37 protein-coding genes and 1 other RNA gene are annotated in these 46,572 nt (G+C 30.0%); 31 read left to right on the top strand and 7 right to left on the bottom strand.

The genetic code is table 11. The features are described from left to right. Positions 1-252: 252 nt before the first annotated feature. On the bottom strand, positions 253-888 hold the full coding sequence (locus tag ACK2WN_RS06395; protein WP_416155130.1) for an SDR family NAD(P)-dependent oxidoreductase: 636 nt from the start codon (positions 886-888) through the stop codon (positions 253-255). A gap of 177 nt (positions 889-1,065) precedes the next feature. Between ACK2WN_RS06395 and ACK2WN_RS06390 the strand changes: the two genes are divergently transcribed. From ACK2WN_RS06390 to ACK2WN_RS06355, 8 genes are all read left to right on the top strand, one after another. Next, positions 1,066-3,102: a UvrD-helicase domain-containing protein gene (locus ACK2WN_RS06390; protein WP_329998275.1), complete on the top strand. Its 2,037-nt coding sequence runs from the start codon at positions 1,066-1,068 to the stop codon at positions 3,100-3,102. 17 nt (positions 3,103-3,119) lie between these two features. Beyond that, positions 3,120-5,450: an ATP-dependent helicase gene (locus ACK2WN_RS06385; protein WP_416155129.1), complete on the top strand. Its 2,331-nt coding sequence runs from the start codon at positions 3,120-3,122 to the stop codon at positions 5,448-5,450. A gap of 14 nt (positions 5,451-5,464) precedes the next feature. Beyond that, a complete protein-coding gene (locus ACK2WN_RS06380; RefSeq protein WP_300529191.1) occupies positions 5,465-6,211 on the top strand; it encodes a PD-(D/E)XK nuclease family protein in 747 nt (248 codons plus the stop codon). 9 nt (positions 6,212-6,220) lie between these two features. Next, entirely contained in the window at positions 6,221-9,697 is a 3,477-nt protein-coding gene (addB, locus tag ACK2WN_RS06375) for a helicase-exonuclease AddAB subunit AddB (protein WP_416155128.1), read from the top strand. 1 nt (position 9,698) lies between these two features. Further along, positions 9,699-13,541, top strand: coding sequence for a helicase-exonuclease AddAB subunit AddA (gene addA / locus ACK2WN_RS06370; protein ID WP_416155127.1), 3,843 nt, complete (start codon positions 9,699-9,701; stop codon positions 13,539-13,541). A 51-nt stretch (positions 13,542-13,592) separates the two neighbouring features. Further along, a complete protein-coding gene (locus ACK2WN_RS06365) occupies positions 13,593-14,792 on the top strand; it encodes an exonuclease SbcCD subunit D (RefSeq protein ID WP_300529197.1) in 1,200 nt (399 codons plus the stop codon). Positions 14,793-14,794: 2 nt separating this feature from the next. Then, the gene (locus ACK2WN_RS06360; RefSeq protein WP_416155126.1) at positions 14,795-18,313 is read left to right on the top strand and encodes an SbcC/MukB-like Walker B domain-containing protein; all 3,519 of its coding nucleotides are present in this window, start codon (positions 14,795-14,797) and stop codon (positions 18,311-18,313) included. A gap of 189 nt (positions 18,314-18,502) precedes the next feature. Then, entirely contained in the window at positions 18,503-19,756 is a 1,254-nt protein-coding gene (locus tag ACK2WN_RS06355) for an HlyC/CorC family transporter (protein ID WP_416155131.1), read from the top strand. Positions 19,757-19,976: 220 nt separating this feature from the next. Here ACK2WN_RS06355 and yfcE read toward each other — a convergent pair whose 3' ends face one another. Beyond that, a complete protein-coding gene (gene yfcE, locus ACK2WN_RS06350) occupies positions 19,977-20,546 on the bottom strand; it encodes a phosphodiesterase (protein ID WP_416155125.1) in 570 nt (189 codons plus the stop codon). 44 nt (positions 20,547-20,590) lie between these two features. Then, positions 20,591-21,394 carry an NAD(+)/NADH kinase gene (locus ACK2WN_RS06345; RefSeq protein WP_300529203.1) on the bottom strand — a complete coding sequence of 268 codons (804 nt, stop codon included), beginning with the start codon at positions 21,392-21,394 and terminating at the stop codon, positions 20,591-20,593. Positions 21,395-21,550: 156 nt separating this feature from the next. On the opposite strand from ACK2WN_RS06345, the gene ACK2WN_RS06340 reads away from it, so the two are divergent. From ACK2WN_RS06340 to ACK2WN_RS06315, 6 genes are all read left to right on the top strand, one after another. Further along, complete coding sequence (locus ACK2WN_RS06340; protein WP_416155124.1) at positions 21,551-22,420, top strand: ABC transporter ATP-binding protein; 870 nt, start codon at positions 21,551-21,553, stop codon at positions 22,418-22,420. Further along, positions 22,413-23,129 (top strand): ABC-2 transporter permease, encoded by a 717-nt coding sequence (locus ACK2WN_RS06335; RefSeq protein ID WP_300529207.1) that lies wholly within the window; start codon positions 22,413-22,415, stop codon positions 23,127-23,129. Before ACK2WN_RS06340 ends, ACK2WN_RS06335 begins: the two co-directional genes overlap by 8 nt. Before the next feature lie 125 nt (positions 23,130-23,254). Next, positions 23,255-23,710 carry a hypothetical protein gene (locus ACK2WN_RS06330; protein ID WP_300529209.1) on the top strand — a complete coding sequence of 152 codons (456 nt, stop codon included), beginning with the start codon at positions 23,255-23,257 and terminating at the stop codon, positions 23,708-23,710. A gap of 54 nt (positions 23,711-23,764) precedes the next feature. After that, entirely contained in the window at positions 23,765-24,256 is a 492-nt protein-coding gene (locus tag ACK2WN_RS06325) for a YbaK/EbsC family protein (RefSeq protein WP_300529211.1), read from the top strand. Positions 24,257-24,294: 38 nt separating this feature from the next. Beyond that, positions 24,295-25,206, top strand: coding sequence for an RluA family pseudouridine synthase (locus ACK2WN_RS06320; RefSeq protein ID WP_416155123.1), 912 nt, complete (start codon positions 24,295-24,297; stop codon positions 25,204-25,206). Between the two features lie 4 nt (positions 25,207-25,210). Continuing rightward, positions 25,211-26,215 carry a nucleoid-associated protein gene (locus tag ACK2WN_RS06315; RefSeq protein WP_416155122.1) on the top strand — a complete coding sequence of 335 codons (1,005 nt, stop codon included), beginning with the start codon at positions 25,211-25,213 and terminating at the stop codon, positions 26,213-26,215. A gap of 65 nt (positions 26,216-26,280) precedes the next feature. Here ACK2WN_RS06315 and acpP read toward each other — a convergent pair whose 3' ends face one another. Further along, complete coding sequence (gene acpP, locus ACK2WN_RS06310; RefSeq protein ID WP_416155121.1) at positions 26,281-26,508, bottom strand: acyl carrier protein; 228 nt, start codon at positions 26,506-26,508, stop codon at positions 26,281-26,283. A gap of 311 nt (positions 26,509-26,819) precedes the next feature. On the opposite strand from acpP, the gene ACK2WN_RS06305 reads away from it, so the two are divergent. From ACK2WN_RS06305 to ACK2WN_RS06290, 4 genes are all read left to right on the top strand, one after another. Next, positions 26,820-27,830, top strand: a complete 1,011-nt coding sequence (locus tag ACK2WN_RS06305; RefSeq protein WP_300529219.1) for a LacI family DNA-binding transcriptional regulator — start codon at positions 26,820-26,822, stop codon at positions 27,828-27,830. Between the two features lie 61 nt (positions 27,831-27,891). Further along, a non-coding RNA gene (ssrS, locus tag ACK2WN_RS06300) (6S RNA) lies at positions 27,892-28,079 on the top strand. Between the two features lie 65 nt (positions 28,080-28,144). Continuing rightward, positions 28,145-29,569: a PLP-dependent aminotransferase family protein gene (locus ACK2WN_RS06295; RefSeq protein WP_300529221.1), complete on the top strand. Its 1,425-nt coding sequence runs from the start codon at positions 28,145-28,147 to the stop codon at positions 29,567-29,569. Between the two features lie 110 nt (positions 29,570-29,679). Then, complete coding sequence (locus ACK2WN_RS06290) at positions 29,680-29,922, top strand: DUF896 domain-containing protein (protein ID WP_300529223.1); 243 nt, start codon at positions 29,680-29,682, stop codon at positions 29,920-29,922. A gap of 57 nt (positions 29,923-29,979) precedes the next feature. On the opposite strand, the gene ACK2WN_RS06285 is transcribed toward ACK2WN_RS06290, so the two are convergent. Next, positions 29,980-30,888: a selenium metabolism-associated LysR family transcriptional regulator gene (locus tag ACK2WN_RS06285; protein WP_416155120.1), complete on the bottom strand. Its 909-nt coding sequence runs from the start codon at positions 30,886-30,888 to the stop codon at positions 29,980-29,982. A 346-nt stretch (positions 30,889-31,234) separates the two neighbouring features. On the opposite strand from ACK2WN_RS06285, the gene ACK2WN_RS06280 reads away from it, so the two are divergent. The 4 genes from ACK2WN_RS06280 to ACK2WN_RS06265 all read left to right on the top strand — a co-directional run bounded on the left by ACK2WN_RS06280 (position 31,235) and on the right by ACK2WN_RS06265 (position 37,966). Further along, on the top strand, positions 31,235-32,935 hold the full coding sequence (locus tag ACK2WN_RS06280) for an ABC transporter ATP-binding protein (protein WP_416155119.1): 1,701 nt from the start codon (positions 31,235-31,237) through the stop codon (positions 32,933-32,935). Positions 32,936-32,951: 16 nt separating this feature from the next. Continuing rightward, positions 32,952-33,608, top strand: coding sequence for a TetR/AcrR family transcriptional regulator (locus ACK2WN_RS06275; protein ID WP_300529229.1), 657 nt, complete (start codon positions 32,952-32,954; stop codon positions 33,606-33,608). A gap of 239 nt (positions 33,609-33,847) precedes the next feature. Continuing rightward, the gene (locus tag ACK2WN_RS06270; protein ID WP_300531768.1) at positions 33,848-35,914 is read left to right on the top strand and encodes an efflux RND transporter permease subunit; all 2,067 of its coding nucleotides are present in this window, start codon (positions 33,848-33,850) and stop codon (positions 35,912-35,914) included. Between the two features lie 36 nt (positions 35,915-35,950). Continuing rightward, the gene (locus tag ACK2WN_RS06265; protein WP_300531770.1) at positions 35,951-37,966 is read left to right on the top strand and encodes a hypothetical protein; all 2,016 of its coding nucleotides are present in this window, start codon (positions 35,951-35,953) and stop codon (positions 37,964-37,966) included. Between the two features lie 712 nt (positions 37,967-38,678). Here ACK2WN_RS06265 and ACK2WN_RS06260 read toward each other — a convergent pair. Then, a complete protein-coding gene (locus ACK2WN_RS06260; RefSeq protein WP_416155118.1) occupies positions 38,679-39,851 on the bottom strand; it encodes a tyrosine-type recombinase/integrase in 1,173 nt (390 codons plus the stop codon). After that, entirely contained in the window at positions 39,844-40,701 is an 858-nt protein-coding gene (locus tag ACK2WN_RS06255; protein WP_416155117.1) for a helix-turn-helix domain-containing protein, read from the bottom strand. Before ACK2WN_RS06255 ends, ACK2WN_RS06260 begins: the two co-directional genes overlap by 8 nt. Before the next feature lie 158 nt (positions 40,702-40,859). Here ACK2WN_RS06255 and ACK2WN_RS06250 point away from each other — a divergent pair, with 158 nt between their 5' ends. The 9 genes from ACK2WN_RS06250 to ACK2WN_RS06210 all read left to right on the top strand — a co-directional run bounded on the left by ACK2WN_RS06250 (position 40,860) and on the right by ACK2WN_RS06210 (position 46,444). Beyond that, entirely contained in the window at positions 40,860-41,066 is a 207-nt protein-coding gene (locus ACK2WN_RS06250; RefSeq protein WP_416155116.1) for a helix-turn-helix domain-containing protein, read from the top strand. 4 nt (positions 41,067-41,070) lie between these two features. After that, entirely contained in the window at positions 41,071-41,379 is a 309-nt protein-coding gene (locus ACK2WN_RS06245; RefSeq protein ID WP_416155115.1) for a helix-turn-helix transcriptional regulator, read from the top strand. 14 nt (positions 41,380-41,393) lie between these two features. Next, a complete protein-coding gene (locus ACK2WN_RS06240) occupies positions 41,394-41,753 on the top strand; it encodes a hypothetical protein (protein WP_416155114.1) in 360 nt (119 codons plus the stop codon). 14 nt (positions 41,754-41,767) lie between these two features. Continuing rightward, on the top strand, positions 41,768-42,700 hold the full coding sequence (locus tag ACK2WN_RS06235) for a conserved phage C-terminal domain-containing protein (RefSeq protein WP_416155113.1): 933 nt from the start codon (positions 41,768-41,770) through the stop codon (positions 42,698-42,700). 153 nt (positions 42,701-42,853) lie between these two features. Further along, a complete protein-coding gene (locus ACK2WN_RS06230; RefSeq protein ID WP_416155112.1) occupies positions 42,854-44,221 on the top strand; it encodes a replicative DNA helicase in 1,368 nt (455 codons plus the stop codon). Positions 44,222-44,478: 257 nt separating this feature from the next. After that, the gene (locus ACK2WN_RS06225; protein WP_416155111.1) at positions 44,479-44,787 is read left to right on the top strand and encodes a hypothetical protein; all 309 of its coding nucleotides are present in this window, start codon (positions 44,479-44,481) and stop codon (positions 44,785-44,787) included. A 119-nt stretch (positions 44,788-44,906) separates the two neighbouring features. Next, entirely contained in the window at positions 44,907-45,305 is a 399-nt protein-coding gene (locus ACK2WN_RS06220; RefSeq protein WP_416155110.1) for a hypothetical protein, read from the top strand. Positions 45,306-45,322: 17 nt separating this feature from the next. Further along, positions 45,323-45,700, top strand: a complete 378-nt coding sequence (locus tag ACK2WN_RS06215; RefSeq protein WP_416155109.1) for a hypothetical protein — start codon at positions 45,323-45,325, stop codon at positions 45,698-45,700. A gap of 36 nt (positions 45,701-45,736) precedes the next feature. Further along, positions 45,737-46,444, top strand: a complete 708-nt coding sequence (locus ACK2WN_RS06210) for a hypothetical protein (protein WP_416155108.1) — start codon at positions 45,737-45,739, stop codon at positions 46,442-46,444. Positions 46,445-46,572: the final 128 nt, after the last annotated feature.

Genomic DNA, 46,572 nt, shown 5'->3' with positions numbered 1-46,572 from the left:
TCTCGCTCATTTATTGTAAGATGGTTATATAGACTCATATCATTTTCTCCTTGGTTTTAATTTTTGTTGGCATGAATATTATACCAAGAAAATGATATGAGTTCTTTTTTTGTTGTACTTAGATTATAAATTCAAGTTAATAAATAATTTGATTAAAAATAATTAATTTCAAAACTTATATTAAAAATAAATCATTCTTTTAGTCACACCACCATCAACAACAATATTCGCACCATTAATAAAATCGCTCTTTTAATCAACAAGAAAAGCACACACATTAAAAATATCATCGGGCTTTCCAACTCTTCCAGAAGGATGCTGAGAATGATCTAACTCTGATAAAGAATCATAATCCTCAGTTTCTATCCAGCCAGGACTTATACAGTTTACAGTTATATAACTCCCAGATAGAGAAACACAAAGTGTATTTGTAAGGGATACTATTCCACCCTTTGAAGCACCATAAGCTTCCCAATCAGCTTCATTTTGATTGTATCTAGTAGATGCTATATTGATTATCCTACCAAAATTGAGCCCCTTATTCGCTAAAATAAATTCCTTGCAGCATATAAAAGCACCTCTTAAATTGGTGTTTAAAACAGCATCAAACTCATCAACAGAAATATCATAAATAGATTTATTAAACTTGCTAATAGCTCCATTATTTATAAGGATATGGATTGGTCCAAACTTATCTACTATTTCATTAAAACAAGATTTTATCTCACTTTCAGACAATAAATTTACATTATACGTATGTATATTTTTTCTATCAAAATTATAATCATTAACATCAAGACTTATAACATTATATCCAAGATCAGCAAACCCATAGCATAATGCCCTTCCAATTCCGCCAGAACCACCAGTAACTATTATATTTTTCAAATCAACCACCTCCAATATTATATTATCAGAAAAAAATTAAAAAGAATATTAATAAAATTATAAAAAACATCTAATAATTTATATTTAATAACAAACAATATACAACTTTAAACTTATACTAAAAAATGATATAATAAGAATATCAAGAACTAATGTTCTACAAAAAAGGAGAAGATTATGGCAGAGATAACAACTAAAAAAACAAACCTAAAAAAAGTATCTGAAAAATACAACGAACTGATAAAACAAAAATCAGGTAAGTGTTCTAAGATACTTTTTCTTATTTCAGATGGAAAATTAATCGAAAAAATAAAAAAAAATATAAACATAAATACATACATAGAAGAACCACAAATATTGACATACATATCATTCATAATGAAGGAATTGGAAAAATATTGGACCTTAATATCTAAAGAATTAAAAAGCGTAAAAGGTATACCTAATAATATTCCTTATTCATTGCCAGAATACATAATAACTGAAATGGTTGAAAACTTTAGATATAAATATGGATACTTTGAGGACATAACCGGAACATCAGAAAATATATCAAAATCCATATACTCAAATCTTAAATCAGCAGCCTACATGAACACAGACATATACTCTACTGGAGAAAAAATATACTATACAAAGAAAAATAAGGAAAATTTAGAAAGATTTTCTTATACTCAAAACGATGAAATCATAAAAGAATATACAGACAAGCTCGTAGAAAAATCTGCAATAGATTTACCGATGGCGATATACTTATACACAGAAAAGTTACTGAAAAAAGAAGAATATCAAAAAAGTTTATCTAAAAGATATGATTACTTATTAATAGATGCAATAGAAAAAACATCAAACTCAGAATTAGAATTAGTAAAAGTATTTAAAAATATAGGAAAAGAAATATTCATATACGGAGATATAAGTGCAGATTTTGCGGCAATGTACAATTTTGATTTAGATAACATAGTAGACTACTACTCAAAAAAAAGTGAATTATCTTCTAATAGTCTAGGGAATAAAAACTTGGCGAACCACCAAAGATACGGAGCAAAATATAAAGATTTAATACCGTTTTCAAATAGGATAAAAGAATGTTATCAATCACAACTTTATACAGAGATGATAGATGATATATTGTATAAAATTGAAGAAATTACAAAAAATCCTAAACAAATAGGAAAAACAGCGGTAATACTTCCACCAGGATCAGGAATACTACAGAACAGAATAACAGATAGACTTCAAAAAATGGGAGTAAAATACTTTAGCACAAGCACAGACTTTAAAATATCTCAGCATAGATATGCAAATCTGTTGATAATTATTGCTGCGATGTATTCAGGAAATTCAGAAATAGAATTTTCAACAGAGGAATATATACAGATGATTTCCCTAGTTCTGGGGATAAATAAAATCAAAGCTAATAAAATATTTAGAGAAAATGAAACGCTATTAAAGTCTACAATCCTTGAAAATAGCGAACTTGAAAAGATTTATGAAGAAAAATCAGAAATAACTTTTGATAATTTCCTGGGAAATACAGAAGGTGAAGATATGGAAATAGATCCAAAAGATATAAACAACTTTGTGGGCAATGTAGATAACTTAGACCAAATTATTGAAAAAATCTACATTGCTAGAAAGAAAAATCTAAAAAGAAGTGAATTTATGAGAAGATTTTACACAGAAGTACTTATAGCATTAGAGGATGGAATTGAAAATATAGATATTTGCAAAAAAGTAATATCAGAATGTGAAAAACTAGAAGAAGCTGCAGAATGTGGAGTGATAAAAGATTTTGAAATAGATAAAATCTTAAAAACATACTCTAAAGATTACATAGGATTTAGAGAATTAAAAAATAGTGAAGGAGAAGACAAGATAATGATAACAACTCCTTTCTATTATATAAATTCTCTATCAGAAAGAGGGATACAGCTTTGGGCAGATTGTGGAAATAATATGTGGAATCCAAAGATTGCCAAAGAAATAAATAACTCTATTGTTCTTAGAAAATCATATGAGGAAAAACAGATATTCACAGACTTAGACGAAGAAAAACTAAAAAAATATTATATGAATAATCTATTATATTCACTACTAGATTCCGCTGAAGAAGTATATGCATTTAAGAGTGACTATTCTCTAAATGGATATTTATCAGAAAGTATGATGTACACTAGTATAATAGGATTAATGGACAAAGAAGAAATATAATAAAAGTGAGGTAAACTATGCGGAAAATAACATATAGAGAAGATCAAGTTCCAATAATGGAGTACAAATCTGGTACTATGGCAGTTCCCGCAGTTCCAGGAGCTGGAAAAACATTCATAGTAACTAGATTGGTTACAGAACTACTAGAAAATAACATAAATGGAAAAGAAAAAATACTAATATTAACATATATGAATAGTGCGGTTAATAACTTCAAAGGAAGAATAAAAAAGCTATTAAATGAAAAATATGGAGAAGATGCAGAAATAGAAGAAAATTTATCAGAAGAAGAAATAAACGAGATTAAAAGAAAAAATAAAGATACTCTTAGAAGATTGAACAATTCATATGAAGTTATGACTATACACAGTTTAGCAACTAAAATAATAAAAGAAAACCCGGAATCAGCAATGTTAAATGAGGAATTTATGATTGCCGATGATGCCCAGAGAAGCATAATACTAAATGAATGTATAGAAAGCTATTTATCTACTGAAAAAGGAAGAAAGTATTTCTACTACTTCATAAATTACGAAAAAGCAAAGGACAAAAAAACTAAAAAAATAAATGAAGATAAGGCTAGAGGATTTGATGAAACTTGGAAGCAGGGATTTTTTGATTTAGTAACTAGATCTATAAGTAAATTAAAGTACAATGGAATAACTCCAGACATACTGAATGAAAGAGTTAATGAAGATGGGTACAAAGGAATAATGGTAATAGTATCACCTATATATGAGATGTACTGCAAAAGACTTAAACTTCATGGGCTTTTAGATTTTGACGATTTATTGATAAATGCACATAAAATAGTCAGAGATGACGATGCTATCAGAGAAAAACTAAACAAGAAGTATAAATACATATTTGAAGATGAGTGTCAGGACTCTAATGAGATACAAGGAAAGATAATAAAACTTATTGGTGGTGAAAATCCAAACATAGTCAGAGTTGGAGATATAAACCAGAGCATAAGTGGAACATTCTCAGAATCAAATCCAAAATTCTTTAGAGAATTTATAGAGAGTGCCGATTGCTGTCATAGAATGGATATGTCAAACAGAAGCAGCAAGGACATACTAGAGCTTGCAAATTTATTAGTTGACTATACAAAAAATAGCTTGCCTGAAATAGAGTGCCGAGATGCACTTGAAGATATGAAAATAAAAACTGTAGAAAAAGGCAAAGGATACAAAGAAAACCCAGAGCCAAAAAGTTATACAATAAATACAAAGTGGCTAGCTGCAGGAAGTTTTGACGATGAAATAAGAGAAACTATAAGATTTGTAGAAGGAATAAAAAGAAAATATCCAGATAAGAGCATAGGAATACTAGCTCCATACAACAAAGACTGTAATAAAATCGCGGCTGAACTAAAAAAACACGATTTAGAATTTGAAAATCTAAGCTCATCTTCTGAAAAAATGAGAAAAGTAATAGACGATATAGCGAATATACTAGACTTTATAATAGATAACGACAATATAGATAAGTTGATGGATATAATTGGAAGTGCATTTATAAAAGAAGAAAGTGAAGAAGGAAAGGCGGACTTCCTTAATATATTCAAAAAATTTACAACAGATGAATTGATATATAACTTTGATGAAATTGACTTAGGAATAGTTGACGACAGCAGTAGCATATTCGTCAAGTTTAAAAATGCATTAGAAAAAATTCAGGAAATAATGGATTACTCTTGGAATAGAGCTGATTTATTGGTTTTATTCATACGGGATATGTTAGATATAACAGAAGAAGAGATGGCAATTGCAGAGTATATCGCATTCTACATTAAATATCTTAAGAGAGAAGATCAAGATGTAGATTTTGAATACATAGTAAATGTAATAAAAGATAGAGGCAATAGTAGCTTTAGACATATACTAGACATAACAGGTAATATCAACGGATACGAGCCTACACCAGGAAGTGTGACAGTATGTACTAACCACAAATCAAAAGGAATGGAATGGGACTGTGTATTTATGCTTAAATGTACAAAATATCAATTCCCTAGTGATTTAGAGTTTAAACTACCTTGTCAGAAATATTTCTTAAAAGAAAAATACAACAATCCTGAAGCATTAGTTGCATCTGAAATAGAAAAATTGACAAATGGACTAGAAAGAACAAACTTCGATATAGAATTGAAGTTAGATCAAATAAGAGAAAAGATAAGATTATTCTATGTAAGCGTAACTAGAGCTAAAGAGATGCTTATAATATCTGCATCTGTATTTAATAACGATGAAGATAAAAAGAAAAAATATCCATTAAAGCAGGAAAAGAGCGAATACTTTAGGTTAATGGAAAATCAAGTACAAAAAAGAAGAGCTAAACAGTAAAAGAGGTGAATACAATGGATTTTTCTGGATTTGAATTCAGCCAGAATGCTTTAAATACATTTAGAAGTTGCCCTAAAAAATTTGGGTATAAATACATACAAGGACTAAATTGGAAAAAGGAAGATGACGAGGAATACTACAGAAGCATGAAGTACGGATTAGAATTTCATCTAATGTGTGAGAGATATTTCTCAGGAATACCTGTAGGAAAATTTACAGGAAGCAAAGAATATGAAAAATTTGACCAATGGCTAGAAAAAGTAAAAAAAGCAGTATCTATTTATGAAGATAGAGAATATCTGCCAGAGTACGGACTTTCTATAAAAATAGATGAAGAAAGCAGACTAACTGCAAAATATGACTTAGCTGTAATATATCGAGAAAATGGTCAGCTTTCCATAGATATATGGGATTGGAAAACAGAAAACAGAAAACTAAAGTACAACGATTTAGAAAAAAGAATGCAGAGTATAGTCTATATGGCTGTTGCATATGAAGCAATTCCTAAAATATACGGAAATGGGAAAGAAAAAGCTAGAGTTAGAATGTACTACTATCAGCCTGAATACTATTCGGAGCCAATAGAACTAACATATAGCGAAGAAAAATTTGAAAACGATAAAATAAAAATAAAAGGTATTATAAATGAAATAAAAAAATCGGATTTTGAGGAAAAAAATTTAAAATCTTGTAAGTACTGCGAATTCAATATGTTGTGCAATAGAAACAATGTTGACGAAGAAGCATACGAAGAATATTAGGAGGGTAATATGGGAGTCAGATTTATACTAGGCAGAAGTGGATGTGGAAAAACTGAATATATGCTCAATGAGATTAAAGAAAAAGCTATTTCAAAAATAGAAAAATCTCCAATAATAATACTAATTCCAGAGCAGTACACATACGAAATGGAAAAACGAGTAAGTAATATGTTTGCATCTGGAGCTAAGGATAAATATATGCGTGTTAGACCTATGGGGTTAAAGACATTATCTGATTTAGTATTTTCATACTGTGGAAATCTATCAAAAGTAGGGATAAATGCTGCAGGAAAAGCGATAATTACTCATAATTCAATAGAAGCTGTTTCAAAGGATCTTGAATTATTCTCAAAATCATATGCACAACCTGGATTTACAACAGCTATTTCAGATATGATTTCAGAGCTTAAACAGTTTATGATAACTCCAGATAGACTTGATGAAATTATAGGGGAAAGTGGGGATACACTTCCAGAAAACTTGATTATGAAGCTAAAGGATATAGCTAAGATTTATCGAGAATTTGAAAAAAAACTACACGAAGATTATGTAGATATGCACGATAGAGTGGTTATGCTTACAGAAAAAATTGCTGAGTGTAGTTTCTTAGATGATATGGATCTGTATATTGACGGATATACTAGTTTCACACCAAATCAGTACGAGCTTTTAAAAGAACTAATGAAAAAAGCAAAGAGTACGACATTCTTATTTACAATGGACTCTCCATTTAAGACAGGATACGCAGACTACTTTGCAAGTACTAGAAATACATACAATAGAATCAAAGATATATGCGAAAAAGAAGGTATAAAGGTAGAAAAAGATGTAAATCTTTGTAACGAAAATATAAAAAGATTCATAGGAAATGAGGAGTTACAACATCTTGAAAGATATTACAACTCATATCCTTATAGTATTTATCAAAAGAAGACAGAGAAAATAAGAATAAGAGAATACTCAAACTTATACAATGAGGTTGAAGAAGTAGCAAAAGAAATAGCTAACGATATAATAGATGGAAGATATAGATACAAGGATATAACCATAGCTGCAAGAAATATAGATTCTTATGAATCTCTTGTAAAATCTATATTCTCTGAGTATAAAATTCCATTTTATATTAATAAAAAAACTGAGGCAAAGAATAATCCTATAATAACGATGATTGTATCTGTACTTGAGATGAAAAAGAGAAGATACGGATATGAAACAATGTTTAGATATTTAAAAAGTGGGCTTTTAGATTTTACAGAGGATGAGATAAGTCTACTTGAAAATTATGTAATAGCAAATGGAATATCAGGAAACAAGTGGTTTGAAGATGTCTGGGAATATAGACTTCCAAATTCTTTTTATGAATACGAAGAAAGTGAAGAAGAACTAGAAACTAAGAAAAGAATCAATGATATAAAAAATAGGGTAATTGCTCCTATTAAAAGATTTGACGAGAAACTCTCTTCTAAAAATAGAAAAACAGTTGAAGATATTTGTAGATATCTGTATGAGTTTTTAGAGGATATAAATATATTTGAAAAGATAGAGAATACAATAGATATACTTAGAGAAAAAGGAATGTTAGAATCTGCAGCTAGATATTCTCAGGTTTGGAATACAGTTTCTGACTTATTAGACCAGCTTGTAGAGATTATGGGCGATGAAAAAATTTCTCTAGAAAGATTTATAAGAATTGTAAATATTGCACTTGATGAGTACGAGTTAAAGACTATACCACCTAGTATAGACCAGGTAACAGTAACAGAAGTAGACAGAATGAACAATCCAAATACTAAGCACCTGTATTTAATTGGCACTGTAGATGGAGTATTCCCAATGCCTTCAAAAGAGAATGGACTTCTTTCTGACTCAGATAGAGGGAAACTATCTGATATGAATGTGGAGCTAGATAAAGACAGTAGAAAAAGGGTGTTTGAAGAACAATTCTTGGTTTATAAGGCTATAACTGCGACATCAGATAAACTTACTGTAAGTTATCCAATTGCAGATAGCGAAGGAAAAACACAGAGGGCATCTATAATAATATCTAGAATTAAAAAATTATTTAAATATGTAGATATAAAAAGTTACTTCCTAGAAGGAGTATATGAAGAAGATGATTTAAAAGAAGTAAATTCTAAAATACCTACTTTCAATACAATGGTAGATAAAATAAAGGAAGCTGCGGATAAAGATTTTGAAAATGGAATATCTGATATTTGGAAAGATACATACGAATACTATCTAAATGACGATAGATACAATGATATAACTAAAAGAATTGTTGAAGGAATAGACTTTACAAATCAATTTGAATATGTAGATGAGGATAAGATAAAAGAGCTTTATAATTCAAAGACTATGAGTGTATCGAGATTAGAAAAATACGCAAGCTGCCCATTTGCATATTTCATAGAATATGGAATGAAGGCAAAGGATAGAAAAGAATATCTATTTACGGCACCTGATGTAGGAAGCTTTGTACATAAGGTAATAGAAAATTATTCTAAAACTATGCATAAAGACGGAATTACTTGGCATGAGGTAGATGATAAATATATAGAGCTTAGAGTATCAGAAATGGTAGATGAGCTAATAGCTAAAATACCTGGATTTATACTTGAAAGTTCTCCAAAATATAAATACCTTGCTCATAGATTAAAAGTGCTTATAACAGTTTCTATAAAAATAATAGCAGATCAGATTAAGCAGGGAAGATTTGAGCCAGATGAGTATGAAGTTGAATTTGGTAAAAAACGGAAATACCCTTCAATACAGGTTGAGTACAAAGAAAATGAAATAGTAGAGTTAATAGGTAAGATAGATAGAATAGATAAATATATAAACGAAGAAAATAAAGAGTTTGTAAGAATAGTAGATTACAAATGGGGTAAAAATGATATCAATTTAAACGATGTATATTACGGATTACAGTTGCAGTTACTTGTTTATATGGATGCAATTTTAGAAGGCGGTGAAATACCAGATAATATTCCTATAAAACCTGCTGCTATGTTATACAGTAGAATGGATAACCCTATAATATCAAGAAGCACTCTTGTAGATGACGAAGAGGTTAAGCAGCGGATTATAGAATCGTTTAAAATGAAAGGAATGCTTATAAAAGATTTAGATATACTTTCATATATGGATAAAGCACTTGAAGAGCCAAAAAGTAGCTCTAAAATAATAAAAGCTGCTAGAAATAAAGATGGCTCTCTTTCAAAAGGTACTGCTGGAGTTACAGACGAGCAATTTGAAATTATAAGAGCATACATAAAAAAATCTATAAAAGACTTGTGTTCGGATATGATGAGCGGAAATATAAAAATAGAGCCTAAAAAATCAAAGGATAAAGATTCTTGTCGGTTCTGTAGTTATTCATCTATTTGTCAGTTTGATACAGCACTTAAAAACAATTGCTACAAGGTTATACCTAATAGAACTAGCGACGATGTTATAAAAATGATGGAAGGAGATGTGAAGTAGAGTGGGGAGCACAAAATGGACTAAAGAACAGCAAGAGGTAATAGACCATAGAGATGGTAACCTGTTAGTATCTGCTGCAGCTGGTTCGGGAAAAACAGCTGTTTTAGTTGAGAGAATTATAAGTATGATACTAGATACAGAAGAAAAAGTAGATATAGATAAATTGCTTGTCGTTACTTTTACAAATGCCGCAGCATCTGAAATGAGAGAAAGAATAGCTGATGCAGTATCAAAAGCCTTAGAAGAAGCTACTAAGTTAGAAAAAAAAGATGTAATTGAGCATCTTCAAAAGCAGATTTTATTCTTAAATAAAGCAAATATAACTACAATACACTCATTCTGTCTAGATGTTATAAAAAATAACATACACCTTATAACATTGGATCCAAACTTTAGAATAGGAGATGCTACAGAATGTCAGCTTATAGCTCAGGAAGCTATAGATGAGGTATTTGAAGAACTTTATGAGCAAGGATATCTTGGAGATGAAAACTCGGAAAAGGGAAAAAGATTTTTAAAACTTATAGACAGTTTTGCAGAGAGAAACGGAGATAATCAAGTTCAAAGTTTAATTATGTCTATATACAACTTTGCAATGTCGTTTCCAAATCCTGAAAAATGGTTAAATGAATCTGCAGATGCATTTTTAGTAGACGATGATTTTGATTTTACATCTTCTAAATGGGGAAGAATAGTAATAAACTCTGTAAAAACAGAGATTGAAGATATAGTTGGAAATATGGAAAAAGCATTGGCTACAGTACATCCATATTTAGGTCAAATAGAAAATATACAAAAAATAATAACTGAATCAGAAAGAATTGATGTAGTTTACGATAGTCTTGATAAAGGATGGGATGATTTTATAAAGGCTATAGGAGAATTCTACCCAGAAGATTACAGAAAAGGTAAGAAGATTAAAAAAGATGATCCAAATGAGATGAGAGAAGCTTGGAAGATTGCAACTGAGTATAGAAAAGAAGCTATAGAAAGTATGAAAAAAGTTGCAGAAATGTATAAAAATAGATATTCAAAAGACATAAAAAAAGAAATAGAAATGTCTTATCCTATAGTTAGAGCTATTTCAGATGCTGTATTAGAGTTTTGGAAAAAGTTTGAAGAAGCTAAAAGAGATAAGGGAATAATTGACTTTAATGATATAGAGCATTTTGCACTTGAAATATTGGTCGACGAGGACGAAAATGGGTGCCAAATCCCGTCAGAAACAGCCAAGAGATATAGTGAAGAGTTTAAGGAAATATTTGTAGATGAGTATCAGGATAGTAATCTAGTTCAGGAAGCTATATTAAGCAGTATTGCAAATAAAGAAATGCCGAATAGATTTATGGTTGGGGACGTTAAACAGAGTATTTATAGATTTAGACAGGCTAAACCAGAAATATTCTTGCATAAATATGAAACATATTCTACAGAAAAATATAAAGATGGAAGAAAAATAATGCTTTATAAAAACTTTAGAAGTAGAAAAAACGTATTGGATGCAGTCAATTTTATATTTGAAAATATAATGAGTAAAGAGCTTGGTGAAATAGAATATAATGACGATGAAAAATTAAATCCAGGTGCTGTATTTGAAGAATGTTATGAAGAAAATGCGATAGTCGGAGGAAGTTGCGATGTTCATATAATTGAAAAGAAGGTAAATGAAAATTTAACCGACGAGCAGCTTGAGGAAGAAGAGGATTTAGATAATATTCAGATTGAAGCTAGAGCAATAGGAAAGATAATTAAAGAAATTGTCGGAAAAAATTCTGATGGAAAGATACAGATGGTGTACGACAAGGAAGAAAAGAGATATAGACAGGCTAAGTATAAGGATATAGTCATACTTCTTAGAGCTACATCAAACTGGGCAAGTGTCCTAACAGAAGAGTTTACAAATATGGATATTCCAGTATATGCAGATACTGGAACAGGATATTTTGATACTATAGAAATTAAGACAATAGTATCGTTATTAAAAGTAATAGACAATCCAATGCAAGATATACCATTACTTGCAGTATTAAAATCTCCAATTTATAACTTTACCCCAGAAGAACTTATAGATATAAGAATAGTGAATAGAAATGTATCATTCTATGAAGCTATGAAAATATATGCAAGTTTTGACGATTGTGATAATAAAAAGGTTAGAGATTTCTTGGAGAGATTAGAGGATTATCAAGAAAGATCTTCATATCTTAGTACAGATGAACTTCTTTGGTATTTATACAATGAAACTGGATATTACGCTTATGCAGCAATTTTACCAGCAGGAAAACAAAGACAGGCTAACTTAAGAATATTATTTGAAAGAGCTAAACAATTTGAAGACACTAGCTTTAAAGGTATATTCAACTTTATAAACTTTGTCGAAAAATTAAAAAAAGCTGATAGTGATATGGGTGAAGCCAAGACATTATCTGAAAATGCGGATGTTGTAAGAATAATGAGTATTCATAAAAGTAAGGGACTAGAATTCCCTATAGTAATCTGTGGAGGAATGGGTAAAAGATTCAATAAAATGGATATGAATAGAGGAATACTATATCACCATGAACTTGGATATGGACCACAGGTGGTAAATTTAGAAACTAGATTATCATACCCTTCAATGATGAAAGAAGCTATGAAAAAACAGATGGTTGTTGAGATGCTTTCTGAGGAAATGAGAGTATTATACGTTGCATTTACTAGGGCAAAGGAAAAATTGATAATAACAGGTGCTGTAAATGATGTTGAAAAGAATTTACAAAAATGGGCATCTAATTCTCAAAAGGTAACAAAGGATAATAAATTAGATAGATATAATCTTTTAAAATCTGCATCATTCTTAGATTGGATAATGTCTGTTGCAATAGCCCACAAAGATGCTAGAGGAATACTTCCACTTGATTCTGAAATAGTAGAAAAAAATGATGAGTCTGAATGGAAGTTTAAAATTCACAAAAGAGAGGACTACACTCTTGCAAATGGAGAGGAAGAGGAAATTAATCTAGCCGATGTTTTAAAAGATGAGCTTACTAGTGATAGAGCTGTTGACTACAGCGAAATAGTAAGAAATAGATTAGACTTTAAATATCCATACCAAAAGAGCGTAGAAAAATCTGGAAGTATATCTGTTACTGAGATAAAAAGACTTTGGAATCTTGAAAGAGAGGAAGAAGATAGAATAGCTCTTGAGGAAGAAAAAAATGCGTTTATTGAAAATATAGACGACATTGAAATTGATAGCAATGAGATAGAATTAAATAGAAGTAATAAAAAAACAGAGATAAAAAGACCTAAATTTATCCAAGAAAATAAAGATGAGAAACTAAGTCCTACACATAAAGGTAGTGTTGTGCATCTAGTTATGCAGATAATAAATATGGATAGAGTAAACACAATAGATGAAATAAAAAATCAAATTGAAGAATTTGTCCAGAAGGAAATAATAACTCAGAAAGAAGCGGATGTAGTCAATCCATTTAAGATTTATAAATTCTTTAAATCAGATCTTGGAACTAGAATGAAAAATGCAGACTTTATTGGAAGAGAAAAAGCATTCTATACAGAAATTAATATGAAAGATTTATTTGAAAAAGAAGAAATTGATTACGATGAGAGTATAATGCTTAGAGGTATAATTGATGCATACTTTGAAGAAAATGAGGAAATAGTTCTTTTAGATTATAAAACAGATTTTGTAAACGAAGAAAATAGAGAAGAAGTTATAAACAGATATAGAAAGCAGCTTGAAATTTATGCAAAGGTAATAGAAGAAATAACTGATAAAAAAGTAAAAGAACAGTATATATACTTATTTGGTGTAGATGAATCTGTTAGAATAGATATGTAGACTATTTATTAGTTATTTGGAAAAATAATTGATTTGAAAGGGAGGGAAACTATGAGATTTATACATACTTCTGATTGGCATCTAGGTAAAAACTTAGAAGGTCATTCTAGAATAGAGGAACAGAGAATGTTTTGTTCTGATTTTATAAAAATAGTAGAGGATAACGATGTAGATATGGTAGTAATTGCTGGGGATATATACGATACAGCAAACCCATCTGCAGAGGCAGAAAAACTATTTTACTCTACTGTATCTAAAATAGCAGCAAATGGAAAAAGATGTGTAGTCGTGATTGCGGGGAATCACGATAGCCCAGAAAGAATAGAAGCTGCATCTCCACTTGCATTTGAACAGGGAATACTATTATTTGGAAATCCATTGAGTAAAACAAGTGTAGGAAAGTTTGAAGGATTTGAGATAGTAGAAGCAAAAGAAGGAATGACAAAAATAATAATAAATGGGGAAAAAGTAAATGTACTTACTCTTCCATATCCTAGTGAAAAAAGATTAAATGATGCTTTTGAAGCTGAAACAGATGAGGATAGACAAAAAACTTATTCTCAAAAAGTAGGCCAGATATTTAAAAACCTACAAGAAGATTTTGATAAAGACAGTATAAATATAGCTGTATCACATCTATTTGTAGTGGGTGGAGAAAGTTCTGATTCTGAAAGACCTATACAACTAGGAGGAAGCCTTTTAGTTGAGAGAAAAGATTTACCAGATAAAGCAAATTATGTTGCGCTAGGTCACCTTCATAAGCAACAGAAGGCATCAGAACTTGGCTGTTCTTATTATTCAGGATCACCTCTTCAGTACAGTAAAAGTGAGAGGGTATATGCAAAAGGAGCAAAACTTGTAGAAATACACCCAAATGAAAAGCCTAAACTTGAGGATATAATGTTTAATAACTACAAGCCTATAGAGCTATTCAAATGTAGAGGAGTACAAGAAGCGCTAGACATATGTGAGCAAAATCGGGGAAGAAGCATGTGGTCTTATTTTGAAATAAAAACAGATGAGATAATAAGCCAAGAAGATATAAAGGCTATGAAAAAAAATCTAGCGGATATTATAGAAATCAAACCTGTAATAACATATCAGCAAGAAGAAAAAACTGTAGATTTAAAAACTAAATCAATGGCTGAACTATTTAGAGATTTTTACACATTCAATAAAGGTGTAGAGCCTAAGGGAGAGGTAATGGATATGTTTATGAAAGTAGCAGGAGAAGAAGGGGGAGACGAATAGGTATGAGACCGATAAAACTTGAAATAAAAGGTCTTAACAGTTATGTCAATAAACAGACTATAGATTTTGAACAATTGACAGAGAGAGGTCTTTTTGGGATATTTGGAAAGACTGGAAGTGGTAAATCTACAATTTTAGATGCGATAACACTTTCTCTGTATGGAAGTATTGCTAGAAATACCAAGGAATATATAAATAGTTTATCTGAAAAAGCAGAGATAAGCTATGAATTTGAAATAGGTTCAAGACGATATGTAGTTGATAGACATATAATTAGAAGCAAGGCTGGTGGAATAAAAACATCTTATGCAAGAGTTATTGAAAAATTAGGAGATGGAAGTGAAAATGTACTTGCAGACAAGGTAAATGAAGTAAATGAAAGTATAATAAAAATAATTGGGCTTACAGCAAATGACTTCACTAAATCTGTAGTACTTCCACAGGATAAGTTTAATGACTTCTTAAAACTTGGTGGAATAGATAGAAGAAATATGCTAGAGAGAATATTCAACCTAGAAAAATACGGAAAGAAATTAATTGAAAGCGTAAGAAATAGAAAAAACAAAACAAAAACTCAAGTAGATATGCTTCAGGTTTCATTATCTCACTATGAAGAAGTAACTGATGAAAAATATGATGAGATGATAAAAAAATTAGAAACAGATAAAGAAGATTGCAGAGTTAAAAATAGATTGTGCAAAGAAAAAGTAGAAAAATACGACATAGATAAAGTAGTATATGAAAATCAGAAACGGTACAATGAAGCGAAAGAACTACTAAAGGTATATGAGGATAAAAAAGAAGAAATAGAAGAAAAAAGAAAGAAAATGTCTAGGGCAGAAAATGCAAATATGATAGACCCCTATATAGACAATGTAGAAAAACTTCAAAAACAGTTTGAGGACTCTAAGAATCAATTAAAAATAATTGAAGAAGAGATAAGATTAATTAAGAAAGATTTAGAAATATCTAGAGCTAGATTTGCAGAAATAGAAAGAAAAAAAGACGATACTATTCCTAGATTGAGCGAAGAAAAGGTAAAACTTGAAAGAGCTATAAATTTACTTGATGAAACAGAGGAAATAAGTACAAGACTAGTAAGGTTAAAATCTGTTGGAGAAAAATTAGAAATCCAGAAAAAAGAACTTCTAAAAAATATAGAAGATATAAAAGCTCAGCAAAATCTTTATGCAGGAAAAATTAAAGACAGTGAAAATAGATTAGCAGAAATAAATGTACCAGCAGTATTCCGTCAAAATATAGAAAAAGGATACTCGCATATAAAGGAATTAAATGAGGTCAAAAAGGAGCTAGAAAAAAGTGAAATTGATTTACAGAAATGTGAATCTGAGTACAGCGAAAACAATGTAGCTCTTAAACTAGTTGGAAGAGATAGAGATTCTGTTAAGGAAAAAATAGAAGAAGTTGAAAATAGAATATCTATAATGATGAAAAATTCTCCACTTACAGCAGAAGAGATAACTAAAAAGACTGAATATGTTACAGAAATGAGATCAGAGCTAAAATCTTTAAAACAGTTAGAAGAAGAAAGAGATAATCTTCAAAGTGAGTTAAATGACTGTTTAGAAAAAAGACACAGAGTTAGTAGAGAAATATCTACATCAGAAGATAGACTTTCTAAAATAAGAAAAGACATAGAAACAGCTAATAAAAATATAGATGAATTTAGATACTTAAACAGAGTTTCAGATATAAGAAAAGAGCTTGAGGACGGTAAGCCTTGCCCTGTTTGTGGCTCTTTAGACCATATGAGAACTGATAGCACTAATTACGACGATAGAATAGAATACTATGAAGGAATTTTAAACAAAGAAAAAACAAATGAAAGAAACGAAATAGAAAGACTAGATTCGCTAAAGATAAAAAGAAGTGGATATGTATCTGAAGAAAAGATAAAAACTGAAGCTATAAATAAGAAAAAAGCTGAAATAAGGGAAAGAAATTCACTAGAACTTTCTAAAAAATACGACTCAGAAACTAGAAATCTTGAAGCAGAAAAAAGAGCTGTATCTGATTGGAATATTGAAAAGTCTAGATTAGACGAAGATTTAAAAAGATATAATGAAGATTATTCAAAAAACGATAAAGAATTTACTAGAATTAATGAGTCATTAAAAGGAATAATGAAACGCAGACTTAGTCTATCTGAAAATGTATCTGAGTTAAAAGTTAAAAAAGATAAGCTTGAACTTGAAATAGTGTCTATAAAAAGAATTACCAAGGTAGATGATATATTCTCTAAAGTAGAGGAAATAAAGGCAAATGAAATAGAATCAGAAGCAGTTGAAAAAGAATTAGCTGAATTTAGAAATACAAAGTCTAAGATAGATAAAGAATTTGACGACTGCAAAACAAAGATACATTCTATAGAAGTTGAAATTTCTTCAATAGAAAAAGACTTTGAAGGAAATAAAAAACAGTACACAGAAAAGACAGAGGAAGCCCAGAGAATAACAAGAGGTAAAAATCCTAAGGAACTACTTGAAAAGACTGAACAAGAAATATATAAAATAAATAATAATTACTCTGAACTTAAAAAAGAATTTGACGATAAGAGTAAATCTAGAGAAGACAAGGATTCTCTTAGAAGCAAGATTCAGGGAGAGTGTAACACTACGGAAGAGCAGCTTGGATACTACAAAAATGTACTTAAAGAAATGCTTGCTAAGTATAGATTTGACAGCGCGTATACTGTAAAGAAATTTGTTATGCCTACTGTAGATATCGAGATTATGAGAAAAGAGATATCTGACTACGATGAAGGTAGAAAAAATCTAGATTTTAAAATAGACGATTTAGAGAAAAAATTAGATGGTAGAAAAGTCAAAGAAGATGAATTTGATAGATTAAATGAAGAAATAATTCTATTAAAAGAGGAGATAAGCGAGCTTGAAAGAAGTAACGCAGTTCTATTTGATAGGATAACAGCTATGAAAAAAGACCTTGAAAAGAAGAAAAAGATAAAATCTGAATTTGACGAGGTTTCAAATGACTATAGACTGTTAGATGAGATAGATAGAATAATTCAAGGAAATAAATTTGTCGAATACGTTGCAACAAATCACCTAAAATATATTGCACTTGAAGCATCAAAACGACTTTCTACAATTACCAATGGAAGATATGCACTTGAAATAAACGATGCTCTAGAGTTTGTTATGAGGGATAATTTCAATGGTGGAGAAAGAAGAGGAGTTGACACTCTTTCTGGAGGAGAAACATTCTTAACATCTCTATCACTTGCACTTGCTTTATCATCTCAGATACAGATGAAGGGAAATGCACCACTTGAATTCTTCTTCTTAGATGAAGGATTTGGTTCATTGGATGTAGAGCTATTGGATACTGTAATGGAATCATTAGAAAAATTACACAGTTCTAATTTAAGTATAGGAATAATATCGCATGTTGAAGAATTAAAAAATAGAGTTCCAGTAAAACTAGTTGTAACAGCTGGAGAAATTGGAGAAGGATCAAAAGTTAAAATAGAATATAGTTAGGAAAAAACAGAACTGCTATCACTTTTGGGAAATGTGATTAGCAGTTCTATTTTTTTTAGATATATATCTGAAAGTTAACATTTAAATAATTTAATAATTTTACAAAAGTATCTTCAATTATGATATAATGGAAATCAAATATATAATTTAAAAGAAAAATGATAGAAAAGTTAAATAGGAGTGTGGTAAATTTTGGAATCGCTCGAAAGTTGGATTCAGATTATCGGGTTAGTCATCCTTATTATGGGATCGGCATTTTTCTCGGCATCAGAGACATCTCTAATGTCACTAAGTAAAATAAGAATGAGATATATGCAGGACGAGGGGGTAAAGAATGCCGATTTAGTGGCATCTTTAATAGAAAGTCCTAATAAATTATTGAACGCTATATTAGTAGGAAACAACGTTGTTAATATAGCAGCTACATCTATATCTACTGCATTATTAACAGCTAAATTTGGAGCAAATGGTGTTGCTGCAGCTACTGCGATTATGACCATTATAATCCTTATATTTGGGGAAATAACACCTAAATCAATAGCAGCTAACAATTCAGAAAAAGTTGCTCTATTGGTTTCAAAACCAATAAAACTGATAATAACAATACTATCACCAGTAGTATGGATATTTAATATATTTACTAAATTTATGTTTAGAATAATCGGTGTAAAAGCAGACGAAAAGAATGCGTTTATAACTGAAGAAGAACTAAAAACTATGGTAAATGTCAGCCATGAGGAAGGTGTTCTTGAAGTTGAAGAAAGAGAAATAATAAACAACGTATTTGAATTTGGTGATATGCAGGCGAAAGACGCTATGGTTCAGAGAATGGACATGGTGACAGTTGAAGTCGATGATTCTTATGAAGAAATAATAGAAGTATTCAGAGAGGAAAAACTAAGTAGACTTCCTGTATACGAAGATTCTGTTGATGATATCATCGGTATAATAAACATAAAAGATATGATATTCTTAAGTGATGAAGAAAAAGAATACTTCTCTGTAAAAAATTACATGAGAGATCCATTCTTCACTTACGAATTTAAAAAGATAACTCAGCTTCTTGAAGATATGAAAAAAGCCAAAACTCAGATAGCTATAGTTCTTGATGAGTACGGTGGAACATCAGGTCTTTTAACTGTTGAAGACTTAGTTGAAGTAATCGTTGGAGATATAGAAGACGAATACGATGAAGATGAAGACGATATAATAGTTATAAAAGAAGACGAGTACATAGTAGACGGAAGTACTAGAATATCAGAAGTTAATGAGCTTATAGGTACTGCAATAGAAACAGAAGAATTTGACTCTATTGGTGGATATTTAATAGGATATCTTGATAGACTTCCTGAAGAAAAAGAAGTACTTGAGATTGGAAACATTAAATTCTGCATAGAAAAAGTTGAGAAAAATAGAATAGCAAAAATACATATGTATACGTAAATTATTGAGGGTTGCTACAGTTCTTGTAGTAACCCTTTTAAATTAGAAAATTATTATCTATTTAAGAAGTATTAAATAAACTGAGGACAAGGGAAATAACTGCTCAAAAGCGACAATACTGCAAGCGCCCCACAGCCGCTAAATGTGTTACAAAAACGGGTGGGGCGCTGAAGCCTGGAGCAAAGAGCAGTTATTCTCTTGTCCTTTTCTATTTACTTCTTTATAATTCTTCTATTATTTCTCCAGTATCTATGTCGTAGAAGTTTATGTCTATGTTTAATTCATGATCATTATCTTCGTCAGGGTTTATTTCAACTATTGCGACAGATCTACTTCCATCTTTAGGTATAGAAGTACTTCCTGGGTTTATTATTATAAGTGTGTCGTCAAAAGAAAGCTCTTTAACATGAGTATGTCCTAGTATAAGGAAGTCTGCACCCATATTTTTAGCGTTTGCTATTATTTCATCTTTTGCTCCCACATACCCATGATTTACAACAAATCTAAATTCATCAAGCTGAACTAGTGCATAAGGTCCCTGAATTGGATGATTTAATACCATCTGGTCCACATCTGCCTCGCAGTTACCTTTTGCAAATATTATAGAATCCATATCGTTTAATGACTCTGTAAGTGCTCTTGGATTATATCCTTCAGGTAAGTCATTTCTAGGTCCATGATAAAGTATATCTCCTGCGTGAAGATATAAATCACATTCTCCTAATACATCCATTGCCTTATCAAAATAAAGCGAACTTCCATGAGTATCGCTAAGTATTCCTATTTTCATTTAAATTCCCTCCAATAAATTAATTTTTTTGATAGAATAATATTCTATAAGAATTTTGCTGAAACTCTATCCCAAAACTCATAATCTGAAAGTCTTAAAAGTTTTAGCTTAACATCTGATGTGCAGATGTTTATATCTGTAATTTGTTTAAATCTAAGCTCAACACCATCTATTATGATAAGTATTGAATCTTCAAAGCGATACTCTGGTATAATACTTATCTCAGTATCTTTAGAGAAAATTATACTAGATGTAAAGCTTCTGTATGCATTTGTATTTATAGGTGAAAGAGGAGTAAGCTGTATAGCATCTATATTACAGTCTATAATACTTCCACCAGCTGAATACGTATATGCAGTAGAACCTGTCTGAGAGCAGATAATCATACCGTCTCCGCTGAAGTTTTCAACTTTTTTACCGTTTACAAGTAGCTTTAAATGAACAGTTCTAGATTTATCACCTTTTATAGTTACATCATTAAGTGCGAAGAAGTTTACGCAGCTTTTGTTTGTACAAATCATCGCCCGCAGTAGTGGAACCTCTTGAATCATATAATTTTCATTTAAATAACTTTCTATAAACTCATCTATTTTATCGGGCACTATCTCTGGGAAAAATCCTAGATGCCCAGTATTAATACCGACAATAGGAACTTCAGGGTAGTCAAAATCTCTGACTGTTTTTAAAAAAGATCCATCTCCCCCAACACAGACAACAAGCTCTGTATCATCAGAAAATTCTTCTGAAACATCAAAGCCAGCTTCTTTAAATTTTTCTTTAAATAAATTTTTAGTTTCTACCGACTTTGGTAGATCATTAGAATTAATAGTTATTAGCCTTTTTTTCATAAGTTCACCTCTTTACATATATGTATTATAGCATAATTTTTAACAAGTATATACATTTCAAGTTTCATATAAATTTCAATATATATCAATTACGTGATATAATTAAAGAATAACTATGTTAACAACAAAATAAGAATTATTATATGAGGTGATTATTTGTTAAAAATAGAAAACGTTTCAAAAACATTTGAAAATTTTTCACTGAATAATATAAATATAATGCTAGAGCCAGGAAAAATTATGGGAATAATTGGAGATAACGGCTCGGGAAAAACTAGTATTATAAATTTAATAATGGGGCTTTATAAGCCGAGTTCGGGGAAAATAGAATTAAATGGAAATAATGTAGAAAACGATCCAGTTGGATACAAAAATGATATAGGTTTTGTTTATGATAATCTTAGTTTTTATCCTAACCTAAAGCTAAGGGATTATAAAAAAATAATAGCTATGTTCTATAAGAATTTTGATGAGGAAGTGTACGATATGTATTTTAACAACTTCAATCTAGATTCTGAGGAAAAGATAAAAAACTTATCAAAAGGTCAATGTGAAAAAGTAATGATAAGTACTGCTCTTAGCCATCACGCAAAACTGCTTATACTAGACGAACCTATATATGGATTAGAAAAAACTGTAAGAAAGGAACTTATAAGGATTTTTAAAGACTATATAAAAAGGGAAAATGGAAGTGTTATAATCTCTACTCATAACGTGTCTGAATTAGAGGAAATATACGACCAAATTGTATATTTAGAAAAGGGAAATATTCTATTTAACCTTAAAAAGAAGGATATAATAAAAGATTTTAGGGTAATTAGATCTGATTCTGAAACACTATCTCTTATGAAGGATAATATAATAGGAATAGACCACTATAAAAGACATAGTGAAGCACTTGTAAATATAGGAGAAAGTGATGAAATAAGAGCTCTTCTTAGAAGTGCTGATTACCATAAGATAAAAAATCCTGATATAGAAGATTTAATACATTACTACCAGGAAGGCGGTGTATTAAATGTTTAACCTTATAAAAAAAGATCTCATAGTATGTATAAAATCTGAAAGATTCAATGTTATAAAATACATACTTATATTTATTTTAATGTATTTATTTTGCAATGATATATCTTATTATGCAACGCCAGTACTTATAACTTATCTAATAATGATAGGCGTATTTTCAGCTGATTATGAAAATAATTCAGATAAATTTATAAGAAGTATTCCGATAGATTTAGACGATATAGTGTACTCTAGATATCTTATAGGAGTATCTACTTCTATAGTTATAACTATACTTACTCTATTTGTACACGATATACTTTCTATATATATGTTTAGAAGAACTGTATTTTATGATTTTATATTTGCTATGGATATAAATTTAATAGTACTATCCGTAACAATGCCGATGTTCTTTAGACATGGATACGAAAAAATAAAAATAGCAGCCAGTATACTCGCAATAGCTATATTTACAATATTTGGATCATTTTTAAATGCATTATCTGAAAAAATATATATGACTAGCAATCCAGATGCATTGTTATCTATCAATGTATCTAGATATGAAACAATACATGCATTTAATCAAATATTTAGAGGAATTGTTTCAAAAATTAATGTGGACAATATAAATATTGTTACTGTAGGAGTAGCTTGTATTCTTATATTTATAATATCTATGGGAATATCTTTGAAGGCTATGAAGAAAAATAGATATATTAAATAAAAATCAAAGTAAAAGTATAAAAATTAGAATGGGTTGATAATATGAATAAATTTATGAAGGTATCATCTATCATTTTGATTTTTTGCCTTGTGTCTGGCTTTTTAGTAAGGTTTACATATGGAGATATGATAGATAAAAAGGACTATGAAGCCAGAAATGTAAATGAGGTTATAGTAGAGTTTGAGTCTAGAAAAACTGTGCAAGAGGGTACAAAAATAAGATTTAAAATTTACAATAACAGTAAATTTACATATCTTCTTACAAAGGCAAGAATGAAATTTGAAAACAATATAAAAAATGAAAAGGGAGAATATATTAATAGCTCTAAATTATATTTAGCTCTTGATGTTGAAAATAGTCTTAATTCTAATTTAATGTTAGACGGAATAGAGCCAAATGGAGATGGGTATATAGAATTCATTGTTCCAAAAGGGTTACAATTAGATAAAAAATATTTTGCCTTGGATTCTACAAAAATGGAATACGAAGGAAACTTTGCGGAAGAAATTCCAATATTTAATTTTTTTAAAATACCTGTAGAACAGAATAAGGGTGTTTGGAGTATAAAAGCACTTAGCTAATAAGTTTAATATTTAGTTAGTATATACAAACAGAGAAAAAAGGAGTGTTTAGTTATGTCAATTGAAAAAGTAAGAAAATATATGGAGCAGTTTGGAAGAGAAAATGATGTTATGGAGTTTGATGAGTCTAGTGCAACAGTAGAATTAGCAGCAGAAACAGTTGGGATAATTCCAGCTAGAGTAGCTAAAACATTGTCTTTTAGAGGCAAAGATGAAGGAGATGCTATAATAGTTGTTGCAGCTGGAGATACAAAAATAGACAATAAAAAATTTAAACATGAATTCGGATGCAAGGCTAGAATGCTTTCTGCAGAAGAAGCTGTTGAGTTTACAGGGCATATGGTAGGTGGAGTTTGTCCATTTGCTCTAGAAAACGAGAATGTAAAGGTATATTTAGATGAGTCTTTAAAAAGATTTGATACAGTATTTCCAGCAGCGGGAAGTGGAAATTCTGCAATAGAGCTTACTAACGACGAATTAGAAAAATATTCTTCAAACTTTGTAAAATGGGTTGATGTTTGCAAAGGATGGAATGAAGAAAACTAATTAAACACAGTCATAAATTGGAAAGGATAGGTATAAATTTGTTTAAAAAAGAACTACAGAAGTACAATCTAATGTCTTATACGGCAGAGGAAGATGGTGTATTAAAAGAGATTTTACTCGATAAGCTAGGATTTTCTGTGAGATCTATTTCAAAAATGAAAAGAGAGAGAACAGTAAACGTAAATGGAGAATATAGAAAACCGACATTAGATGTTAAAAAAGGAGATTTAATAGAAGTAGAGATAAATGAAGATATGGCAAACTTTGAGCCACAAAATCTCAATATGGGTATAATTTACGATGATTTTGATATTATAATGGTCGATAAACCACCGTATATGGTTGTACACCCGACAAAGAGTCATTTTGACGGAACTGTTGCCAATGGTGTTACAGATTTTATAATAAAAAAAGGCGAAAAGGTAAAGGTAAGATTTGTAAATAGACTGGATATGAATACATCTGGTCTAGTTATAGTTGCAAAAAATGCCTATGCTCACCATGTATTATCTACTGATATGAGTGAAAATTTAGTTGAGAAGAAGTATATAGCAGTTGTAAAAGGTGTTATGAAGGAAGATGAAGGGACTATAGACGCACCTATATATAGACCTACTGATGACTCTATAAAGAGGGTAGTAGATGAAAGAGGACAGAGATCTATTACTCATTATAAGGTTGTTGAAAGACTAGAAGATGCAACTGTTGTAGAATTAAAACTTGAAACAGGAAGAACGCATCAGATAAGAGTGCATTTAGCTCACTTAGGATATGGAATTATTGGAGATGAGCTATATGGATATGTAGACGAAAATCTTATAAAAAGACAGGCACTTCATGCATATAGCTTAAAATTTAAACAGCCTAGAACTAGAGAAGATTTAGAGTTTAAAGCTGAGATACCAGAAGATATGAAAGAACTTATAAAAAAACTAAAAATGGAGGAATAGAACATTGATTATACATAAATTTATTGTGCACGTGCTAGATAAAAATAGTGATGTGCCAATTCTTAATGATTTTGAAGGAAAGGTCAATCAGGAGGTTGAAGGATTTTTCCAGAAGATGATAAAAAGAGTAACAAGAGATGATGATTTAAGAAAGGCTGTTTTTAAAAATTACACAGAAAATACTATCAGAAAATGTTGTGAACAGATTATATACGATGAAAGCACATTTGTAGAGAACTCAAAGGAAATAGCTGCGTATTTATTTGATGTTATGAAGGTAAACAGCGATATGGAATCTTGTGATTTAGCTGTATGCCTTTACACAGTAAAAGAAGAAAAAAATGTAGCAATAATAAAAATAGACTATAAAAAGTTATATACTCATTCTATAGAATTTGTAGATGAAAAATTCAATATCCAGATTGTGTCTAATGAAGTTGGGATACAGGAAACTCAGAGAATTAAACAGGCTGCACTTATAGGTGTAAATGGTATGAATGATGAATATCAGTTTAGAGCTTTAGACAAAGACTCTGAAAAGAGTGGATTACCATCTAAATTTATAGGAGAATTTATAGATGGTGAAAAAATAGATGACGATAAATACAAGACAAAAGTGTTTAAGACGTCTGCAGATAACTGGATAACAAATGCTATGGCAAATGATATTAAACAGGCTGAGGATGCAAGAAGTATTTTAAACTACACATTAAAAGAACAGCAGCAGGTTGATGTAGTTGAATTTGCTGAAAGAGCTATAAAAGATGAGGATTTAAAAGAAGGCTTCAAAGAGCTTATGGAAGAAAAAGGAATAGATGAGTCATTTGCTATAGATAAAAAATGGGTGGAAAAAAAGCTTAAAAAGAGAAATATTAAAACTGACAATGGATTTGAAATAAAGGGAAATTTAACTGATTTTGAGGATCCAATGAAATACAGTATAAAGAAAAATGAAGATGGAACTATAGATATAGTAATCAAGAATGTCAATTTCTTTGAAGAAAAATAATTATATGAAATATAAAATCAATAAAAAAAGAGATGCAAAATTTGCATCTCTTTTAATTTGTTTAATTACTGGTTATCTTCTATGTATCTGCAGATATCTCCTATTGATTTGAAGCTTTCTGCTTCTTCATCAGGAATTTCTATGTCGTATTCGTCTTCAAGAGCCATTATTATTTCAACAGCATCTAATGAATCTGCTTCAAGGTCGTCTATAAGAGATGATTCCATTGTTATATCTTCTAAATTGTCAAGTCCTAACTGTTCTGCTATTATTTCTTTTATTCTTTCAAACATAGTTTTCCTCCTAATAATTTGTTAGTCTTATTTTAATTGTAGTTTAATATATTACAGTACAAATTTCAATACATATTTGATATAATAGATAATATAAATTTGAGCGAACTGATATCAATTAGAAAATTTACTATTAAATATAATTTTTATAGTAATTTTGTCGTATATGTGCTTTAATATATATAGACAAAAAACCTTACCATATTTATTAAAGAAAGAAAAAAATGAAATGATGATATTTGAGTATCAATATCAATGGGGAATATGTTATAAAAAAATAAAAATTTGATAAACTAAAAGGAGGAAAAAACATGAAAAATACAGTTACAATTAAAGACGTAGCAAAAAAAGCGGGCGTATCTATATCTACAGTTTCTAGAGTAATAAATAATTCTAAACCTGTAACAGATGAGATAAAGAAAAAAGTTCTTGATGTTATAGAGGAAACAGGATATGTACCAAATCCGCTAGCTAGAAGCTTAGTAACTAAAAAAAGTCAGTTAATAGGAGTTGTTGTTCCAGAGGTATCTGACTCATTTGTAAATGAAATTCTTAATGGGATAGAAGAAATAGCGAGAATGTACAATTACGATATTCTTCTTTCAAATACTTACTCAGACAAAAATGAGGAAATGAGAAGTATAAACCTTCTAAGAGCTAAACAGATAGAAGGTATGGTAATGATAAGTTGGAATTTAGGTAAGGAGCAGGTAGAATATATAGAAAACTGTGGAATTCCAACAACATATATCAGTAAAACAGCTAGAGATTACGATGTACCTACAGTAAGTGTAAATAATGAAAAAGCAACTTACGACATGACAAACCATCTAATATCACAGGGACATAAAAAAATAGCTTTCGTTATGACTAGTGCAGGGGATACAAGACTAGAAAAAGAAAGATTAGATGGATATAAGAGTGCATTAGCAGAAAATGGAATAGAATTTAATGAAGAATTAGTTAGATATGGTGGTGTAGATTACAATAGTGGATATGAGTCTACTAAAGATATATTAGAAAAAGGAATAGTTCCAGATGCTGTGTTTGTTACAGGAGATGAGGCTGCAGTTGGAGCTATGAATGCTGTATTTGATAAAGGATATAGTGTACCAAATGATATATCTGTAGCAGGATTTAACGATGTAAAAATAGCTAGAATGTACAGACCAAAACTTACAACAGTTCATCAGCCATTATATGATATGGGAGCTGTTGCTATAAGAATGGTTATAAAGATGATAAATGGTGAAGAAATAGAGGAAAAGAAAGTAGAGCTTCCTCACGGAATAGAAGAAAGAGAAAGTGTAATAAAAAAATAAATTTTATGGATTTTAGATTTTCTCTTTAAAAATTTGTACAATTATTATATAATAATGGTAAGAAATCCTGAGACATTCGAGAAGGTTACTTCTAAATTCAACCGACAAATTAAATTCGGGAGATCGAGTTTGATTGTAAGTATGAAATGCCTTGATTTTATCAAGGACTCCAAAAAGCAACTAACAGATCACCCACCTGGGAGTATCTCGGGTATGAATTTACAATACCGACGGTGTTTCGGGACTGATAAAAAGCGCTGCTAGTCAGCGCTTTTTATTGTACAATAAATAAACTTTAAATAGGATGGTATATTATGGAAAAATACTATTTAAATATAGATGATATACAGGGGAGAAAGTACATACGGATATACACTCATATAAAAAATTTGATAATAGAGGGCGAAATAAAAGAGCATGAAAAATTGCCTCCGATTAGAAAATTGTCTGAGTATATAGGTGTAAATAATACTACCATTGTAAAGGTATATGAGCTTTTAGAAAAAGAAGGTTATGTTTACAAAATAGTAGGAAGTGGAACATTTGCATCTGAGATAAAAAAATATAGAGCTAAGGATGATAAAAAGAATAAGAATGTTATTCAGTTTGATAATGGTAATCCGTCAAATGAAATGTTTCCAGTTGAGGATTTTAAAAAGGCAGTCAATTTAGCTCTATCTAAAAATGAAGGTGCTATATTTGAATACGATGAAGGACTTGGAAATGAAGGTTTAAGAGATAGAATTTCCAAGTATTTAATAAAAAATGGAATAAATACTACAAAAGATGATTTACAGGTTATATCAGGAGCTCAGCAGGGGATTGACATTGTATGTAAGGGGATTATAAATTATTCTGATATTGTGTTTGTAGAAGAGCCTACGTACAATGGTGCTATAGAGGTATTCAAGAGTAGGGGAGCAAAGATAATATCAATACCTATGCTAGATGATGGAATTGATATAGGAATATTAAAGCTTAAATTGGATAAAATAAAGCCTAAGCTTATGTATGTTATGCCTAACTTCCAAAATCCAACTGGGATTTCATACTCTAGCTATAAAAAGAAAAAACTACTAGAACTTGCAGAGGAATACGACTTCTATATACTAGAAGATGATTTTATAAGTGATTTTAAATTTGATTCAGAGGATAATAGACCTTTAAAAAGCTACGATGAAAACAACAGAGTAATATATATAAAGAGTTTTTCTAAAATATTTATGCCAGGTCTTAGAATAGGTGTAATAGATATACCACCAGAGCTTATGAAAAATATACTTTGGGCTAAATACTCTTCAGATATATCTACTCCAGGCCTTATACAGAGTTCGCTGCTTTGCTATATGGAGGAGTTTGACTGGGATAAACATATAGAAAAAATGGATAAAATATACGATGAAAAGTATAGAGTGGCAAAAGAATGTATTAAAAAATTCTTTAAAGGAAAAATAAGAGTCAGAAACTGTTCAGGTGGAATAAACTTTTTCTGTGAGCTTCCAAGAGGATGTAAGTCTAGAGAATTTACAGATTTTATATATAAAAAAGGAGTATCTGTATTACCAGGTACGTATTTTTACGACAATGTTATTGACGATAGGTTCTTTAGGATAAATATTGCCAGAGAAAGTATCGAAAATATAAAAAAAGGTATAGAGATAATAGGAAGAAGTGTAGAAGAATTTTTGAAGAATAACGGCGAAAATGAAGCTATAATGGATAACAGGTTATTCTATTAGAATAAACCTTGAGTATATTGAATAAGCGATTGATATAATTGTACAAAAATGATTTAATAGAAGATGTAGTTTTATAATATATAAATTTGAATAGAAAAGGAGAAGATAAAATGATAGATCAGAAATTAATAAATAGAATAAATGAATTAGCAAAGAAAAACAAAGCTGAAGGACTTACTCCAGCAGAAACAAAAGAAAGAGAAAAACTAAGAAAAATATACCTACAGGAATTTAAAAAAGGATTCAAACAGAGATTAGACAGTATAGAAGTAGTATCTCCAGAAGAATTTGAAAAAAGAACTGGAAGAAAACCAGGTAAAAATGGAAGCATATATGAAGTAAAAGATAACTAAAAAAGAAGAGGTGTATAGCCGTCTGGAAACTTTTGGCTATACCCTCTTCTTCTTTTTTTATTTATGGTCTAATCCGAAGTATTCACATAGTTCGTTTAAGAATTTGTTTTCTAGTGGAGTGAATGTTTTATTTTTAGAGTATATGAAATAGAATTTACGAGCAAAGTCTATTCCTTTTATTTTGTAGCTTTTTAGTTTTCCAGAGTTTATGTATTCTTCAGCAGAAATTTGAGATATGAAAGATACACCTAATCCCTGTCTAACCATTTCTTTTATAGACTCATTTGACTCGACGTGAGCTAATATGTTTAACTTAGCTGTAGAGAATCCAGCCTTTTTAAGAGTCTTAAATATTAAATCCCTAGTACCAGAACCTTCTTTTCTCATTATAAAATTGAAGTCGTATAAAGCTGATACGTCTATTTCACCGTTTTCGTTTTCTATTTCTAAATCTGGTGGTGTTATAAGTACTAGATTATCGTCTATAAGATTTACGTATTTTATCTGTGGATTGCTTATCTTAGAACCTACAAAACCGAAACTGATTCTTTCGTCTAGTATTTCTGATATAGCAAACCGTGAGTCATAATGGCTTATACTAAATTTTACATCTGGGTATGTATTAGAAAAGCTCTTCATAAATCCAGGTAAAAGATACGTTTCTGGGATAGAACTGCAGGCTATGTCTATAAGCCCTTCTATTTTACCTGAGTATTCTTTAATATCATAAATTGCTTTTTTACAGTTGTTTAATATATAAATTGCATGTTCATAAAGAATTTTTCCTGATTCTGTAAGAGTTATAGTTTTGTTGCTTCTATTTACCAAAACAGTTTCTAACTCGTTTTCTAGATTTTGAATATGTGCACTAACTGTAGGCTGTGTAAGGAATAGCTCTCTTGACGCTTTAGAGAAGCTCTGGTGCTTTACAACAGCTACAAACACTTCAAGTTGTTTAAGATCCATAATTAAAATAATCCCCTTTCAAATATAAAAAAATTAAATGATAATAAGTAGAATCGATTATAATCCCCAAAAATATTGTAAAAGTAAAAAATAATCTTTAAAAAATTTATTAATATTACAAATACACTTATCTATAGATAAAAAAAATAAAAATAAAATTTTATCTATAATTATAAAATAATTATATCACAAGATTTAGATAAGATGTATATAATTTACAGATAATTTTTTATAAAATAAATTTATGAAAATATACAATGAAATAACGTATATTTTAGAAATAGTATGGAAAATAAATCAAATTTGGTGTAAAATTGGAAAATATGAGAAGTAAGGGAGGAATTATATGTTAAAAGAATTTGTTCAATATTACAAACCGTATAAAAAACTATTTATACTCGATATGATTTGCGCTTTTTCAGCGTCAATGTGCAATCTTTTATATCCAATTATGACGAGAAACATAATGGACGATATCATACCTAATAAAAAAATTGATCTATTATTTATATTTGCAGCTATTCTTATAGTTATATTTATAGCTAAAGCAGGATTCAACTACTTCATGCAGTATTGGGGACATGTTGTAGGGGTTAGAATGCAGGCAGATATGAGAAGTGTTGTTTTTAGACATCTTCAGAAATTACCTAATAAATATTTCGACGAAAATAAATCTGGTGTTACAATGTCTAGAATAGTAAACGACCTTATGGACATAACAGAACTTGCACACCATGGACCAGAGGATTTATTTATATCGCTGGTAACAATCCTAGGTTCATTTGTAATTTTAATGGGAATAGACATTCCATTAACGCTTATAATATTTGCAGTACTTCCATTTGCGGTTTGGTTTGTTGCACGCAAAAAGGACAAAATGGGTAATGCTTTTATGAAAGCTAGAGTAAAAGTAGGGGAGGTAAATGCTACCCTAGAAAACAGTATAGCTGGTATGAAAGTTACAAAATCATTCTGTACAGAAGATGAAGAACTTGAAAAATTTGACAAAATAAACAATATATTCAAGGATGCTAGAGAAGAGTCATATAAAGCTATGGCTGAATATTTCTCTGGAATGAACTTCTTTATGGATTTACTAGAATGGATAGCTATGATACTAGGTGGATACTACACTTATGTAGGTAGAATAACTATTGGAGATTTTGCAGCATATATTTTATATGTAAAAATGTTCATAGAGCCTATGAAAAAGCTTGTAAACTTTACAGAACAGTACCAGAATGGTATGACAGGATTTAAACGTTTCAAAGAAATAATGGATGAAGAAATTCAGGAAGAAGCTAAAAATCCTAAAGAGCTTAAAAATGTAAAAGGAAATATAGAAATAGAAAATGCTTCATTTACATATGAAGATGAAAATGAAGTAATAAGTGATTTAAGTCTATCTATTGAAGCAGGAAAGACAATAGCTTTAGTTGGTCCATCAGGTGGAGGAAAAACTACGCTTTGTAGCTTAATACCTAGATTCTATGAATTGGATTCAGGGGATATAAAAATAGATGGAAATAGTATAAAAGATGTAAGTCTAAGATCACTTAGAAAAAATATAGGAGTTGTTCAGCAGGATGTGTTCTTATTTACAGGAACAATCAGAGACAATATAATTTGCGGAAATCCAGAAGCTACAGAAGAAGAAATGATAGAAGCAGCTAAAAAAGCTAGAATACACGACTTTGTAATGACTTTACCTGAAAAATACGATACGTATATAGGTGAAAGAGGTGTTAAATTATCTGGTGGACAGAAACAGAGAATATCTATATCTAGAATATTCTTAAAGAATCCACCAATTATAATACTTGATGAGGCTACTTCAGCTCTTGATAATGTTACAGAAAGAGAGATACAGGCATCTCTTGAAGAATTAAGTAAAGATAGAACAAATATAGTAGTAGCTCACAGACTTTCTACAATAAAAAATGCAGATGAGATAATAGTAATAACAAATGGAAAGATTTCTGAAAGAGGAACACATGATGAACTTATAAAAGCTGGAGGAATATACGCTACTCTTCACAGCAAATAAATTGGAGGAAAGTAAAATGAAGGATTCAGAAGTTAATCAGCTAAAAGATCACATAATAAAAACTGCATCAGGACTTTTTATCAAATATGGATACGGTAAGACTACGATAAGACAGATTGCGGAATCTTCAGGTCTTGGAAGGGGACATTTGTACTACTACTTCAAGAAAAAAGAAGATATATTACTGTATTTATACAAAGAATTACTAGAAAAAATCTATGGAACGATAGCAGAGAAAAAGATAAAAGAAAATGATATAGTGGCGAACTATATAATAAGTCAGTATATATATACTCACGCTATAGCTACTTCAGAAAAAGTGTTTAGATTGTATATCGAAGCTTCAAATGTTAGATCTATAAGACAAGAATATATAAATATATTATTAGGTTTATTTAAAGAAAAATTAGTGGAGAGCAACTACGATTTCAATGATAAAGATTTATATATGAGTATTGCGATGGGATGCGCTGGAGAGTGTGAACTATTAAATCAGTACTATGAAGGAGTACTGAATGTAGATTTGGACGATATTATAATAAATGTCGTTAAAACAAGATTTGCTCTTTTAAATGTAGATGAACAGATAGATATAGATAAGATAATACAAGAAGCAAAAGAATTTAAGGATGATATGAATCTTGAAGAAGTGGTGAATATTGTAGTGGAATAGAGTGATTTAATATAATTAAAAAAATTTAATATTTAAAATTGAACATAATGACTAAAATACTACCAAATTATCGTATTGATTACGATGTTTGGTAGTATTTTTTTTACAAATTCATAAAAACTTCATTTTTACAAAGTTATAAAAACGTTGACTTTTTATTAGGCGCGCCCTATAATAAACTTATAAAAATTAGGTATGCCCCAAAAGGTGCTCGAAATATTGGAAGGAGAAGGAGAAAAATGAAAAAGATTGCTGACAAGATAGCAAAACACAGTAAAATCATTCTTTTGATAGCATTTTTACTTTTGATACCGTCAGTTATGGGATATATCAAAACAGATATAAACTACGATATACTTAGTTATCTACCAGAAGATGTATCTACTATGAAAGCAGAAAAAATAATGAAAGAAGATTTTAACTGCGGATCTTTAGCTATGTTGGAAATTGAAAATATGCCAGATAAGGATGTAGCTAAGATAAAGGAAAAAGTTGAAAAGGTAGAGGGTGTAGAAGAGGTAATTTGGAAAGATAGTTTTATAGATTTAGCATTTCCAAATGAAATGATACCTAAGGATATGAGGGATATGCTTTATTCTGGAGACGCAACTATGATGATAGTTAAGTTAAAGGAAGGTACAGCAGACGAGCTTACCATGAAAGCTGTAGATACTATTAGAGGTATTGCAGGTAGACAGGCATTTTTAAGTGGAATGTCAGGAATTATAAAAGATACAAAAGATTTATCAGATAAAGAAATGCCACTTTATGTTGTAGCTGCTGGAATACTTACTATGATAGTTTTACTTTTGACTATGGAATATACAGCAATTCCATTTGTATTCCTTACAAATATTGCAATAGCGATAATTTATAACTTTGGAACTAATATAATTTTTGGAGAAATATCATATATAACAAAAGCATTGTGTGCAATATTGCAGCTAGGGGTTACAATGGACTACTCAATATTCTTACTTCACAGATATGATGAAGAGCTATTGAATACTGATGATAGGCAAGAGGCTATGGCAAATGCAATAACAAATACATTTACATCTATATCAGGAAGTTCACTTACTACAGTTGCAGGGTTTGTAGCATTATGTGCAATGGACTTAGCACTAGGTAAAGATATAGGTATAGTAATGGCAAAAGGGGTTGTACTTGGAGTTTTAACTACTGTTACAGTACTTCCAGCTTTAATACTTACATTTGACAAGGTTATACACAACCATAGACATAAAACAATTCTTACAAGTTTTGAAAAAACTTCAAACTTTGTAATTAAAAATTATAAAAAACTTACAGTTTTATTCTTAGTTTTATTAATACCAGCGATATATGGAAATAATAATGCTAAAGTATACTACAACTTAGATGAAACACTACCTGATGATTTGCCATCAATAGTTGCTACAAATAAAATGAAGAAAGACTTTGATATGAATAGTACAGATATGATATTTGTAAAAGATAGTTTAGATTCATATAAAGTAGACCAGATGGTAAGTGAGATAGAAAAAGTAGATGGTGTTAACTCAGTAGTAGCACTTGAAAAAGTAGTTGGTTCTGGATTTGTTCAGGATATAATTCCAGATAGTATGTTATCAGAGGTGAAAGCTGGTGGATACGAGCAGATAATGATCAACTCAAAATATAGAGCAGCATCTAAGGAATGTGGTACTCAGATTAGAGAATTAAATAATATAGTTAAAAAATATGATCCAGATGGACTTATCGGTGGTGAAGCACCTCTAACAGAGGACTTAATAAGAATTGCCGATACAGATTTTAAAAAGGTAAGTGCGGTTTCTATAATAGCAATATTTGCGATAATAGCATTTGTATTTAAGTCTGCATCAATACCAGTTTTACTAGTTGTAGCTATAGAAGGTGCAATATTTGCAAACTTAGGTATTCCATATTATACAGGAACAGTTCTTCCATTTATAGCATCTATAGTACTTGGAACAATACAGTTAGGAGCTACAGTTGACTACGCTATACTTCTTACTTCTAGGTTTAAAGAAGAGCTTGCAAATGGATACGATAAATACGAAGCTATGAAAATAGCAATACAGAAATGTGGACGCTCAATAGTAACAAGTGGATTCTCATTCTTCAGTTCTACAATAGGTGTTGGAATAATATCTAAACTAGAAATGATAAGTTCACTTTGTTCATTGATGGCTAGAGGAGCAATAATAAGTATGTTTGTAATACTATTTATGCTACCAGGATTATTATTAATAAGTGAAAAATTAATAGAAAAAACATCAAAAGATTTCATTCCTAAAAATTAGAAGTGAAACGTTGGATTAATTGAGGAGGAATTTAAGATGAAAAAAGAAACTAAAAATAAATCAATAGCATCAGTTTGTACATTAGCTATATTAGCAGCATCAGCATCTCCAGTACTTGCTGAAAGTAGTTATATAAAAAAGGATGAAACAGTATATACAATACTTAAAAAAGACGGTACTGTAGAAAAAAATATAGTATCAGAATGGTTAAGTGGAGATGGATCACTAGATAAGATAAATGACCAGAGTATTTTAAAAGATATAAAAAATGTTAAAGGTGATGAAAAACCAACAATAAACGGAGAAAAAGTAACTTGGGATACAACTAAAGAAGATTTATACTATCAGGGAAAAACAGATAAACAGCTTCCAATAACTACTGATATAGAATATGAATTAAATGGAAGAAGTGTAACTGCAGATGAAATAAAAGGTCAGTCTGGTAAGGTTAAAATAACTATAAGATTAAAAAATAATGAAGCTAGAAATGTAAAAATAGCTGGAGAAAATAGAACAGTTTATGTACCATTTATAACAGCTACAGAAATATTAATGCCTAGAGAAAACTTTAAAAATATAAAAACAAGCTCTGGAAAAACTGTAGATGATGGAAAAACTTCTTCAATAACAGCAGTATCATCTCCAGGTCTTGAAGCTTCATTAGATATGGGTGGAGATTATAGCGATATATTCGATAAGATAAGTTCAACAATAACTATAGAAGCTGATGCAAATGATTTTAAAGTGCCAGAAATAATGATAGCAGCTACATCAGATATGTCTAGCTTAGAAGATATAGATACTAATAGTGATTTAGGTGATATAACTTCTATGATAGATAAATTAAAAGATGCAGGAAAAGAATTATTAAACGGAACTGAACAGCTTTACAATGGTACTACAGAATTAGCTACAAATTATGAAAAATTTGATGCAGGAACACAGACTTTAAGTGGAGGAATACAGACACTTACAAATGGTGTAGGTTTAATAGGTAGAAATGTTCCAATGCTTAATCAGGGTGCACAGAAACTTATGAATGGTATAGAACGGCTTAGTGCAGGTCAGGATAAGTTTACAACAGGTGTTTCAATGTATGTAGAAAATACAGGAAATCTTTATAATGCATATTCTGATATAGATAACGGAATAAAAAATGCAGCATCAGGTGCAGAACAGCTATCAAGCGCACTATCAAATGCTGGCTCATCAGGTGGAGGTCTATCAGAATTAAGTGGATCTATATCTAAAAATAAGGAATTAGCATCTGGAATGGAATCAGCTGCAAATACTATACTAGGTGATGAAAATGCAAGTGAAGGATCAAAGGCAGCAGCAAAGAAAATAATAGAACTTAGCCAGGCATCTCAAAGTATATCTTCTAAACAGGAATCTGCTATAGGTGGTGCAGAAAGTTCGATATCAAATGCACAGAGTGGACTAGCTCAGGCAGCTGGTGCAGCAAAACAGTTATCTGCAGGATTATCACAGCTTAGTGCAGGATCAAGTCAGTATAGTTCAAAATTTGCACAGTTAGTAGATGCAGGAAAAACTCTTGAAGAAAATTCAGGAAAATTAGATGGTTCAACAGATAAACTTTATGAAGGAAGTCAGCAGCTTTACAACGGAACTACTCAGTTACAGGACGGAACTACTAAATTAGTATCAGGTGGAGAAGAACTTAGAAAAGGTTCAGATAAATTAGCAACAAGCTCTAAACAGATATTAGCAGGAACTAAAAAATTACAGGGTGGTTCAAAACAGCTTTATGATGGTGTTAAAAAGGCAAATAGTGAAGTAACTTCAGAAGTATCTTCTAAAACAGGTAAAATAGACGATATAGAAAGATTAGTAGACACTAAAGATGTATTATTAGACCTAGCAAATGACTACGACAACTATGCTGGTATAGGTGAAGATATGAATGGTGATGTTAAATTCATAATGAAAGTCAACACTGATGACGAAAGTGATAATGGAACAAAAGAAAAAGTAGTTAAAGAAGAAGCTACAGGTATAAAAGGTATAATACAGAGATTAATGAAAAAATAAAACTTGAAAATAATGATGGGTTGGTGTAATATATGCATTAGCCCATCTTTTTTATGCGAGTAAGTAAAAAAAGTGAAAAATTCACATTAGTTTTACATTACATTGATAATAAATTCATATTGAATGTGTATTATTAAAGCATAGAAAGATTAGCTTTTTCTTAAGAACATAATATAATTACCCTATTTGATTCGGTGGCAGTTCTCCCTCACATCCTCAAATTTTCTGCCGCCGAGTAAAAGAATCCCGAAAGGGATTTTTTTATTTTTTGGAAAAAGAGGTTTTAATTTATTTGAATATTGATATTTAAAAGTTATTAATTTGAATTTAAGAGAATTATTTAAAGTTATGAATTAAGAGTTATAAGGGGCTTTTTAGAGTGGTGACAATCGCTCTTTTTTTATGTGGATTTTTAGAACTGATTTGTTAGAGTATATTTTATAAAAAAAAGAGATACAATTGCATTACAAACCACAAAAAATAGAAAAACACCAACGTGAAAGTCAGTGTTTTCAGTGTGTTTAAAAGATATATAATTTTATGGTACCGCTGACGGGAATTGAAACACGCATATTTCAAAAAAATAACGTTTTTAAATATCTAGTATTTTCAACGTTTCTAACACTTATTTTTTATTATCTCACATTATTTTTAAATAACTTTTCAAAATAATTCCCCTACAATTCCCCTACAAAACCATTTTTCACATACTTTAAAAAATATCGTCAATCTTTTCTATTGCTTCAATCTTTTTATTTTCCATAACTTGAGTGTAAATATCCAATGTGATACTTATTTCAGAATGTCCAAGCAACATTTGTACTGTTTTCGGTGGTACTTCTTTTTCAAATAATCTAGTTGCGTATGTTTTGCGCAGTCCATGGAATTTTATTTTTTCATCTTCGGGAATACCCATTTTTTTTTGAATACTATAAAACATTCTAGTTGGTCGCTTTACGTCAAGAGCTTTTCCGTATTTATCACAGATTACAAAATCATTATCAATATATCTTTCCTGGAAAGCTAGTTTATACTGTTCTTGTTTCTGTTTATGTTCCTGGAGCTTATCCAATACTTTTGAAGGTATGGGGACAGTACGAAAGCTATTAATTGTTTTCGGCTCTTGTTCTATCTTTTCAAGCCTTTTTGTTTCTTCATCTTCAAAAATATAGGCTTGTTGTATATTGCTATCAACGTTAATAGTTTTATTTTCAAAATCTATATCCGACCATCTAAGGGCTAGGAGCTCACCACGTCGCAACCCTGTACCAAGAGCCAACAAAAATAATATCTCAAACTCATGACCTTTGATAATTTCTAAAAATTTTTCTTGTTGTTCAATGGTAAAAACTTCAATTTTCTTTTCTTTTATTTTCTCTTTTGGAAGGTTTACAAGCTGACAATAATTTTTCTCTATGTATCCATTTTTTTCGGCGTCAATCATGCTACTTTTTAATTTCTCGTTGATAGTTTTAATTATACTAGGGCTTTTCCCATTGTCTGAAAGTCTGTTATAATATGCTTGTAGATTATTCAATTTAAACTTATATAACGGGATATTAGCGATTTCAGAGCCTTTGATGTAGTTTCTATATATACACTCGTAACGTTCAAAGGTTTTAGGTTTAATCTCTCTTTTTTTTATGTTCCAAAGCCAGTAATTAAACCAGGTAGCGACAGTATATTCATTGATAGCAGCTTTATTAATAGGGTTTAGGAGCTTATATGTTTCCATTTTCTCTTTGACTTCTTTTTTAGTCTTACCATAGAATTTTTTTATCTTCTTTTTTCCGTTTGTATCAACTCCGATATATAATTCACCACAATAGCAATTACGGGGCTTGTAGTGGTATATAGAGCCTTCACCGTTGGCACGTTTACTCATCAGAGCCACCCTCTTTATTTTGTTTAAATGTGTTATTTTCTAAAAAAGTTATATATTTATAATAAAGTTCGTCTATTTCTTTGAAAAGTTCCTTTGTTTCTTCATTTACATCTTTTGAATTAAGTATATTTTTTGACTCAGTATATCTCTGTTCTAAACTTGATTTAATTGTTTCTATGCTAAAAACTTTTAAACTCATATCTATTATTTCAAAATCACTTTCCATACAATCTTTTATACGTTTTAGCTTGTAATTGTTAGCCTCTATAAATTCGCCTTTAGCCTCTAAAAAGTTTATTTTTTCTTCTTTAAAAACTGTATCATCACAACTTAACAAATAATCAAGTTTTGAAAATTTAACTAAGTTTTCTGATAAAGAAATTAAGTTAAAAATATATTGTTCTAATAATTCAAACGGGCAAGTTTTAACTTTTCCATTTTCAAAATCAACAAATATTATTTTTTCTTGTGCCTTGAAATATAGTGGGGTAAAGTTAGTTGTTACTTTTATTATATTTAGAATACTTTTCGTTATTTCTTCAAAATCGTTATCAGTTCTATTTTTCTTAATAGTTTTTTTTATGTATTCTTCTAAATTTTCTTGCATTTCTTCAACTGTTCCGCCAAATTCTTTATCATTAAAATTAATTTTTTTGTCGGGATTTGCCAAAAGTAACAATTCCGGAACTTTTAAAACTTTTGAAAGTATTTCTATATTTTCTTTTGTTGGTTCGGCTTTTCCACTTTCATAGTTTGAAATTGTAACACGTGAAAGATTACATTTATCCGCAAGTTGTTGTTGTGTCAATTGTAATTTTTTTCTTTGCCTTTTTAATAGTTCAATGTTCATATTTTCACCACCTTATAAGATTATTATAATCGCTTTTTGCAAAATGTACATTAATTATTTATATTGTCGCTTGACTTTTTAGACGATACTTATTAATATAATAAATATAAAGCGTGTAAAGTTTTACACTTTACAAAAAAGAAGGAAGGTGAAAAAATATGACAAGTGGAATGACTTTGAAAGTTGAAAGAATAAAACACAACTTAACACAGAAACAACTAAAAGAATTATCAGGTGTTTCAATGGTAACTATTGGGAAAATAGAGAGGGGCGACGTTGAAAAGGTTACTTTAGTTACATACAAGAAACTAGCGAAGGCGCTAGATATACCAGTAGAAGAATTAATCAAAGAAGAGGAGGTATAAAACAATGACAAAAGAAAATGACCTATTACAGAGCATAGACGGAGCTTTTCAGACTTACAAAGAGGCTGAACAAAAGGAGCTTGACGAACAAAGAAAATATCAAGTTGTTTCAAGTCCTACACTAGACCGTGACAAGTTATTGACTTGTAAAGAAGTTTCAAGAATATGCCCACTATCAGAGCCAAAACTTAGAAAACTATGTAAAAACTCAAAAGAAAACGGGTTCCCTTGTTTCTTTAGTGGGAACAGAGCTTATATATTCATTGATGAGTTATACAAGTGGTTAGTTGCACATAGTGGAGAAAGATTTTAAAGGGGGTGGAGCTGATGAGTAAGCGCAAAAGTGAGAGTAAAAAAAGAAGATACAAAAGAGCTGCTATTATAGAAAAACATAAAAAAAGAGCCCTTGAAACATTAGAGGTATATTGTGAAGAATACAATCTACCAAAGGGAGAATTTGAGATTTTAGAAAAAAATATGTTTATTAGCTTGTACCAGGATATATATCCAACATTTACCATAGAAAATAAATTAAATGGAGATTTATTTTTATGTATAAGCACAATAACAGATAGTCCAAAAGCTTTTGAATGGTTAGAGATTATAAAAGTTAAACATATTTCGCTAGGTAGTAGAGACCCCGACGAATACCCCATTAATGGCTTAGAATGGCACTCATTCATTTAAAAGGTGGTGAGGCTATGGAAGAAGAAAAAAATCAAGGCTTTACCGTGATATTGAATAATATTTTTAAATTAAAAATAAAACCTATTTCAAAACTTGTTTATATTGCTTTAATTAAATACAACAATAAAGAAAAAGGATATAGTTATCCAAGTCAAAAAATGTTAATGGAAGATTGCAACATAACGAATAAAACGACGCTCATAAAAGCAATAAACGAATTAGAAGAAAAAGGGATTATAAAAAAAGAATGTATCAAAGGAAAAGGTAATAAATATTACTTAACCAGTTACGAAAGTGTAACCAGTTACGAAAGTGTAACCAGTTACGAAAGTGTAACCAGTTACGAAAGTGTAACACCACTAGTTACGAATGTGCAACACCACCAGTTACGAAAGTGTAACACAACAAATACTAATACAATAACTAATACAATAACTAATAATAATATGTCAGACTCTAAAGAGTCAGACCATAGCCCTGGAGCTTTTAAGAGTGATAATAATAATTCAAATAAAACTAATGAAAATACAATCACTACTAAAAGCAAGGGAGAAAAAGAGAAAGAAAAAAATTCCGCTAAAAAGAAAGAGAAAGAGCAGCAGATAAAAGAAGTAGTGGAATACCTAAATATAAAAGCTAATAGAAACTATAGACCAGGAACAACCAAGACTAAAAGCCTAATAAGTGCAAGATTAAAAGATTATACAGTTGAGGATCTAAAAGCCGTTATTGATTTCAAAGTTGGTGAATGGTTAGAGAATGAGAAAATGAATAAGTACCTTAGACCCGAAACACTATTCAACGAAACTAAGTTTGAAAATTATATTAACGAGCTACCAAGCCAGGCAACAAAAAAATCTAGTCAAAGTTATTTAGAAGACAATGACGTTGAATTATCACTAGATGATATTATAAAAATAAATCTAGGGAAAACAAATAAAGAATAGATAGTGAAAATATTTAAAATTTGATACCTAGAATATGAATTATATACCTTCAATGATAATTTACATTACTAACAAATAAAAAAGCCTTAAAATCGATTTAAACGGCTTTAGGGCTTTTAATAAAATCATGCTGCAAGGAAGGAGAATATAAAAATGGATAATTTAAAAAATGATAGCCGACTAAAAAATAAAACGGCTGAACAAGATGTTATCGGGCTAATGTTATTAGAACCCGAAGTTCAAACGGCGCTTGATACAATGCCAATATCACTATTTACAGATACAGAAAAAACTATAGTACAAGGCTTTAAAGAAGTACACGGAAAAATTGAAAATATAACACTTGTAGAGCTAATGGAAGAACTGAAAAAGCCTTCATACGACCTTGATATAACTACACTTACAGAATTAACTAAATTTGTTAGTGAGTGCACTATAACAAAATATCACTTGAATAAAACACTAAAAGTATTATCTAATTTACGGAAAAAAAGGGAGTTTGTAGAATATGCAATTGAAAGCATTGAAAAGCTTTTAAAAGGGGCAGAACTAGAGAGCCAAACAATAGAACTAACAAACAAGCTAGAAAGGTTTATACAATGCAAAAATGACAGTATAAACGGTGTTAATAGCCTTGTTCAAAAGTCTATGAATAGATTAGAAAATACTGATATTCAAACAAAATTCGGTTATAGTCTACTTGATAAAAATATCGGTGGTGTAAAGCCTGGAGATTATACAATAATCGGCGCTAAGTCGGGAGTAGGTAAAACAACATTAGCCCTAAATATAGCCTTGAATGTACTAGAGCAAGGAAAGAAAGTATTAATAATATCAAGGGAAATGACCGACGTTGACGTATTCGACAGATTCGCAACAATGGTATCAAAAATACCGTCAATGAAATTTAGAAACAAAGATTTTACGGCTGATGATTGGAAAAAGTTTGTAAATGCTAGTGGATACCTGGGAGAGTATGAAGGGAAATTATTAATAGATAATGACAGTACTAAAATATCAGATATTATCAAGCTAGTTAGAAGGTATAAGCCCGATTTAGTAGTAATTGACTACTTACAGTTATTGAGTGCTGAGGACGGCTCAAAGCTTGAAAATGCCGAAAGAATAATCGCCAATATATCAAGAAACATACGCACTATGACACTAAAATATAATTGCCACGTTATGGCGCTTGTACAGTTAAATAATAGTTTTAAAGGTATGCCACACGGCGAAAATGTAATCAGACAGTCGGCGACAGTATACCAGGACGCAACGGCGGTTATATATTTGCATGATCTAGAAGATAAAGAAGAATTAAAATTTGTTTATAGTAGTGTTGGTGGTATAGGAGATACAGAGGCAGAAAACATAATAAAAAATAATAAAAGTAAAAAATCAATGAGTGTATATGCGTTTAAATTAGATAAAAACAGAAACGGGGCAACTGGTATAGAGCCGATAACTTTTATACGTCCTAATTTCAAAATGTATGACAATGACGGACTAAAAAATATATAAAAATATGTAGTGTTAAAAAATCAATGAGAATATATAAAAAAATTACACTACAGAATATTGAATGTGTAGTGTCAAAAAATAGTGATTGAAGTTGAAAAAATTACACTACAAAATATTATTCCTGGAGAATAAGAGCCAGGATATAAAACCACAAAAGGGGCTTTACTTCATAGCCTTATAAGTATTGGAAATAGTCAATCATAGAAAGTAAATATAAAAGTTGGGGCTTTAGTTAGACCACAAAAAGGGGTGATACGTTGAGAAAAAAGAGCATAGAAAGAAAAGCGAAAATAATAATACCCGAGCTTATAAAATGGGCTAATAGTGGCGCTGATGTGGTAGTAGATAGGTTTGTTAGTTGCAAGCTGCTAAATAGTTTTAATCTAATAATGCCAGTTATAAACGGGGCTTTTGAGTTTGAGATATTAGGAGAAAATGGGGAAAGTATAGCCCTAAACTTTGAAGATATGAAGAAACTAGAATTAAAAGAGAATGTATGTTGTATAAATCTCAAGGATAATAAAAGAGCCTGGATATATATTTATAAAATGCCTATAGGAGCATAAAAAAAGAGCCAGGAAAAACCCGACTCAATTATAAAAAATTGGGTGTAATATACCCCAAAAAAGCCAACTAAAAGTATATTACACCCTACAAATAAAATCAAGAATGTAGAGGTGCAAAAATGGAGTTATTTAATCAAGATGATATTAAAAATTTAATAATGGAAATATATTACTATATGGGAGATAACGGAAAATTACCCGACTTTTTAAGTTTTGAAAGTTTTTTAAAAGCTGAAAGAGAGATAGAAGAAAGCGAAAGAGCTATAAACGATTTATGTTTGTTATATTCTCAAAAGGTGGAAATTACAGAGAAAAACAAAGATAATTTCAAATGCCAGGAAAGATATAACTATATGATCAGTGAATACAAATATCTAACAAAAAACTTTGAAAAGCTAAAAAGCAGCTTAAAAGAATTAAAAGTATTACTAAGTGATTCAGTACTAGACGCAAGCGAAGAAAGTTTCAAATATGGATTTTTAGCACATAAAGAATTAAATAAATCACTAAATATATAATTAAGAGGTGGCAGAAAATGAACGAAAATAATATATTAGAACTATTTTATAAAATGATAGACGAAAACAAATTTGATGATATAGATAAGTTTGAAACAGTTGAAAAGGCACATAGTTTTTTAGATATGTTATTTAAAAGATATAAAAGGATATTTAACAACAAAGAACTATATTACAATAAATTTGTTAAAGATAGTGGAGATATAGAAACTATTCAAGATTATGAAATGGAATTATCAAACCTAAAAAGCCAATGGCAACAAGTAGATAAATTAAGAGGATTAATTGACGGGGCTTTTTTCGATATACAAGAATATTACTTCATGCAAGGCTATAAAGCTAATTCAGAGCTACGGGAACAGTTAAAAAGATTACTAGATAATAAAAGTATGTAAAAAATATTACAAGATAGTTGAAAAGGTGGTTATATATTGACCGCCTTTTTTATCAAAATAAATGTAGTGTTATTTTTCCTTCATTATATATACAAAAAATTACACTACAAAAAAGGAGCTGAAAATATAATATTTTGTAGAATAAAAGATAGTAAAGACCCGAAGAAATGGTGGTATACAATTTATCTATGTGATAGAAAAAGAGAAAATGGAAAAATAAAATCAAAGGATATTAAAGTAACTGGATATAATTATATTTCATTGTTTGAAAATGACGAAGAAAAAACGGGATATAAAGAAGAGCTACCACGGTTATTTTTAAATTTTTTAAAACAAGATTTAAAAATAAAAGGATATGAACAATATTTTGATATGGTAGTAGAAAAATTGAAAGAGTTCAAAAAGAAATTAATACCTATCTATCAACAAAGGTGTGAAGAATTTGAAAAAGAAGAAAACAAAAGAAAAATTCAAGAACGGAGAGAATACGAAAAATTTAAAAAGAGATTTCAAAAGTTGTTTAATGAAGATATACAAAGTTATATTGAATATGGATATAATAGCGGAGTAAATGCGAGAGATAACGAAGGATCTAAAAACGATATTGATAATTTATCAGACCAGGAAAGAAAATTATTAAAACAAGCATTTAAATTATTATCAAATAAACACCACCCCGACAAGGGCGGAGATACCGACACAATGGCAACAATTAACAACTTAAAAGAAAAGATATTGAAATAGTATTAGGGCGGTTTATACCCAATGTCATTAAGTTAGCATTGTTAATGAGGTTATCTAAAAGAAAAATAGCAGGAAAGATTTTTGCTTTCCTGCTATTTTTATATTTTAAACACACAAATAAGACAGAT

Source organism: Peptacetobacter sp. AB800, from assembly GCF_047807365.1.
Classification (GTDB): domain Bacteria; phylum Bacillota; class Clostridia; order Peptostreptococcales; family Peptostreptococcaceae; genus Peptacetobacter.
This window is presented reverse-complemented; position numbering and strand designations above follow the sequence as displayed.

Excerpts from the sequence above, each read along its gene's own strand:
- ACK2WN_RS06290 (WP_300529223.1), top strand. The coding sequence starts at position 29,680 with ATGATAGATCAGAAATTAATAAATAGAATAAATGAATTAGCAAAGAAA.
- acpP (WP_416155121.1), bottom strand. The coding sequence starts at position 26,508 with ATGTTTGAAAGAATAAAAGAAATAATAGCAGAACAGTTAGGACTTGAC.
- ACK2WN_RS06295 (WP_300529221.1), top strand. The coding sequence starts at position 28,145 with ATGGAAAAATACTATTTAAATATAGATGATATACAGGGGAGAAAGTAC.
- ACK2WN_RS06360 (WP_416155126.1), top strand. The coding sequence starts at position 14,795 with ATGAGACCGATAAAACTTGAAATAAAAGGTCTTAACAGTTATGTCAAT.
- ACK2WN_RS06280 (WP_416155119.1), top strand. The coding sequence starts at position 31,235 with ATGTTAAAAGAATTTGTTCAATATTACAAACCGTATAAAAAACTATTT.
- ACK2WN_RS06270 (WP_300531768.1), top strand. The coding sequence starts at position 33,848 with ATGAAAAAGATTGCTGACAAGATAGCAAAACACAGTAAAATCATTCTT.
- ACK2WN_RS06265 (WP_300531770.1), top strand. The coding sequence starts at position 35,951 with ATGAAAAAAGAAACTAAAAATAAATCAATAGCATCAGTTTGTACATTA.
- ACK2WN_RS06390 (WP_329998275.1), top strand. The coding sequence starts at position 1,066 with ATGGCAGAGATAACAACTAAAAAAACAAACCTAAAAAAAGTATCTGAA.
- ACK2WN_RS06245 (WP_416155115.1), top strand. The coding sequence starts at position 41,071 with ATGACAAAAGAAAATGACCTATTACAGAGCATAGACGGAGCTTTTCAG.
- ACK2WN_RS06365 (WP_300529197.1), top strand. The coding sequence starts at position 13,593 with ATGAGATTTATACATACTTCTGATTGGCATCTAGGTAAAAACTTAGAA.
- ACK2WN_RS06240 (WP_416155114.1), top strand. The coding sequence starts at position 41,394 with ATGAGTAAGCGCAAAAGTGAGAGTAAAAAAAGAAGATACAAAAGAGCT.
- ACK2WN_RS06275 (WP_300529229.1), top strand. The coding sequence starts at position 32,952 with ATGAAGGATTCAGAAGTTAATCAGCTAAAAGATCACATAATAAAAACT.
- ACK2WN_RS06215 (WP_416155109.1), top strand. The coding sequence starts at position 45,323 with ATGAACGAAAATAATATATTAGAACTATTTTATAAAATGATAGACGAA.
- ACK2WN_RS06385 (WP_416155129.1), top strand. The coding sequence starts at position 3,120 with ATGCGGAAAATAACATATAGAGAAGATCAAGTTCCAATAATGGAGTAC.
- ACK2WN_RS06380 (WP_300529191.1), top strand. The coding sequence starts at position 5,465 with ATGGATTTTTCTGGATTTGAATTCAGCCAGAATGCTTTAAATACATTT.
- ACK2WN_RS06255 (WP_416155117.1), bottom strand. The coding sequence starts at position 40,701 with ATGAACATTGAACTATTAAAAAGGCAAAGAAAAAAATTACAATTGACA.
- ACK2WN_RS06260 (WP_416155118.1), bottom strand. The coding sequence starts at position 39,851 with ATGAGTAAACGTGCCAACGGTGAAGGCTCTATATACCACTACAAGCCC.
- ACK2WN_RS06335 (WP_300529207.1), top strand. The coding sequence starts at position 22,413 with ATGTTTAACCTTATAAAAAAAGATCTCATAGTATGTATAAAATCTGAA.
- ACK2WN_RS06345 (WP_300529203.1), bottom strand. The coding sequence starts at position 21,394 with ATGAAAAAAAGGCTAATAACTATTAATTCTAATGATCTACCAAAGTCG.
- addB (WP_416155128.1), top strand. The coding sequence starts at position 6,221 with ATGGGAGTCAGATTTATACTAGGCAGAAGTGGATGTGGAAAAACTGAA.
- ACK2WN_RS06250 (WP_416155116.1), top strand. The coding sequence starts at position 40,860 with ATGACAAGTGGAATGACTTTGAAAGTTGAAAGAATAAAACACAACTTA.
- ACK2WN_RS06220 (WP_416155110.1), top strand. The coding sequence starts at position 44,907 with ATGGAGTTATTTAATCAAGATGATATTAAAAATTTAATAATGGAAATA.
- ACK2WN_RS06285 (WP_416155120.1), bottom strand. The coding sequence starts at position 30,888 with ATGGATCTTAAACAACTTGAAGTGTTTGTAGCTGTTGTAAAGCACCAG.
- ACK2WN_RS06325 (WP_300529211.1), top strand. The coding sequence starts at position 23,765 with ATGTCAATTGAAAAAGTAAGAAAATATATGGAGCAGTTTGGAAGAGAA.
- ACK2WN_RS06305 (WP_300529219.1), top strand. The coding sequence starts at position 26,820 with ATGAAAAATACAGTTACAATTAAAGACGTAGCAAAAAAAGCGGGCGTA.
- ACK2WN_RS06230 (WP_416155112.1), top strand. The coding sequence starts at position 42,854 with ATGGATAATTTAAAAAATGATAGCCGACTAAAAAATAAAACGGCTGAA.
- ACK2WN_RS06235 (WP_416155113.1), top strand. The coding sequence starts at position 41,768 with ATGGAAGAAGAAAAAAATCAAGGCTTTACCGTGATATTGAATAATATT.
- yfcE (WP_416155125.1), bottom strand. The coding sequence starts at position 20,546 with ATGAAAATAGGAATACTTAGCGATACTCATGGAAGTTCGCTTTATTTT.
- ACK2WN_RS06330 (WP_300529209.1), top strand. The coding sequence starts at position 23,255 with ATGATAGATAAAAAGGACTATGAAGCCAGAAATGTAAATGAGGTTATA.